Raw genomic sequence first — 57,671 nt, forward strand, 5'->3', positions numbered from 1 at the left:
CCAGGTCTACGGCCGCTGGACCAGCCAGCTGCCCAGCCGGTTCGTCGACGAACTGCCCATCGCCCACGTCGAGGCCGCGTCCGAGACCGGCTATTACGGCGGCGGGCCCGGCATGCAGCAACACGGCAGCCGCTGGGACGAAGAGCCGGGCTTCGGCTCTGGCTACTCCTCCCCCGGCTGGCGGCGCGCCCAGGCCAACGGCTATCGCGGCAGCCATCCTGGCCGCCAGGCGGTGATCGAGGGCGAAGGCCGACTTGTGGCGGTCTCGGAAAAGTCGGCCGCCAGCGATTTTGCGCGCGGCGACAGGGTTTTCCATGTGAAGTTCGGCTATGGCCGCGTCGCCGGCGTCGAAGGCAACAAACTGACCGTCGACTTCGAGAAGGCAGGCGAGAAGAAGGTCATCGACAGCTTCGTGGAGAAGGCGTGATCAGCTCCGGCGCCATCGCACTCGGCCTGGTCGCCGTCGCCTGTTTCATCGTCGCCTTGCTGTGCCTGGCCCTGCCCGGATGGAAAACCAAACCCCTCGCCGCCATTGCGATGACCGCGGCCGGGGCGATCCCCCTACACGCCTACTACTTCCACAGCGTCGCCCCGTGGCCGATCTCGGGCGTTGTCAGCGTGACCACGGCGGCCGGCGTCACCGCACTGGCCTTCATGTTCCTGGCGCTGCGCGTGTGGTTGCCTGAAGCGATGCGCAAGGAAGAGGCCGAGCAGGCCGACCGGGAGACCTGATCGGCGAAGGGATTGTTCCCGCTACGTTCCGGTGTAATCTCCGAGTCTCGACGCCTACATTGGGCGGGCGCCGGGACCTTTCCCTGGCCCTCTTGGTTTCCGGGACAATATGGCCGACCAGCAGAACATGATCCGCGTCCGCGGGGCGCGTGAGCACAATCTGAAAGACGTAAGCGTGGACATTCCGCGCGGCGAGCTTGTGGTGCTGACCGGGCTGTCCGGGTCGGGTAAGAGCTCGCTCGCCTTCGACACCATCTACGCCGAGGGCCAGCGCCGCTATGTGGAGAGCCTCTCGGCCTATGCGCGGCAGTTCCTGGAGCTGATGAGCAAGCCAGATGTGGACCTGATCGAGGGTCTGTCGCCGGCGATCTCCATCGAGCAGAAGACGACCAGTCGCAATCCGCGCTCGACAGTCGGCACCGTGACCGAGATCCACGACTATATGCGCCTGCTTTGGGCGCGGGTGGGCGTCCCCTATTCGCCGGCCACGGGCCTGCCGATCGAGAGCCAGACCATCAGCCAGATGGTCGACAAGCTGGCGGCCATCGACGAGGGCACGCGCCTCTATCTGCTGGCGCCGGTGATCCGCGGCCGCAAGGGCGAGTACCGCAAAGAGATCGCCGAGTGGCAGAAGGCCGGCTTCCAGCGGCTGAAGATCAACGGCGAATTCTATCCGATCGAGGATGCGCCGACCCTCGACAAGAAGTTCAAGCACGACATCGACATCGTCGTGGACCGGCTGGTCGCCAAGGCCGGGCTGGAGAGCCGCTACGCAGACAGCCTGGAGACGGCGCTGAAGCTGGCGGACGGCATCGCCGTGGCCGAATGGGCCGACAAGGACCCCACCGAGGAGGAGCCGCGCCGGCTGATCTTCTCAGAGAAGTTCGCCTGTCCGGTCTCCGGCTTCACCATCAGCGAGATCGAGCCCCGGCTGTTCTCGTTCAACAATCCCTACGGCGCCTGCCCGGTGTGCGACGGCCTGGGGGCGAAGCTGGCCTTCGACGTCGACCGCGTCGTGCCGGACAAGGACAAGACCCTGCACCAGGGGGCGATCGCGCCCTGGTCGCGCGGCCCCTCGCCGCTCTACACCCAGACGCTGCAAGCCTTGTCGCAACACTACGGCTTCCCGATGGATGCGCCGTTCCACAGGCTGCCGGAGCAGGCGCGACAGGTGGTGCTGTACGGCTCGGGCACGGACAAGATCCGCTTCATCTATGACGACAACGCCCGCAAGTACGAGGTCTCCAAGACCTTCGAAGGCGTGCTGCCGAACCTGGAGCGCCGATGGCGCGAGACCGACAGCGCGTGGGTGCGCGAGGAGCTTGGGCGCTATCAGTCGGAGACGCCGTGCACAGCCTGCGAGGGCTATCGCCTGAAGCCGGAAGCCCTGGCGGTGAAGATCGACGGCAACCACATCGGCCAGGTCAGCCGGCTGTCCATCCGCCACGCCCAGGAATGGTTCGAGGCTCTGGACGGCAAGCTCACGGACAAACAGATGGAGATCGCCCGGCGGATTCTGAAGGAGATCACCGACCGGCTGCGGTTCCTGGTGAACGTCGGCCTCGACTATCTGAACATGTCGCGCAATTCGGGCACCCTCTCGGGCGGCGAGAGCCAGCGCATCCGCTTGGCCAGCCAGATCGGCTCAGGGCTCACCGGCGTGCTCTATGTGCTGGATGAGCCGTCGATCGGCCTGCATCAGCGCGACAACACCCGCCTGCTGACCAGCCTGAAGGGCCTGCGGGACCTCGGCAATTCGGTCCTGGTCGTCGAGCACGACGAAGAGGCGATCCTGACCGCCGACCACGTCATCGACATGGGTCCGGCCGCCGGCGTCCATGGCGGCAGCGTGATCGCCGAGGGCAAGCCGGCCGACATCATGGCGAACCCGAAGAGCATCACCGGCCAGTATCTGTCGGGCGCGCGGGAGATCGAGGTGCCGCTGGAGCGCCGGCCGATCTCCAAGAAGCGCGTGCTGCGGGTCTCCGGCGCCACGGGCAACAATCTGAAGGGCGTCACCGGGGAGATCCCGCTCGGCACCTTCACCTGCATCACCGGGGTGAGCGGCGGCGGCAAGTCGACCTTCACCATCGAGACTCTCTACAAGGCCGCCGCGCGCCGGCTGCACAACGCCTCCGACGCGCCGGCCCCGCATGATCGGATCGAGGGGCTGGAGCAGTTCGACAAGGTCATCGACATCGACCAGTCGCCGATCGGACGGACCCCGCGGTCGAACCCGGCCACCTACACCGGCGCCTTCCAGCCGATTCGCGACTGGTTCGCGGGGCTGCCGGAGTCCAAGGCCCGCGGCTACGGGCCCGGGCGGTTCAGCTTCAACGTCAAGGGCGGCCGCTGCGAGGCCTGCCAGGGCGACGGGCTGATCAAGATCGAGATGCACTTCCTGCCCGACGTCTACGTCACCTGCGATGTCTGCCACGGCAAGCGCTACAACCGCGAAACCCTGGACGTGGTGTTCAAGGGCAAGACCATCGCCGATGTCCTCGACATGACCGTTGAGGAAGCCGCAGAGTTCTTCAAGGCGGTGCCGCCGATCCGCGAGAAGATGGATACGCTGAAGCGCGTGGGCCTGGGCTATGTGAAGGTCGGCCAGCAGGCGACGACGCTCTCCGGCGGCGAGGCCCAGCGGGTCAAGCTTTCGAAGGAGCTGTCGCGCCGGGCGACGGGCAAGACCCTCTACATTCTGGATGAGCCGACGACCGGCCTCCACTTCGAAGACGTGAAGCAGCTTCTCGAAGTGCTCCACGAACTGGTCGACCAGGGCAACACCGTGGTTGTCATCGAGCACAATCTGGACGTGGTGAAGACAGCAGACTGGCTGTTGGACTTCGGCCCTGAGGGCGGCGACGGCGGCGGCGAGATCGTAGCCTTCGGCACCCCGGAACAGGTGGCGGCCAACCCGCGCAGCTGGACCGGCCGCTATCTGGCCGAGTTGCTCGAGCGGCACGAGACGCGGCGCAAGGCGCGCCGCCGCAAGCTGGCCTAGTCCTTGAGCGCCTGGTAGGCGGCCGCCCAGGGGGCGTAGACCAGGGTCAGCAGGAACGGCGAGGCGGCGAGGTTGAGCGCCATCGCCACCAGGTAACGCACCGGATGGGCGGCGAAGGCGTCCGCTCCGGCCTGGAAGAGGTCCTGGAAGCCGCCAATGGCGCCGGCGCCCACGGTGATCGCTACGCCGAGGGCCACCTCGGTCATGGCCGCGAGGAAGGCCACGAGCACGAGGGTTCCAAACAGCCGCGGGGCGTGGCCGCGCGTGAGCCGCCAGGCCGCGCCGGGATCAACCCTGCGATCGACGAAGGTTTGCGGGCCGATGACGCTGATGCGGGTCAAAAGCCAGAGGGACAGGGGTGCGGCGGCGAGCATCAGCCAACCGCTCAGCGAGGCGACGATCCCGCCCAGGATCGCGGCAACAACGAAGGGCCCGGCGCCCACGGCGACGCCGATTAGGGCCACGGCGAACAGACGTAGCTCATCAGGACCCAGGCGGAGGTAGAGAAACTCCGGCGGGCCCGAGCGCAGCATGCGGCGCCAAAGGGCGGACACCACCATCACTTGAACCGCGACGCCGCCAATCGACAGGATGACGACGCCCGCCGGCGGCCCAAAGGCCTCGAACCGCGCCGCGCCCATGACGCCCAGGCTCACCAGCAGGACGATCACGAGGAAAACGGCGCCGATGAACAGGGCGAGCAGGTTGAACAACGACCATCCGACCACCAGCCGCCAATCGCGGGCGATCACATTGAATCCGGCGACGGCGACATCCCCCGGCGAAAGGCTCGACGGCGGCCGTGAATGGGGCTCCGCGTCGAGCGTTGCGCTCATGGGGTCTGCTGAGCCCTCCGCGTGCGACGCAGGGGATCGACGGACAGATCGCCGTGCAGCTGCTCATAGGCCACAGCGAACGGGGCGTAGATCATCACCACCTGCAGGACCGAGAGGATCAGCTGGAGCAGGAAACTGACCAGCATGGCGCCCACCGCCAGGGGCGACAGATGAGTCGGATCGGCCATGGCGTCCTGGCCGCCAGCGGCGGCGACGAAGGCGGTGCCCATGATGGTGATCAGGATCCAGACCATGACGTAGAAGATAACCGCCAGGACCATCATGCCGAGCAGCGGCCAGAAGGCGCCGCGCGACAGGAGCCAGGCGTCCTTGAGGCTGACGCGCTGCAAAACGAAGGTCATGGGCGTGGCCATGGACAGGCGAACGCCCACCCAGCCCGCGAACGACATGACCAGAACGACGACCAGAGCCTCAACCGCCGGTCCCGCCGCGGCGGCGAGCCGCGCCAGGGTGAGCGCGGCGACGACGCAGACGACGCCGACGGAAAACAGCACGAGGTTGACCAGCACGAGCCGCAGTTCATCCATGCCCAGGCGCAGGTGGACGAAGCCCTTCTCCTGCGGTCGCAGGATGATGCGATAGATGCCTGCCGTCAGGATCGACATCAGGGCCACGGCCATGATCAGCAGGGCGATGAAGGCCGGCGCCGAGTGGACCAGCACCTCGGCGGCCTTGTCGGGATCATTGAGGCCGCCGTCCTTGGTGAGCTTGATCAGGTCGGGGCCGACCAGTCCCAGCATCACGGCGCCAATCAGCAGGATTCCGGCGCAATAGACTCCCGCCCAGGCCAGAACTGTGCCCGGGCGTTCGCGGGTGAGCCGGAAGCCCTCCAGCGCCGCGTCGCTCGCCGAAAACCTAGTCATCGCAACCCCATCGGCGCGCGACTCAATCCCCTGAGTCGCGCCGCCCTACACGTGACGTCACAAGTGGGCGCCATCCCCATGTGCGCAAGGCCCGGCTCGCGATCCTTGGCGATCGTTGCTACTTAGCCGCATGAAGAACACACCTATTCATGTGATCGGCGCCGGTCTGGCCGGCTCCGAGGCGGCCTGGCAGGCGGCGGAGGCCGGCGCGCAGGTGATCCTGCACGAAATGCGGCCGGTGCGCCGCACCGATGCGCATCATACGGACGGCCTGGCCGAGCTGGTCTGTTCGAATTCGTTCCGCTCCGATGACTGGACGGGCAATGCGGTGGGTCTGCTGCACGCCGAGATGCGCCGGATGGGGTCGCTGATCATGGCCTGCGCTGACGCCCACCAGGTGCCGGCCGGTGGCGCTCTGGCGGTTGATCGCGACGGGTTTTCCGCCGCCGTGACCGCAAGGATCGAAGGTCACCCCAACATCAGCATCCTCCGCGAGGAGCTGGCCGACTTGCCGCCGGCGGACTGGACAAACGTGGTGGTGGCGACTGGCCCCCTGACCTCGCCGGCGCTGACCTCCGCGATCCTGGCCCTGACCGGCGAGGACCAATTGTCGTTCTTCGACGCGATCGCCCCCATCGTCCACCTCGAGTCCATCAACATGGACGTGGCCTGGCGCCAGTCGCGCTATGACAAAGAGGGGCCTGGCGGCGACGCAGCGGCCTACATCAACTGCCCGATGGACAAGGCCCAGTACGAAGCCTTCATCGACGCCCTGTTGGCGGGTCCCAAAGCCGAGTTCCGCGACTGGGAGAACGTGCCCTATTTCGACGGCTGTCTGCCCATTGAGGTGATGGCCGAGCGCGGCCGAGAGACCTTGCGGCATGGACCGATGAAGCCCGTCGGCCTGACCAATCCTCGCGATCCCCTGGTCAAGGCCTACGCTATCGTCCAGCTCCGCCAGGATAATGCGCTTGGCACGCTGTGGAATATCGTCGGCTTCCAGACCAAGCTGAAGCACGGCGCCCAGGCGGAGGTCTTCCGCATGATCCCCGGCCTGGAGAACGCCGTCTTCGCCCGGCTGGGCGGCCTGCACCGCAACACCTTCCTGAACAGCCCTCGCCTTCTCGACGGCCAGCTACGCCTGAAGGCTGATCCGCGGTTGCGGTTCGCAGGACAGGTGACGGGCGTCGAAGGCTATGTCGAGAGCGCCGCCATCGGCCTGCTGGCCGGCCGCTTCGCCGCCGCGGAGCTCGCCGGCGAGCCTCTGGCGCCGCCGCCGGCGACCACGGCGCTCGGCGCCTTGATCGGCCACATCACCGGCGGTCACCTGGATGGTGGCAAAGGCTCGTTCCAGCCGATGAACATCAACTACGGCCTGATCGCGCCGCTCACCGAAGGAGTCGCCAAGCGGGCCGAGGACGGCCGCCGGTTGGGCGCCAAGGACAAGACCCGCGCCAAGAAGCTAGCGGTCGGCGAACGCGCCCTAGTTGAGTTGGACGGCTGGATCGACGCCCGCGGCGTCTAGATCCGACCCACGGCTACCGCCCAGGTCACACGCGCCTTCCGCGCGAAATCGCCTTCGCCCTTGCGGCGAGCGCCCAGGACAGCGTGGGCGACGGCCGGGAACGCCTTGGCGCTGAGCCGACGCGCCAGCCTGCGCGCGGCGCGCTGTTCTCGGGCCGCGAGATCTGAAAGGTCCGCCTGTTCGGCGGCGCGCCACGACAGCGACCACGCCGCCCCGATCGCCTGGGCCGCATCGAAGTCGCACGTCGGATCCAGCAGCCGCACCGCAAGCCGCGCGCAGCCGCCGCCGGTGTCCCTCGCCCAGGCCAGGGCCTCGGCTTCCGTCATCGGCGTGGGGTCGAGTTCGCGATAGCGGGCGTCGACCAGAGGTTCGACATCGGCGCGGGTCAGGCCGCGCTCGGCCAGCCGCGAGAGTCCGAGGACGCCAGGGTGGTTGCGCGGCGCCTTGCCGGCGAAGACCTCGTCGGCGGCCTCGCTCCACCAGGTGAGGCGAACCTCGGCGACCAGGGCGTTGCTGGCGGTTCGAGGGGCGCGGGCCAGTTCGTAGTCGAAGGCGTAGAGGCCGATCAGGTCGGTGCGTAGGGCCGCGTCCGACACGAACCGCGCCGAAAGCCAGCGATCAGGATCGACACGGCTGACCAGGCTGTCCAGGTCGTCCCCCGGCGACATCGCAAAGCTCCAAAGGCGGAAGGCCCGCCGGCTGGTGGGCCTTCCCTAAGCTACCAGACGGCTTGAACTCAGCCGAAGATGGTCTGGTTCATCGCCATAGTGGCCAACATCGGCAGCGACAACAGGGTGTTGGTGCGCGAGAACAGCATGGCCTTTCGCCCGGCGGCGGCCTTTTCCTCGGCCGTGCCGTCGACAATGCCCAGCGCGATCTTCTGGGCAGGCCAGATGAACATCCAGACGTTCATGAACATGATCGTCGCCAGCCACATGCCCAGGCCGATGAAGCTGTGTTGCGGGACCTGGAAGCCGTCCAGGGCGCCGAGCGTGAAGGCCTGCAGCAGGTAGCCACGGTCGATCGCCAGGATAACCCCCATCACCCAGGTGGCGAGCGCCGCCCAGCGGAACCAGAACAGCGCCTCAGGCGCGATGAACTTGGACACGGCCGGCCGCAACTCAGCCGGGATTTCCGGCATCTTCCGGATCTGCACAAAGTTGAAGTAGTAGAGCAGCCCGATCCACAGGATGCCGAAGAAGACGTGCAGCCAGCGGAAGACGGCTTCGAAGAAAAGCCTGTCGGCGCCGCCATGGTGCATCGCGTATCCGACCACGATCACCATCGCGAGCAGGAACGACACGATCATCGTATTGCGGAAGTTCGAGAGAAGTCCGGCCATCTTTCGCGCCCCTTATGAGTTTCCAATCCCTGACCTAGGTATAGGGCCATTTGCGCGGCCCGCAACGGCGGCGCTTAAGGGAGGGCGATCAGGGCGCAGGCCAACCGTCGGCCTTCAGCGGTGAGGACGTTGTAGAGCTTAGCCGCGGCGGGCGTGTCCATGAACTCCAGGCCGATGCCTGCGGCGCGCAGCGCATCGCGGGTTTCACGCGAAGGCTGGGCGTTACGCGCGCCAACGCCAAGCAGGAGAAATTCGACTTCCGAGGCCCCTGCCGAGATGACCGAGGCGATGGCGGCAGGCGTGACTTCAGCCAGACTGGTCACCGGCCAGGCCCAGACGGCGTCCTGGACAATCAGGACCGAGCCCTCGTGGCGCGCGCCTGACAGGCGGAAGCCGCCTGACCCATAGGCATCCACCGACGGTGCGTCGCGGGCCACGATGGCTCCTTACGCCCGCGCGCGGGGCACGACCTCGACATCCTCGTCGCCGCGCTTGACGCCCCACAACAGGATGACCGGAGCCGCGACGTAGATCGACGAATAGGTGCCGATGATGATGCCGAACATCAGGATCAGCGACATGCCAAAAAGGCTCGGCCCGCCGAAGATCGCCAGGCCGCCCAGCGCCAGGATGGCCGTGAGGCCGGTGATGACGGTGCGCGACAGGGTCTCGTTGATCGACAGGTCGATGACCTCGCGCAACGGCAGGCGCTTGTATTTGCGCAGGTTTTCACGGAGGCGGTCGAACACCACGACCGTGTCGTTCATCGAATAGCCGATGATCGTCAGGATCGCGGCCACAGTGGTCAGGCTGAACTCGAAGTTGAAGAGCGCGATCAGGCCGAAGGTCAGGATCACGTCGTGGAACAGGCCGATCACCGCGCCCAGGCCGAACTGCAGCTCGAACCGGAACCAGATGTAGAAGAGCATCAGCAGGATCGCGAGACCCAGAGCCATGATCCCACTGGTGAAAAGTTCGCCTGAAACCTTGGGGCCGACCACGTCGGCGCGGGCGAAGGTCACGTCGCCCAGGGCGCGAGTCAGCTCCGCCTTGACCTTGTCCACCGTGGCCGAGGGCGAGGCTCCGGGGGGCGTCTGGAACCGCGCCATGGCGGTGGTGTCCGAGCCGAAGGCCTGGACCTGCACATCGCCGAGATTGAGCGTCTCGACAGATTCCCGCACCGCGCCGAGGTCAACCGGCTTGGGCGCCGTCGAGAACTCCAGGACGGTGCCACCCTGGAAGTCGATGCCGCAGTTCAGGCCGCCGCAGGGCGGCTTCAGGGGATAGAGCACCATCGCAAGCGAGCCGATCACCGCGAGCAGCGAGATGACGGCGGCGAGGCGCGAGAAGGCGACGAAGCGGAAGTTCGTCTTCTGCGGCAGGAGCTTGATCAGGGGCCACATGGGACTTCTCGCTCAGACGATCGGCAGGGTCTTCGGGCGGGCGGTGCGGAACCACCATGCCAGAAGCACCTGGGTGACGAGGACGGCGCTGAACACCGAGGTGAGGACGCCGATCGACAGGGTCCAGGCGAAGCCCTTCACGGGACCGGCACCGAACTGGAACATGATGAGGGCCGCCAGGATGGTCGTGACGTTGGCGTCGATGATGGTGCCCATGGCGCGCGAAAAGCCGGCGTCCATGGAGGCGATGACGCTGCGCCCGGACCGGAGCTCGTCGCGCATGCGCTCATAGATCAGCACGTTGGCGTCGACGGCCACGGCGAGCGTCAGGATCAGGCCGGCGATGCCCGGAAGGGTCAGGGTCGCCTGAGTGAGGCTCATCGTCGCGATGATCAGGAGGCCGTTGATCGCCAGGGCGATCACCGAGATGCCGCCGAACAGGAAGCCGTAGGACAGCAACATGAAGAGGAGGATGGCGACAAAGCCAACGGCGGTGGACAAGGTCCCGGCCTTGACCGCATCGGCACCCAGCTCGGCCCCGACGGTCTTCTGCTCTTCAACCTTCAGCGGCGCGGGCAGCGCGCCGGCGCGGAGCAGCACGGCGAGATCGTTGGCCGACTCGGTGGTGAAATTGCCGGTGATCTGGCCGGAGCCGCCGGTGATCGCGCTCTGGATCACCGGGGCGGAGATGACCTTGCGGTCGAGAACGATGGCGAACTTCTTGCCGAGATTCTGGCTGGTGGCGTCGCCGAAACGGCGCGCGCCCTGGGCGTTGAATCGGAAGGTCACCAGCGGGAGGCCGCTCTGCTGGTCGAAGGCCGAGCGCGCGTCTGTTAGCATTTCGCCGGTGACCAGCGAACGCTTGGCGACAACGTAGGCGGCCGTATAGCCGTCCTCGCTGGGCAGGAGCTCGGAGCCCGGCGGAATGCGGCCGGCGGCGATGTCCTGCGGGGTGACGGTCTCGTCGACCATCTGGAAAGTCAGCTTGGCGGTCTGACCGATGATCGACTTCAAGCGCTCAGGATCGCTTTCGCCCGGCGCCTGGACGACGACGCGGTTCTTGCCCTGGCGGATGATGGTCGGCTCGCGGGTGCCCAGCTGGTCGATCCGGCGACGGATGATCTCGATCGACTGCTCGACGGCGCGAGCGCCGGCGGCGTCAATGGCGGTCTGACTGAAGGCCAGGACCAGCCGCTGGTCGGGCGCGGTGCGAATATTGACGTCGCGCGCCGGCGCGCCGCCCATGGCGCCTGGCTGGGCCACGCCGCCGAGCGCATTATTCAGCGCCGTCTGGGCCTTCGACACGTCCGCCGGATTGCTGATCCGAACGGTGATCTCGCTGCCCGCGACCCCCAGGCCGGTGAACGGCACGGATTCTTCGCGCAGCGTCGTGCGCACGTCCTCGATCGCGTTGGTCAGCCGCTCAACCTGCAGCGCCGAGGTGTCGACCTCGAGCAACAGGTAAGAGCCGCCCTGTAGGTCGAGCCCGAGGTTCAGCGTCTGCTTCGGCATGAACGCCGGAAGGGCGTTGCGGGTCTGCTCGGGCAGCAGGTTCGGCAGGGTGAAGAGGATGCCGAAGACCACCGAAAGGGCGACGAGGACGACCTTCCAGCGCGAAAGGTTCATCATGACGGAAGCGACCTAGTTCTTCGGGTCGTTCGCCGGCGCAGGTTCGCCGCGGGTCCGCACTTCGGCGACCATGCCTTTGACAGCCTTTACGGTGACGCCGGTGGCGATTTCGACGCCGATTTCCTTGTCCTCGACGCGGACCACCTTGCCGATCACCCCCGAGGGCAGGACGACGGTGTCGCCGCGTTTGATGGCCGCGAGCGCCGCAGCGTGCTCACGGGCGCGCTTCTGCTGCGGGCGGATCATCAGGAAGTAGAACAAAACGACCAGGCCGATCAGCGGCAGGAACTGCATGATCATGTCCATACCTCCCGGTTGTCCGGCGGCGGCGGTCTGAGCGAAGGCGGGGGTGGCGAACATGGCCTCTCCGGAAGGTCAGGGCGGCGCGGGCGAAAGGGCCCGTCCGAAAGTCGGCGGAAGCTATGCGCTGGCCCGCCCTTTTGCAATGGAAGCAGCGGCTTTGCATTTGCCAGTGGGGAGTCTAAGCCACGGCTCCATGAAAAAGGACCTCAAGTCCCTCCTGGAACGGATCGCCGATGCGCTGGACCGCCTGGCGCCTGCGCCGCCGCCGCCGCCGAGCTTCGACGCCGCCAAGCTGTTCCGCCACGACCCGGCGACAAACGGCTTCCACGCCGCGCCGGACTATCCCCTGCATCTGGACAGCCTGGTGGGCATCGAGCGCCAGAAAGGCGAGTTCGTCCGCAACCTGACGCGGTTCGCCGACGGCCTGGCGGCCAACCACGTCCTGCTGTGGGGTGTGCGCGGCGCGGGTAAGAGTTCGATCACCAAGGCCGCCTTCATGGCCGTCGCCGAAAGCCGCGCCGCACTGAAGCTGGTGGAGGTGGATCGTGACGAGGTCGCCGCGCTGCCGGCCCTGTTCGACACCTTGCGCAATCGCGAAGAGCGCTTCGTGGTCCTGTGCGACGACCTCTCATTTGAGGAAGGCGCCGCCGCGGCCAAGGCGTTGAAGTCGGCCCTGGAAGGCGGCGTCTCGGGTCCGCCGGCCAATGTGCTGTTCGTCGCTACCTCGAACCGACGCCATCTGATGCCCCGGGACAATTCCGAGGCCCGCGGCCTGATCGCCACCGCTGAGGACGCCGAGGAGGAGGTCAGCGTCTCCGACCGATTCGGCCTGTGGATCGGCTTTCCGCCGATGGACCAGCCGACGTACCTGGCCGCCGTGCGCGGCTACGCGGAGCGCTACAAGCTGGACGTCGACGACCTCGACCGCCGCGCCCTGCAATGGGCCCAACGCCGCGGCGGCCGGTCAGGCCGGGTGGCCTGGCAGTTCATCCGCGACCTGGCGGGCGAAAAGGGCGTGAACCTACCGCTTTAAGCCGCCGCCTTTGCGCCGAAACGCTCGGTCGCGAGCGCCTGCATTTCTTTGGCTTCAGCCGCCAACCCGCGGGCGAGCAGAGCCTTGACCAAACGCTGGGCCATGGAGTCGGACTGGAGGTAAGACGTCTTGAACTCGGCGAAAATCGCTTGGCCGGTCTCAGCATCGCCATAGGCCCGCAGCCAGTTGGCCACCATGGTCAGGGTGGGCCGTTCACTAGGGCGCTCCCGTAGCGACAAGACGGCTTCAGCCAGCGCGCGGTCGCCGTGACCCAGCGCCTCGAGGCTGCGGGCGCGAAAGCGGCGCAGGATGAAATCCTCGCGCTGACCGAGGCTGGCCCAGGTTTTCAGCGCGGCGAGCGCGCCGGCGTGATCGCCCGCCTCCACCAATATGCCGACCCAGTTCTGGACCAGCCGCTCATGTTCAGCGCGGATCTGCGTGGCGGGCAGGCCGGCCATCATACGCATGGCGCGCTCGCCCAGGATCCGGCCCGCGGCGAGCTTGCCACGGCGATCGGCCAAGCGGCTCGCTCCGCCATAGAGCAGCGGCGAGGCCTTGCGGGCCGCCCGCATCGTGCGGACGAAATCGCGCTGATCGATCGTTCCGCGAATGGCGGCGAGCGTCGCGCTGCTCAGAAGATCGGTCTCCGCAAGAATGCGCGACACGTCATGTTCGGCGAAGGCCACCCGGATCTGTTTCAGCGGCCGACAGGCGGCGATCAGGTCCACGTGGTTTTGGTCCGGCTCGTAAAGCGGGTCAGAGAAGACGATGACTTCAGTTTCGCCGATCATCGCCGGCATATCGTCGTTCAGGTACGTGATGCGCCGCTGATCCTTGATCCAGCGATCCTCCCAGGGAACCTTGGCGGGATCGACAGAGAATTGCGGCACCGAGACCACGGCGCGGTCAGCCTTCAGGGCGCCCGTCGCCAGCAAGGCCGCATAGCCACCCATGCTGGAACCGTAGGTGACGATCTCCTTGAAGCCCTGCTGCTGGGCATAGAGACGCGCGAGCTTTAGCGCCGGGGCGAATTCCGGCGTCTGCCACCAATGGTTAGCTTTGCTGATGAAATGCACGGCCGACAGGCCGTTCTTCTCGAAGAAGCCCTGCCCTGCGCCCGCCGCGGCCGGCGGCTTGTGATCACGCCCCGTGAAGGTGACGACCAGGATATCCCTGGCGCCAACATCGGAAATCGTGACCCTAAGATCGGCGCCCTCAATCAGGGCCATCTCGTCTTCCTCTCACCGCGCGCCGCCAGTCGCGGTCTTGTCCAAGCATTATTGAGGACGGCGCGCCCAGATCAAAGACTTCTTCTGAGCAAAGTCGGCCGATCGCCTAACCTTGTTGCACGGCCCTCGCGGCTGGCTTACCGGAACAGCATGATCCTGATCGACGGGGCCCATCTGAGTGCGACGCTGTTGGGAGCGGATCGCAAGGACGTTCTGGTTGTCACCTTCAGTGGCCGCGAGCCGGCGCCGCCCGCCCGTTCCGGTGCGGCCCAGGAATTCTTCCGCAAGAACGGCGTGGCCTGCGTCCATTTCATCGCCAAGCAGAACCACTGGTGGCAGACTGAGGAGCTCGAACCCGCCCTCGATATTGTCGCCAATGTCGCGGAACGGCAGGGCTATCAATCGATCGTCACCTACGGTTCCAGCATGGGTGGCTATGGGGCGCTGATCGCGTCTGGCCGGCTGAAGGCTGTGCGCAGCGTGGTCGATACGCCGCAGTTCTCCGTCGATCCGGCGAAGACCGGCTGGGATGATCGATGGCTCAAGGACACCCGCGGCCTGTCCTTCGCCGAGGATCGGTTTGACGATCGCGTGGGTCCCGGCGAGATCTATGTCTTCTCCGATCCCGGCTTCGAGACCGACCAGCGCCACGTGGACATGATCGCGGCGCTGCGTCCCGTTCGCCACATGCGCGCGGCCTTCGCCGAACACGCTGTCTCCCGTGTGCTGTTGGAGGCCGGGGTTCTGCAGACGGCGACTCTGGAGGCCCTGACCGGCGCCCTGAGCGAGACGCGGTTCAAGGCCCTGCTGCGCGCCGGCCGCCGAACCTCGCCGCTGATCTACGCCGGCGCGTCCCGCGCGCTCGCTCGGAACGGCAAGGTCAAACTGGCGGACCGGTTCGGCGCCCGCGCGGTGGACCTCCTGATGACCGCGCCGCCCTCGGCGATGCGCCTGGAGCATGAGCGCCTTCTGCAGCAACGCGCCGAGAGCCTGATGGCCGATGGCCGCGCGCTCGACGCCGTCCCGATCCTTGAACGCTGGAAGCCGACAGACTCTGACGCCAAGGCGACCCATGACCGCCTGCACGCCGCAGCCTTACATCAGGCCGGGGATGCGGCCGGCGCGCTAAAGCGCGCATCCGCCCTGGTTCGCGCCGGTGTGGCGGATCGCGAGTCCCTGAACCTGCTGGCCGATTGCGTGAAGGACGCCGACCGCAAACACGCCGCCAGCGCGGTGCGCGAGTTCCGCGACGTCTTCCTGCAGGCTGAGGGCCCCACCCTGCGGCTGATCGGGGCCTTGATGGGCAAGAATCTCGACCAGGATGTCCTGGAGCTTTGCGAGGCCGGCGCCGCGCGTTTCCCGGCAAGGGCGGACAAATTCAACGGTGTCCGCGCCCAGCTGACGCGGACTTAGGGAACGGCCATTGCCCGCGCCGGGAAGGTCACGCCCTCCCGACGGTGGAAGGCGAAGGGTTCAGGTCTGGCGCGAAGGTCGAGAACGCTCTTTTCGAAGTTCTCCCGACGCTCCTCGGTCTCTGAGCGAACGCGGACGCCGCGGATCGGCAGGTTGCAGATCTCGCCTTCAACCTTGCTGAGCGCATAGGCCACCAGTCGCTCCGGGTGGAGCGGCGCCTTGCGCGTGTATTCCTCCACCAGGTCGACCCGCTCGCCGTAGGCTTTGGCGGCGATGTGGCCACAGACGGCGATGCGGTCGTTGAAGCCGCCGTAGCCGTGCCAGGCGGGGATGGCGGCGGACTTCTCATCCATCACTGGGAAGAGTTCAGCCGGGACCAGCGGATTGAGCCACCGCAGGTCAGGCCGCAGGAAGACGTAGCGATCAAAGGTCTTTCCGGAAGCCTCCAGCAGGCTCCAGGCCGCCCGCAGGCTGACCAGCTGGTAGAGGATGTTGCTGACCGACTTGAAGTCGTCCTCGTACATGTCCTTCCGCGCCTTGGCGAAGGTCAGGTAGGGCTCGATCAGGTCTGACTTCTGTTTGCGATAGGCGAACACATCGCAGGGCAGGTCCAGCGAAGGGCCGCTGTTAAGCTTGACGCCGAACTCGCCGGATCGCGGGTTCCAGATCGCCTCGACGAGGTTCATGGCGGCGAAGCCCTGAATCGCATGGCCGTCCGCGCGCAGAGGTTCGACGACGTTCTGGTAGATTGACGCGACGGTGCTGGGCATCACGCGCGCCAGACCAAAGAACACCAGAGCCACGTTCATCGTCGTCAATCCCGGCCGCGAAGCATCCCGGTTACTTCTTGGCCGCCCCAGCCGGCGTCGGCAAGGCGTAAACCAGGCCTGACGGATGCTCTCGCCAGCCCTGCACGGTTTCGCCCGGCGCGGTGTCGGCGCTGACATTGCGCAGCCTTAACAGGCGAGCGCGGCGGATGAGGATCGCCTCGGTCGGCGCCCCCGTAATGCGGACATTGTCGAGGGTGAGCTCGAGTGTGGCGTCCTGGTCGATCTGCGCTGTGGTGCGGTTCTTCTCGGCGATGAACATGGCGCGGCTGAACTTCGGCTTTGGCCCGCCGGTCATGGTCAGGTTCTGGAAGGCGACCTGGCCCTCGTCGATGCGGATCGGGCCCGAGTTGGTGAGCGTCACGTCGCGGAAGACCACGCGCTTCGGCGAAGGCCGGCCGGTGGTGTCATAGCCCGGCGTGCCGGTGCGGTGGCGACCGATACCGACGCGGATGGCCATGCCGCCGTAGCAATCTTTCGCAGTCAGGCGCTCGACGAGGATGTTGTCGGACGTCGTGTAGTCTGGCGGGATCGGCGGCTTGCGGCCGACGTGGTACCCGGCATAGGTCGGCGGCGTTGTCGGCTTGTCGTAGATCGAGATGACCGCGGCCGCGCCCTCGCAGCGGACGTCGGAGATAATCACATCGCGGGCCGACGACAGGTCGTACATTTCCGCGGAAGTATCCGGCCGCACGATGAAGGTGTTGCGCCGACTGACCATGCGGCTAACGACGCCATCGAAGTCGAACAACTCGGCCATGTTGCGCCCGACATTGTCGTTGAGCTCGATATCGGTGACGTAGCGGGCGTTCATGCCCTGGGCGATATCGGTGAAGCGGTTGCCGTTGATCTTGAGGTTGCGGCAGTTCAGCAGGCTCAGGCCCCAGCCGCGCCGGCCGGTCGTGCCCTCCAGGGCGGAGTTCTTGAAAGCGCACTTCAGGAAGCTCACGCCATCGACGCCGTTCAGCTCGAAGCCGTAAGGACTCTGCGCGGTCGAGCTGAAGCGCTGGTCGAAGTCGAAGATCGCGTTTTCGAAGACGATGTTGCGCACCCCTTGCCCCAGCGGCGTGAGCGTCTGGCGCGTGGCGAACATGACCATCCGCGCACCCTTGGGGATCGGCTTGGGATAGTCCTTGCGCAGCGACATGACGAAGCGACCGCCCATGCCGATGCAGTGGGTCGGGCCTGCGAGCGTGATGCAGGGGATGATCGGGAATTCCGGCCCGTGGAAGCTGAAGGGCTTGCCCGCGTCGGCGGGATCGGGGCTAAGCGCCCAGGTTCCCTTAGGCACGATCCACGGGACACCGGCCTTGGCGGCGTCGGCAATGCATCGGCGGACGGCCTGCGTGTCGACCACTGGATCGCCGCGGCCGCCGCCGTAATCGGCCAGGTTGATCGGCTTGGCGCCTTGCGCCGCCGCGAGGCCGGCAGGGCCCAGGCCGCCGAGAACGGCCAGTCTTGCGAGAAGCGTCCTGCGGCTAAGGGCCATGTCGGTCGTCTCGTCCTACTTGATGCGGGCCATGCTGCGGTTCAGGAAATCAACGATGTCCTGGGCTCTTTGTTCGCGCTCGTTTGCGGCGGCCTCAAGGCCGGCGCGGGCCGCGCCGGCGAAGACGGCGGCCTCGTTGACGTCGGACAGGACCTTGTCGATCACCTGCTCCAGGTCGCTGAAGTCCGGGGCGCAGGCGACGACGTGGGCGCCAGGCTTGAAGATGTCGAAGCCGTGGGTCTGGACGAAGCCGCTCTCGGCCTTGATGACGACGCAGCCGGCGAAGACCGCCTCGAAGTCCTTCCAGGAATATTCGCCGTAGCCATAGGGCGAGACCAGGATCTTGGAGTCGCCCAGCGCCGCGGCGTAGGTGTCGGGCCCTAGCGAACGGCCGATCCCCAGCAGGACGTTGTGCTTGGTCATGCCGGCGAGAATCCGGCAGGCGTCCTCGCGGTGCCTGGTGATCAGATCGACGTCGTAGTTGACGACGCCGGAGAAGAAGACGTCCGCCGTGCGATGGCGCACCTTCGGTGTCTTGCGGCCGCGCACGCGGGTGTAGCGGTCCTTGTGGGCGAAGATCTGCAGGATCACCTCGATCTTATCGAGCTCCTCCTCGCTGAACACCACGCGCACCGGTGTCGCCGGCTCATCCGACAGCAGCGTGTGGTGATAGCGATCCAAGAGGGTGGGCGCATTGTAGAGCGCCTTGTCGCGCAGGCCGGTTTCCTTCGCGTAGCCGATCACGTGCGGGTTCTTCAGCAGGGGCCGGTTCTTCGCCGGGATGCTGCCGCTGGCGTTGCGCTCATAGATGATGGTCGGCGAATCGATCGACTGCGGCGAACGGCGGTCGGTGACCACTTGGCTCTGCACGATCTGAACGTCCGCGCCTTCAAGATTGCGGCCGATCGTCCAGCCGAGGTCAGCGATCTGCGATTCCGCTTCGAACCAGCCGTCAAAGCGATGGATGTACTTCTCATCGACGTCGATATTGACCTTCACGGGCGGGTTCCTGTTCTCGATGTTCGTAGCGGCGCCGGACCTGAGCGCTTCTTAGGCCGGTACATTGCGTATTTATGTCGGGGCGTCGCCATTCACCTGCGCGGCGACCTTAGGCGAACGCGCGCGCAGGGCGAAGCCGATCACGCCGATGGCGGCCTGGGCGCCCCCTGGGCCCTGGTTGTGCGTTTCCGGGCAGGTGATCTGCAGCCGGACAGGCCCCCCTTCGAGGGTCACCTCAATGGCGCGCCAATCGGTGTGGGCCGCCGCCAGAACGCCCTGGTCGGATGCGAGCGCGTCGACGGCGATGGTGAAGTTGCACGGTCCCTCCAGCGAGGAGCGCAGGCCGATCAGCAATTCATGAGGGCCCGCCTCGACGATCGGGTCGATCAGCAGGCTGGCGCCGCCCGCCCGGGTCCAGCAACCCCAGTGGTCGGGCCACCACCAGCCCTCGCCGCAGCGCGCCAGGGCGTCGGCCGCCGATGTCTCGGCTTCGGGGTCAACACCCAGGCCGTAGTAAACGTCCGTCTGGACCAGCAGGCTCGGCGGCGACGCATCGCCGCCGGCGAATCGCCGGGCGATCTCGCCGATGGCGGCGGCCCGCCGCGCGCCATCCGCGCCGAGGACGAACAGCGCCTCGCGGCGCAGGTTGAGGTCGCGGGCCTCAGCCCAACGCAGCATCGCCGCAGCGTCGGCCTCATGATCCACCAAGACCGCAAGGGTTTGCGGCATCGCGGCGAAGAGCTCGCGACCGATCGCGTCGTCGCCGGCGACCTCAGCGGCGGCCGGCAGGTAGACCAGGGTGCGAATCGACCGGGCCCGGCGCAGCGCCCGCAACTCCAGATCAAATGCGCCGGCCGTGTCGTGGCCAGCGAAATCGACGATCACCGCCCCGTCGGCGAAGGCGCACGGCGCCCCAGCAGCGGAGAGCAGGTTGAGCAGGGTCAGCAGGTCGGTCGCCGGCGGCTCGCCAGCGCGGCCGGCCAGGGCGGCGCGGAAAGCTTCGACCAGCAGGCTGGCCGGCAAACGACGCAAGCCTGGGGACGCATGGCGGCCGCCGCACAGCAACACGTCTTCGCTGCTTTCGACCACGTCGACGACCAGGGCCATGCAGGCGAGGTCCACCGGTGAGGGCGCGCCAGTCAATAGCGCCTCGACAAGGCGGGTGACGTGCAGGACGACCGGCGTCGCATCGGCGGGCCCGGCGCCCAGAGCCTCGGCCAGAGCCTCCAGCGAGAAGCGATGATCGTGATGAACCAGCCCCGCCAGTTCGCGGGTGCTGTCCCGCGCCAACCCCTCGATGTCGAGGGCGCGCATGTAGGCGAGCGCCGCGTCGGTCATACGGCCCTGCAGCTTCAGCGCGTGACCCAGATTGAGATAGGTGTCGGCGTTGGTCGGCTCCTGCCCGGCGGCGACGCGGTAAGCGCCTTCCGCCGCGCCAGGATCACCGGCCTCCTTCAGGGCGTGGCCGAACTGCACCCAGATGTGGGTCAGTTGCGGATTGATCGACAGAGCCTCGGCATAGGCATAGGCCGCGCTGCGCCAGTCCCGACGATCGCGCGCCTGGTCGCCACGCCCCGCCGCGGCGGCGGCGCGCAACTTGTCCGGGCCGAAATTGAGCATCAGCCGCCGGAATCGGTTCGGCTGAGCCTGAGGCAGCGCTGGCAGGTCGAGGGCGGCGTTCGCCGGCGGCGCGATCGACAGGGCGGAGTCGGCGGACATCGGCCGAACATCGCGGGATCGACGGAATAAATCCATCGTCAAGTCCGCCGCGCGGGCTGGAAGTTTCCGCGCTGCGCAACCGACATGCGCAGGACGGTCAAGCCAGGATCTCGCTGAAGAGTTCGAATTCCGAATAGGCGGCCTTGTCGATCGTGTAGTCGAGCGCGGTGGCGATGGCCGCGCGGCGCATCCGCTCGCGCGCCGAGGGGCGCAGGCCGACGTAGGCGGCGACCGCCGCCATGATCTCCGCGTCGCTGCGCGTATCGACGCGGAAGCCGTTGATCCAATGGCGCAGATATTCGTCCGAGCCACCCAGCAGCGGCACCAGCGGCACACATCCGCAGGCCATACCCTCCAGCCCCGTACGTCCGAAGGCCTGAAAGTCCGACAGGTCCAGGAACATGTCCGACTGGCGCAGCACCTCTGCAACGCCGGCGCGGCTCAAAGGGCCACGATTGTCGATCGACGGCGACAGGCGGACGCCGGCCTCGTCCAGATCCGACTGGGCGCAGCCGAACACCACAACCTCGACTTGATCCGGGAAAGCCTGAACGAGCATTTCCAGAATTCGGGCGGTGCGGTGCGGCGCGCGGCGCGGCGTCAACGGCCGCAGCATCGCGCTGATTGTCACCCGTGAACCCTCAACGCCGCGGGGGCCGGGATGGTAGGTGTCGTGGTCGATGCTGGGCGTGACCTTGGCCACGGGCCGGTGGTGGTTGGCGCTGACGATGTCGCACAGGAAGCGCGTCTTGGCGAACAACTGGGCATCCGGGATCACCGTGTAGGAGGCCCGCGACTCGTCCCACTCCGGCGTATGCGGAATGTTGAACAGGGGCTCGTAGTCCTGGATGTAGTAGCCCGCCCGCGGCGCGGCCGATCCCAAGCGACCCTGAACCTGGGCGACAAGATGGGCCGAGCGCCAGGTCGTCGCGACGGTCAGGTCATAGCCCCTAGCGGCGTCGGCGACCTCGTCAGCGCTCTGAAAAGGATGCAGAGCCACCGGACCATCCAGCATTTCGGGATAGGTCGTCAGAAACGGATCGAGGGTCGCCGCCGTCGTGCAGATGCCAACCTGCGCGCCCAGGCGATGCAGGCCATGGGCCTCCTGCACCACCGAGTGCGCGCCGCCGCCGCCGCCGGCGCCGGGAAGAACGAAGAGCACGCGCATCAGGAGGTCGCCTTCAAGCGTCGGCGCAGCGCATCGCGCAGCTGCGCCATGGCGGGGGTCTCCAGGAATTGCCTCCCGATGGCGCGGAAGTCGACCTCCGGGTGCATGGCCCGAAGCGCGCGGTCGCCGGCCGCCGTCAGTTCGGCGCGACGACCTTGGCCAAAGCTCGCGGATTTGACGTGGTGGACGTAGACGTGGTCGGCGACGCAGAGACGATAGCCAGCCTTGGCGGCGCGCAGGCACATGTCGTTCTCCTCGCCGTAGCCCTCGGGGAAGGCGGCCTCGTCGAAGCCGCCGATCTCCTCGAAGACGCTGCGGCGGATCAAAGTGCAGAACCCGTTGAGGAGGGGCGTGTCGGGAAAGGCGTGCAGAGAAACGTCCCGGACCGCGTCGGCCATGTCCTGCACGGTCCAGCCCTGCGGCAGGCGATTGACCATCCAGCGGCCCGCCCCGTCGTAGAGCTCCGGCACCGACTGATAGGTCGCCGCATTGGACACTGGCCCGACGAGCGCGATCCGCGGATCGGCCGCGGCGACATCGAGCAGACCTTTGAGCCACCCGTCGCTAACCAGCGTGTCGCTGTTCAGCAGCACGACCCAGTCTGCGGATGAACCCAGGACCGCGCGATTGGCGCTGGCGGTGTAGCCCAGGTTCTTAAGGTTACGGGTCAGCCGCATCCACGGCTTGTCGTCGATGAAGGCCTCGATGCGGACGCGGCAGTCCTCATCGGAGCCGTCGTCGACGATCCGCACGGTGTGCGGCACCGTCGTGCGCCGCGCGAGCGAATCCAGGCAGGCGAGAACCTCCTCGGTGGCGTTGTGCACGCAGACGGCGACTTCGACGCTGCCCTTAAGCTCCGGCCAAGTCCAACGCGGCGTCGGCATGCGCGCCGCGGCGATGGCGCCGGTCTCGGGCTCGGCCTTCAAGGCGACAGGCGTCAACCAGGCCTCAACGCCGCGGATCAGCCCCACCTGGGCGAGGATGCGACTGTCCTCGAGCTGGACCGGCGGCGGCGGCGCTTCCGGCGCGCGCTCAGCGCTCTCCAACCGCACGCCTCGAATCTGCATGGCCAGCGACTGACGCACGGCGAAGCCGAGGAAATATTCGCTGGACAGATGTTCGCTGTCGTCGACGTGGAGCATGTCCGGCTCGACGACAAAGCCAAAGGTCTGGGTCCGCCACTGACGCGAAAGAAGAACCTGGCGGGCGATCACCACCACCGGCGTCTCGAATTCGCGAACCTCCTGACCGACGCGGCGCAGCGTCCGCCGAAACAGCAGGACCTGGCCGACGAGCAGCCATTGCCGATCCAGCAGGTGGTGGTCGCCGGGCGATTCGCCGACGTCGCCAGCCCGCGCAGTGAAGGTGACCTGGAAGCGACCTTCCAGGCGAACAGGCTGCAGCTTGATCTCCAGCCGACAACCCTCGGGGGTGGCCGGCGCGGAGATCGACAGTCCCCATTCGGGGACGCGGACTGAGGGGTCAGGCGCTGGAACGGCGGCGAAATACGCCGGGACGTCGGTCTTGTGTTTGTAGAACCACCAGCCTTCGGCGGTTTCAAAATGGGTGCGCGCTTCGCGGCCCGAGATGCCATTGGGCCAGTGCTGCAAATCGCCATTCACCAGCAGGTTGAACCCAGGCGCCAGGCCCCGCGACATCATCTGCTCGAACCGGCCCTCGCCATCGTCGCCGCAGGCGACGCCGGCTAACTCAAGATAGCCGGGCTGGCCCGTCAGCGCCCGAGCGGAGACGCGGAAGGTCAGGGTCGGACCCGCGGCGCCGGAGAGCGGCGCGACGCCCTGCCGGAAACCCCAGTCGGCGTCGCAGACCGAACGGGTCGCCGCCACGACGGTCTCGCCGTCCAGCAGAGCGAGTTCGACCTCGACCAGCCGTGAGGCGCGGCCGAACAGGCCGAGCGCCAGCGCCTCCGCCTCGCCTTCCCGGCGCGGCGTGGCGACCCGCTGCTCAAGGATTGGGGTGAAAGCCTCATGGTCGACCCGCACCGACAGGGTCGCGCCGGAGAGGCCGCGGCGATCCCGCACCTCTGGCGCGAATGCGTAGGCGCCGCGCCGGATCTCGGCGGCGAGCAGCGTCCAGCCGGCGGGACCCTCGGCGGTCCAGTGGGCGAAGTCGCTGTTGACGCTCAACCGCGCGCCTTCGGTGTGACGAACCCGCAGATTCTCGGCCAGGACCACGCCATCCGCCGTCAAGACGGCTGCGGCGACGTCTGTTGCGGCGACTCCCGGCGGCAGGTTGAAGCGCGCCGCGCCGTCCCGAACCGCCGCGGTCAGCCGCGCAATCTCCGGCCCTGCCGGATCCTGCAGGATGATCGTCAGTCCATAGCCGTTGGGCAGCACGACGACCGGGCCGAACCCGACCGTGCATTCGTCGCCCTTAGCCTCGAGCCATCCCTGCAAAGGCGGGAACACGGCCTCCACGCCCGCCGCACGAACGACGGCGCCATGACGGGCCAATTCCAGAGGGCTGCGGCCCGGCGTGCGCAGGATGAAGCTGGCGGCGCGGCCGGCGGCCACCCGTTCGAAAGACATCTGGTCTGAGGACAAGGGCGCGCCATCGAGCCAAATCTCGATGGGGCCCGCGAAATCGGCTGGCGCGCCGCTGACGACGCACTCGGCCGCAGTCGGCGTCAGACGCCGGATTTCCGGCCGTGGACGGATCGTCGCCGCGTCATCCTCGCCTCTCGCCTCGGCCATCAAGCCCCCGATCACCGCGCCCGCTCTCCCCGCAGCCGCGCCGCCTTCCCGGCTCAATTAACAGACTCCTTCAGCGATGACATTGGCCTTCTCGCCGGCGCATTCGCCCGTTGCTCGGCCAGCCGCGTCTCAATAGCCGCAGCGATCCGGTGCGCCGCGGGGCCCGGCAGGAAGGCGCGCGCGAGGAAGGCCTCATTGGTCCGAAGCAACTTCGCCTCCGGCGCCCCCAGGAAGCGAAGAAAGTCTTCAGCTGACTGAAGAACCGGGAGCGGGGCGTAGGCCGAGAGATCAAGGCCGTAGCCGAACAAGGCCACGGGCCTGCCCGCCCGCGCGGCGTCCACCGCCACCGTCGACGGTGTCGTCGCCACCCGATCGGCGTCTGCCATAAGCGCTTGGGCGGTGTAGGGCTCCCACTGAGGGTCGCGCGGGTCGATCAGCAGGATGTTGCGGCCGCGGGGCGCCGACAGCGGATGACGGGTCAGCCAGCGGCCGGCATGGTGCGGCTTCAGCAGGAAAAGCGTGTCTGGGGCGGCGGCGGCGGCGGCGGCTATGTCGGTCAGCACGCGCGCGCGCCAGGCGTCATCGTAGCGCTCCCAATGCAGGTTCTCGAAGACCGCGACGCGCGCCGTCCACGGCCCGTGAGGCCAGGCCAGGCGACCAGCCGCCAGAGCCGGTGATTTCGGATCGCCGAGCGGTCGTACAGCCGAGCGGGTCTGTGCGGTCACCCAGTTCGGCAAGGCCGCCGCTGGCCCCCAGGTGAAGACGCGATCGGCCCCGAAGTCTACAGCCGCGCCGCCCTGCCGATAGGTGAGGCCGATATTCTCGAAGCCATGCTGCAGCGAGAACGCCGGCAGTCCGGCCGCGATAGCGCGATCGGTCAGCCCTCGCCCCGCCCTGTGCGCCTCGACGCTGGCGTCGGCGGCGACCAGCACGCCGGCCGACTGATCCAGACCCGGCGCTTCGCCCCGGATCGCCGCTTCCCGAGAGATCGTCTCGACCTCGAAGCCGGCGGCGCCAAGTCGGGCGAAGGTGCGGGGCGATTCTGCGCGCAACCAATCGGAGACCGCGATCCGCAGGCTGAGCGCGCCCCGCGCCTTAAGGGCCTCCACAACGGGGGCCATGACGTCGAGATCCTGCGCCAGGTCGAAGAAGGCGAGTAGCTGGGGCGGTTGCATAGTGACGGGCCTTGACCTGCCGCCCGAAAAGGCGCGATCGAGCGCCGCGCCCCAGGACAGGGCGACACGCGCCGGCGACTGTCGCTCAGCCTGCAGACTAGCCGCGGAGATCGCCGCCGCACGTGCTTCATGACCGCCAGCCAGCGCCCGATCCAGGCCCCGATCCCAGTCGCCGATCACGCCAAGATTTGCGAGGCCGTCAAGGGAGGGATGCGAGCTGGCCGTGAACGGCGCAGCGGCCATCAGGGCGGAACGGGCCCAGATGGCGGGTCGGTCCGAGCCAAGCGGCGCCCGGCCATAGGCGATGGCGACGCCGCACGCCGTTTCGAGAGCGGCTAGGCCAAGCACCCCCTCGGGCCCAAGGCGCAAGCCAGCGAGTCCGATATCGGCGAGGTCCACGCGCTCAGGATCGCTGATGAAGAGTTCGATCGTGACGTGGTGGCGCGCGCGCGCGCGCGCCAAGGCGGGAGCGACGACCGCAAGCCCATCGGCGTCACCGACCACCAGCAAGGCCCCCGGGCTGGGCGCCTGGTCATCGATCGCGTCGACTTCCGCGCCGAGCGCGCCGCGCACGAGCAAGTCCTCCGCTCGCCTCGCGCCCAATCCGCGGGCGGCGATCACCGAGAGGCCCAGCGGCGCTGGATAGCGCGAGGCCAACGAAGCATCCTCCCGCGCGACGATAAGCGGCGCGCCAAGGCGGGCCAGACGCTCCAGGTCGCCGGCGCCGAGGCCGCCCACCGGCTGGACGGCGACGCGGCCCGCAAAGGTCTCGATCAGGCCAAGGTCGACGTCGGTCAGCGCGCCCTCGGCCATCAACACGAGAACCGCGCCGGCGCTCGCGTCGAGGTCAGCGCTGGTGGTCAGCCGGATGTTGCGCCCCGCCTGCGCCAGCACCGCCGGGTAGAGCGCCGTCCTTTCGGCAAGCCCGAGGCCGCGCCAGTGGTCGGGCAGTTTCCAGAAGACGTTCATGTCAGGCGCCGAGGGCGGCGGCGCGAGCCCGCGCCGCCCACTCCGTGAGCCGCTGGTGATCGGGTTCCGCGACCAACAGGGCCTGAAACTCTTCGACGAGCTCCAGCATCGCGGCGCGGCCGCGCTCGCGAGCGCGGTAGGCGCGTAGGCCGACCTCGTTGGCCTGGGCGAGAAGGCCAGGCTCGATCGTCAGCTCCGCCACGCCCGTCTCGGCCGGCGCGACCCGTTCGCGCAGCAGGCCCGGGACCATGCCGCGCCCAGCGGCGGCGCTTTGCAGGATGATGCGCGCGCGCAGGATCGCGGCCTGGCCCGCGCCGTCAGCATCTTCCCGCGCCTCGCCCGTCGCTGTCAGATGGCCGAGATGAAGGTGCACGAGACGCTCGCCCGCGGCCCTGACCATCAGGTCCGCCCAGGCCAGTCGATCACCGTAGCCCGCGGCGTCCAGGCCGCCGAGGCGATCGAAGACCGCACGTGAGACGGCGGCCAAGCGGACCGCGGCGGCGGGCACGCTACGGACCAGGCCCGCGAAGGCGTCGTCCATCTCGAGCTCGAAAGGCGGGGCGAAGGCGTGCGATTGTGACAGCCGCAGCCCATGGGACACTCGACCTGCAGCATCGCGCATGGCGCATCCGACCGCGCACACGCCAGGCTCGAGACACCAAAGCGCCAGCTGCTCCAGCGTCAGCGGGTCGTCCAGGCGGACGCCAGCATCGAAGAACATCAGACCGTCGCCACGCGATTCCGCGACGGCGGCGTTGACCAGGTCGGCCCAATTCCGGGCTTCCTCACCCGCCGCCGCCTGGACGACCCTCACATTGGCGACGCCGAACAGGCCGCGCGCCATGTCCAGCAACGCCGGCGCGATGGGCGAACGATCGACCATCACGATCTCGATCCGACCGCTGACGCTCTGACCCGCCGCCGAGCGCAGGCTGCGTTCAGCATCGGCGGCGCGCGCCGCATTGGTGAGGATCAGGCTGATCACCCGCGCCCGGCGTTGCGGCAGGACGAGGAACGGCGCCGGCGAACCCACCGGGGCGGGCGCCACGACAGCATCGGAACCCGCTTCGACCAGGAGATTTTGGCAAAGGGCGGCTGACTCGGCCGACACAGCCGGGGCCGGCGCAAGCGCACTGGTCAGGGCCTCCGGACGGCGCGTCCATACAAGGTCCTGCCCGGCCAGCCAGAAGGTGAGCGGATGCAGGTCGCCGCCGGCGAGGCTCGCCAGCACTTCCGGCGGCGCCTTGGCCACATGCTCGCCGCGAACAGCGAAGGCGGTGTCGGTCATGGCCCCCTGCCGCAGGGTCGGGACATCGAAGGCGCCGCGGCGCAGTGTCCATCCTGGGCTGCCGGCGCGCGCGTGATCGGCGATGAAACGATCCCAGACCACGACGTCAGCGAAGCGTTCCTGCCGGGCGAGCGCAGCCAGCATCGAAGGGTGGGGAATGTCGTCCGGCCGGGCGAAAACAACATAGGCGCTCGCGCTGGCGGCTTCGACGACGGCGACGGGATCGGCGCCGACCAGCGCCCGTCCGGCGCCGGGATGGGACTGGAGCCCCCAGGCGCGTTCCGCCAGACACCCCTCGCCGCCGCCGGGCAGCACGATCAACGCACCCGCAAGGACGTCTTCGCGGTCGAGCCGCAGCCGTTCATGATTCAGCCGGCGAATGAAGCGTAGCAGGCGCAGGTCGATGGGTTCGGCGGACACAGCCATGTGCTCGAACGGCAGGCTGCCCAGCAACTCATACTGGGCCGCGTCGAGGTAGCCGCGAAACTGCTCCGGCCCCGTAATTGGGGGCGACAGGCGCAGGACGCCGCCGGGCAGGGGCTCGGTCTGACCGACGACACGGACCACCAGTTCAGCCTCACCGATCGCGGCCAGTGCGGAGACGTCGAGGCTGAAGCCGCATGGCGGACCGCTGGGGGCGCCTTCATGCATGCGATTTGCGACCGCGGAGGCGGCGACCCGGCCGTTGCGCAGGACCTCGATCTCAATGGGCCGCCCATCGGAGGCGCGCGCCCACCCGGTGACCGTCGACGGCCCCAAGAGGCCCGCGATCCCTTCCACCGTCACGACAGCCTCGCCCGAGGCTAATAGGCCGCCATCCCAAAGCACCGGCGAGCCGTCGAGCGTCTCGCCGTTCTCGAGGCGAACCTCGATGAAGCGCATCCGGGCGGCGGCGAGGTGTCCGGGCAGGCTCAGACTGAAAGCGGCGCGGCCTGCTTTGGCGGGCTCGGCCGTCGCCCGCGCCGCGACGACGTCGCCTTCGAGGACCGCTTCGACCACCGCGCCGGCGTAGCGTTCGACGAGCCACCCGCGGATTTCATCTCCCCGAATCTCAGTGACGGCGCCGACGCTCATCACTTTCGGGGCGCCTTCGGTCCAGCGCCGACCAGGCGCCGCCAGAACCCTTGATCGCGCCACGCGCGCAGCGTCGCCTCGCGCGCTTCGGCTTCGGCGCGCAGGGTCTCGATCTCCCGTCCCGCGACGGACAGTTGCTCGCGCATCGCCTCAGCGGCGGCGTCAGCTTGCTCCGCAGCCCTGGCGGCGGCCGTCCGGCGCATCTCCAGAGCCGCTTCGAGGCCCGCGACACGGCCAGACAGGCTCGCCCGCTCGACGGTCAGCGCATGGGCGTCGGCCAACGCGGCCGCCAGGGCGCTCGAAGCCTCAGCCTCGCGGCGCGCCGCCGCATCCAGCGCGGCGGCGACCTTGGCGCCGACCTCTTCCGCCAGGCGATGGGCCGCGCCTCGCCAACGGCCAGCATCGGCCTCGGCCCGCGCCAGGGCCGCTTTGGCTTCGGCGTGGCGCGCTTCCAGGTCCTCTAGCGCGTCGGCCGCGCCGCGCTCCGCCGCGAGCGCGCGCTTGAGATCTTCAATGTCGCGATCACGCGCGGTTAGGAGCGCCCCGGCGTCCATCTGGGCGCCGCGCAGCGCATCCACCTCAGCCTGCAACTCGGCGGTGCGGTGGTTGCCGCCCATCTCGTCGCTAAAGGTCTCGGCCGGAGTCTGCTCCTGGACTGGCGCCGGTTCCGGCGGCGTCGGCGTGTAAGGGGACGGCCTATCCGGGGACGGCGACGTGACGCGAGCCGCATTGAGCGCCGCAGCGGCCTCGTAGGCCTGAATACGGTAGACGCCGATGCGCTTCTGATTGCGGCGATCGATCTCAGCGTGAGCGCGCTCCACAGCCGCGACCTCTTCCCGCACCAGCGGAGCGATCTGGGCGGCCAGCCGATCCGCTCGCGCCAGGGTTTCATCCAAACGCTCCGCCGGCTTGGCGGCGTCCGGCTGGAGAGCGAGCGCGCCTAGCGCCGCAAAGGCGCGGTCGCACCATCGCGCGACGTTGTCCTCCGGGTCCGGGGAAACGGCCTGCATCTTCGTCGGCGCGGCCTTCCCGAACGCCTGATCGACCTCCGCCTCGACACTGTTGCTCCAGGCGGGCCACGCGAAGCCAAAGGCGGCAGCCGTGCGCGCCATGGCGCGGCGCCAGTCTTCGCAAACCGCCGGATCGGCCAGGATCAGCCGGCGCGAAGCGCGCGCGCCACGCTCTGCGTCAAGGGTGGCGCGCAGCCACGCGAGCGCCGCGGCCGTCTTGGAGCGACCGGCGGCGACCTCCGCCGCGATCGCCTCGCCCGGGTCGCCCGCCACCAGGATGAAGCACGGCTCGAATCCCGCGAGCGCCATGGCGCGCCGCCAAAGCGGGGCGAGCCGGGCGATACGCACGTCCTCGACGACGAACAAGCCTTCCCCGGCGAAGGTTTCGGAAAGCGCGATGCCGAGCCGCCGGGCGTAGGCCTCAGCCTCCTCGGACTCGAACCAAGCCCCGGGAAGCGGCGCCCATTCACTCCAGGCCGGTCCCAGAGATTCGACCGTCTCCGCTAAAATCGACGCGAAGGCGCCCGGCCGCGACGCCGCACCCAGATGCGCCGCCGACACGGCCAGCGCCCTAGCGCTGGAATGCGCAGGCCCCGTCACCAGCAGCCCGATCGGCCTGCGGCCGGCCGCCAAACGGAGATGGACTGCTGTCGGCCCTTGTAATGCTGACGCCATGCCCGCTCAATTCGCCTCGTTCGGCTCAGCCCGACGAGGCACGACATAGCGCGCCTGCGCGTTCGTCGTCGAGTTGCTTCAAGCGCGCGCATCCCAGCGGGTCTTGCTGCAGCTTCCCTTGTCAGTGGTGTGCGATCCAGCCAAGTTCCGCCCGCATCGTGCGCCCGCCGCCGCCAAGAGACTGAAGTGATCGCATTCAAGGCCCGCGTTCGTGATCCCGCCGTCGCCAGCTACCGCTATCGCGTGCTGACGGCCATCCAGGCGCTGCGAAGCCTGGGCTGCGCCGCCGAGGAGTATGACCGCGCCCGTGAGGGGCTCTACACCGCCGTGGTCTTCTCCAAGGCTTATGGCGCGGACGATCAGGTCCTGGCCCGACGGCTCGCCGCGGCTGGCGTGCGCGTGGTCCTCGATCTCTGCGACAACCATTTCTACAACCCGCGCGGGCTGCCGGATTATGATCAGGCCGCGTCGGATTTGCGGGCGATGATCGCCGTTTGCGACGAGGTGATCTGTTCGACTCCGGTGCTAGCCGCGCAGATTGAGATCGAGGCGGGCTTGGCTTATCGACCCAAGGTCGCGCCGGACTTCTACGAACAGGCGGCCACCCGCGTCGGCGGCGCCAAGCCGGTCAGCGAACCGGCGCAGTTGCTGTGGTTCGGCGTGCACGGCGCGCCCAATGCGCCTGCGGGCATGAGCGATCTCCTGCTGATCCGCGCCGAACTGGCGGAGGCCTTCGCGCTGCGACCCTTCGAGCTGACGATCTGTTCAAACAGCGAGGACGCCTACGATCGCCTGTCCCCCAGCCTGCCCGTGCCGACCCGCTACGTGGAATGGTCGCAACCCGCGCTGGAGACCGAGCTGAGCGCCGCCGACGGCGTGATCATCCCGCTATCCGACAACGCCTTCGTCGCCGGCAAGACCCACAACCGCCTGACGCTCGCGCTGTCGGCGGGCGCCCCTGTCGTGGCCGATCCGCTGGACGCCTATCGGCCCTTCGCCGCCTTCGCCCGTATCGGCGATTGGGGCGGGGGCCTTGCGGAGCTTCTGCGGCGCCCGGCCGAGGCCTTCGCCCGGGCCGCGCCCGCCGAGGCGTTCCTCAAGGCGAACTGGTCGCCCCAGGCCTTGGCCCCGATCTGGGCGGAGGCGCTGGGCGCCCACCGGGCCGCCGAGCCGCGCGCCCTGGCGGTCGCGGCCACCGGCGGGGTTCAGGCCTGGCTCCAGGCGGAAGGTCGCAATCTGCGGCGATGGCTGATCGCGGGCCCAGACGCCGACCCCGACATCGTCGCGGCGGCGCGGCGCGAGGGCTGGCTGGTCCTGGCCCTCGGGGTGGCCGCCCAGCGCCTCGAGGCGGACGCCGCCTGGATCGCTGATATCCGCACCCTGGAGGACGCGCCCGAGGCGGTGCTCGAGCGCGTCGGCGTGGTCTGGGCGCCGGCCTCGCCGCGCGAGGACGGCGTCGCCTCGGCGCTCAGCCTGGGTGGCTGGACCGAGCGCTCCGACGCCCTGCAGAATCTGAAGTCGGCCGGCCGCCTGCTGCGGGCCGAGCCCGCGGACCACGATCATGAAGACCTCGCGGGCGACTACGCCGATGAGGCCGCGACGCTACGGATCCTGGCCCGGGCAGGCGTAAGCATCGCCCGGCGGATCGGCCTCGGCGCGCCCCGACCGGGTTTCGAGGCGTTGCAGCCCTACGGCGCCCGCCGCAGCGGCGGGGCCGCGATCGTCCGACGCACCACGGGAATCTCGTACGGACCCTATGGCTATCCCAGTCCGGCGCGGGTGTTCGTGGGCGCCGATGAGGAACAGAAGTTGGGCGCGCGGGTCCTCGCCTACAGCATCGAGCGGCGTTCAACGATGGACGTGGTGGTCGAAGTGCTGGACGTTTCCCAGATTCCCGAACCGCAGAAGCCGGAAAATCGCTCGAAGACCGGCTTCTCCTTCGCCCGCTTCGATATCCCGCGCCTCTGCGACTACGACGGGCGTGGGATCTACCTGGACGCCGACATGCTGGTGTTCGGCGACATCGCCGACCTCTGGACCCAACCGCTGGATGAGGCCGACCTGCTCTACTCGCTGAGCCATCCGCACATGGGACGCACCCCGCAGACCGCGGTGATGCTGCTGAATTGCCGGTCCCTGGATTGGGACGTCGGCGCCATCGTGCGGGGCCTGGACGACGGCGCCTACACCTATGGCCAGTTGATGGGCGACCTGTGCATCGTGCACGCCGACCGCCAGAAGCCCGGCCTGCCCTACTGGTGGAACAGCCTGGAGCAGTACGATCCTGGGCGGACCTGCCTGCTGCACTACACCGACATGGACACGCAGCCGTGGGTGACCTGGAACCGTAACGGCGGCCTGTGGCTGGCCGCTCTGCGTGACGCCCTCGACGAAGGCTACATCAGCCGCGCCGAAGTCGACGAGGCGGTGGCCAACGGCCACGTTTCACCGCAATTGCCCGTCTGGCTGGGGCTTGCAGAAACCGTATCTGACGAGGTCGCCGCGGCGCTCTGGGTCGCGCCCTACCACCGTTTCCTTGAACCGTCAGGACCTATTGAGGGGCGCGTGAGCCTCACCTCGGACGGCATCCTCGCCGGTTGGGCCTGGCGCCCGAACGGGGCCGGCGCGCCCGTCACCTTGCGCGTTCTCGATGGAGAAGATGAAATCCTGCGGATCGTCCCTGGCGATTACGCCGCAATCCTCGAGCGGCATGGCAAGGGCGACGGCCGCCACGCCTTCGCCGTCGCCTTGCCGGACGACCTGCGAAATTCTGACCGGCCGCTCAGGGTCATCGCCGAGGGGCAGGATGAGGACCTCGCCGGCAGCCCGCTCCGGCGCTAATCACGCGGCGCGGCGGCCCTGCCGATCGGCCCGCAGAGTGAAGCCGATCACGCCCACCGACGCCGAGCGGGCGCCGGGCTCGATCCGATGTTCCGCTTCACCGGCGATATCGAGCGTCACGACGCCGTCGTCAGCCTGGACGCGCAGGCGGCGCCAATCGATCTGTCCCGGCGTCAGGACGCCGGTGACCGCCTGGCCGCCGTTGACCGCAATGCGGAAGGGGCACGAGCGATCGCGCGGCCCGCGCAGGCCCAGATGAAGTTCAAGCACGCCAGCGGCGGCGAGCGCCGGCGCCAGCACGAGCCGTAGCCGTCCGCCGCCCAGACGCGTCCAGCAACCCCAGGCTTCCGGCAGCCACCAGCCCTCCCCCACGCGGAACGCAGCGCCGTGCGCGTCGTTCTCGACCGCAGCCGGTTCGCGGCCCAGGCTGTAGTAAAGGTCCGCCTGCGCACGGAGCGGCTCGGCGGTCGGAGCGGTCTCGCCGGACAGGCGCGCCGCCAGCGCGAGCAGGCGCAGAGCCCGCCCTGCGCCGGGCGCCGGGTCTAGCAGATGAATCCGCGCAGGATCGAGCGGCTGGCCCTCCCGAGCCGCGAGCGCGAGCAGTCGCTCTCGCTCATAGGCGGCGTCGACGACAACCGCCGGTGCGCGCCGCGCCGCCGCCAGGGCGCCCGCAGCATCCTCGGCGAGGCGGCCGGACAGATAGCTCAAGGCATGGACCGACGCCTCGGCCGCCGCGCGCCTCTGCAGGCCAAAGTCCTCGTCCTCGCCAGCGGGACCGGCATCGCCGAAGTCAACGAGCACGGCGCCCTCACGGAAGATGCAGGGCGATCCGGCGCCGGAGGCGAGCCGCAGCAACCGGCGCACGTCGAGGACGCGCTCGACATCCGGGGACTCCGCCAGCGACAGACGGCAGGCGTCTGCCAGGAGGGTGGGCGCGAGCAACCGCAGGCCCGCTGCGCGGCCGCTGGATTCGCAAAGCGCCAGATCCGGACTGGCCTCGATCAAGGCCAGGACCAGCGCGGCGCGAGCCTTGTCCACGGCGCCCAGCGGACCGGTCGCCATCCGCCGCATCAGACCGGTGATGTGGACAGCCACCTGCGGGGCGTCGTCCGGCGTTGTCTCTAGCGCCGAGGCCAGAGCGCTGACGTCCAGCGCCAGACCATCGCGCGCCAGGCCCGAAAGTTCGCGCGTGGCGTCCGCCCATCCGCCATCGAGCTCCAGGGCGCGCATATAGGCGCCCGCCGCCTCCTCGCGACGGCCCTGCATCTTCAAGGCATGTCCCAAATTCAGGAAGGTGTCGGCCAGCGGCGGACTGTAGATCAGCGACGCGCGATAGGCTTTCTCGGCCGCGACGGGATCGGACGCCTCCTTCAGGGCATGCCCGAACTGCACCCAGATATGCGGCAGGCGCGGATCGAGACGCAGACCTTCGGCATAGGCGAAGGCCGCGGCGGGCCAGTCGCGAAGATCGCGAGCGTCATCGCCGCGCTGGACCGCATCGCGGCGCGCCTTGGTCCGCCATGGATTGAGCAGGGCCAGACGACCGGCGACGCCAAGGCGCGCCTCCGGCAGGGCGGGCAGACGGTTTGCGCCGTCCTGCGGTTCGCCAAGCTTTACCGCCTTGCGGATTGCGCTACCCATGGGGTCGTTGATCCCGCCAGCCCATAGCGAGCCGATGTCTCCTGCCTTCCCATCGTCTACACCGAAATCGGCGCGCGGATGCAATCGCGGATCGGCCCGATGAGCCGCTGGCCGTGGGAGCGCAAATCCGTATCGCGCCCGCAGGCCGTGGCGCCTGATGCTGCGGCGACCGCCCTGGTCGAGGCGTCGCCTGCGACCATGGACGAGGCAGATCGTCTGCGTGACGCCGGGGATTGGCCGAACGCGGCGTCGGCCTACCGTCGGTTCCTGGAGGCCGAGCCGGACCACGTTGCGGCCTGGGTTCAGTATGGCCACGCCAGCAAGGAGGCCGGCCAGCTTGAGGAGGCGGTCGGCGCCTATTTGCGCGCGACGACACTGGCGCCGCAGGACGCCGACGCCCAGTTGCAGCTGGGCCATGGTTTGAAACTGTCGGGCGAGGTGGTGCGCGCCACCGAGGCCTATCGGCGCGCTTATGAGCTTGCGCCCGATCTGGCTGACGCCCGCAGCGAACTGATCGCTCTGGGCGCCCGCGAACTGATCGACGAGCCTCCTGGCGACCAGGATGCACTCTATGAGGTGTCGCGCGAACTCGACGCCTTGCGTCGCGCCATCACCCGACTCGAAAAGCGGCTGCCGGCGCTCGAGGCGTTCGCCACCATCCCCTTGGCGCACCACGCCGAGTTTCGGCGGGCCTTTGACGTCGTCGGCGATCCCGGCGCGGCGGCGTCACCCGTAGCCTTCGCAATCATCGTCGAGGCGGCGGAGGACGATCCCGCCGGCCTGCGCGACACCTTGCTCAGCCTGATGGACCAGAGCCATGGCGCCTGGACGGCGACCGTCAGGGCGCACCCGCGCCTGCTGGCCGATCGCGCCGGCACCTACGGCCATCTAGACGGCCGAATCCGTCTGGTCCCCGGCGACGACGGCTTGGCCCGGCAGGCCGATCTGGTCGTTGCGCTGCGCGCCGGCGTCACCCTGGACCCCCGCTCGCTCGCCTGGTTCGCGGAAACCATGCGCCGGACCGGCGCGTCGGCGGCCTATCCCGATTTCGACCACCGGCGGCGCGGTGCGCACAACGTCGTGGCGCATAGCGATCCGCGGCTGTTGGGCCCCTTCGAGATCGACGCCTTGCTCCAGTCGGAGGAGCTTCTGCAGGCGCCTTGTTTCGTTCGCGAGGTGTGGAACAGCGTCGGCGGCGACGAACTCGCCTGGGCGGACCGTCTTCGGGAAGGGTTTCTGACCGCGCAGGGTGACGGGCCGATCGCCCATATCCCGCGGCTGCTGGCGAGCCGGCCCGTACAGACCGCCCGCGATCCAGCCCCCGCAGCCTCCGTAATGCGGGGCGCGTGGTTGCATTCAGCGGCGCTGGACGGGGCTCCGGTGACGGTCTGGCCGCCGAGCGACCCAGCCGAACGCATCACCGTGATCATCCCCTCACGGGACCGCCCGGACATGCTGGGCGCCTGCGTCGAAAGCCTGATCGCCCATGCCAAGGATCGGGTTCGCCTCGATATCCTGATCGTCGACAACGCCAGCGAACAGATGGCGACGAAGCTGGCGCTGCAAGACTACGCCCGGGCCGGCGTCGCGCGCACCCTGCGGGTTGAAGAGCCGTTCAATTGGTCCCGTCTGAACAACCTGGCGGCGAAGACCGGCCACGGCCTGCTCCTTTTTCTCAATGATGACGTCGTCATGCTGACGCCGGATTGGGACGAACTGCTGCTCGGTTACGCCCAGCAGCCCAGAACCTCGGTGATCGGGGCCCGCCTGGTCTATCCGGACAGGCGCATCCAGCATGCCGGTGTAGCGCTGAGCTGCGATGACAGCCCAAGGCACGAAGGCGTCGGCCGGCCGGCGGCTGACAGCGGGCCTGGCGAGCGTTGGGCGCGGACGCGTTCGGTCGGTGCGGTCACAGGCGCATTCCTGGCGGTGCGCAAGGATCTATTCGACACCCTGGGTGGCTTCGATGAAGCGGGGTTACCCATTGATTTCAGCGACGTGGACTTCTGCCTTAAGGCGCGGGCGGCGGGCGGCAAGGTGGTCTATGCGCCAGCAATCAGCCTTATCCACGCGGAGTCGCAGAGCCGCGGATTGAACGTCCGCGCCCGCGAGCGAGCCTGGGAAGCCAGCGAGTTGACCGTGCTGCAAGAACGCTGGGGCCGCGGCATGCTGTGGGACCCGGCCTCCAACCCGTACTACAGGCCTTCGGGGCGGCCGGTGGAGGCGCTGCGAGCGCCGGCGATCGCGGCCGTCTGGGACTGGATTGACGCCAGCGTGTCGCCGAACCCGTGGGGCATACGTTCCTGAAACTCACCGCTTCAGAAAAAGCATCACGTCGTCGTAGGCCTCAAGCACCTCATTGAGGGTGATCGGTTTGATCGTCCCCTCGTAGGTGATGTGGCGAAGTTTGAAGAGATCGGTGATCTCCTTCATGAAGGCCTGCGCCTGCTTGGGATAGCGGCGGCAGTTCACCTCCATCATGATCTGAATCTGCGGGTTGGCGAGGATCGTCCTGCGCATGCCGCGCCAGACGCCCATCTCGGCGCCCTCGACGTCGATCTTCACGAAATCGACCTTCGGCAAGGCCATGTCGTCGATGGACGTCAGGGGTACGGTGGCGGATTCCCAGTCGGGATGTGGCGGCGTTTCGCAGATCAGGGCGTTCTTCGGCTCGCCCGGCGGCATGTACAGCGTGACGGTGCCCGGCCCATCGCCCAAGGCGACACCCTTGACGTCGACGATGCCGGAGAAGCCGTTGATGGCGACATTGCGCTCGAGAAGACGGCGCGTACCCGGCATTGGCTCGATGGCGACGACCTTGCCGTTGTGCCCGGTCAACTCGCCAAGCAGCACCGTGTAGTAACCGACGTTCGCGCCCGCATCGATGCAGACCATGCCCGGCATCACCGTGTCGGTCATGACCTTGGTGACCCACATCTCCCAAAAGCCGTCGGCGATCAGATGGGGGCCAAGGCCTTCGTCCCGGGTGGAGACGTACATCTTGAACCGCGCGAGCGTGCGGCAGAGCATGGTGTCGTCGCCCAGGTAGGCCGCGAAGGCGAGCCTTCGGCACTGGCCCTCCCAGTCAGCCTTGTCAGGGGACGACAGCAGGGTCCGAGGCGCCACAAGGGCGTAGGACGAATGATCAGGCATATCGTTCTGCCCCCCCATCGGTCGATTCTCGCGGGCCTGCGACAAGGTCCAGCGCCTCATGATGATCGTGCTCCCCCTCGGCGACAAGCGTCGCCGGGACCTGTCTGGCGACCAAGCTCAGTCGCGGCGCCCTGCCCCAGTCGCACGGTCGTTTGCACATCCCGAACGCTCAGGCCACAGCTCCTGATGGCACAGCTGCTGCGCTGAAGCTTCAAGACTCGGTCGCGTTCGACCCGCGGAAGACCACGCGACGCCGATTCTGCCCGCGGATAGGGCGCAACGTCTGCAAAGCGGCCCAGCCCGTCGACCTCAAGCATCAGAATCGCACGCCCAGCTGGCTGTAAAGCGCCGACAACCGGCCGCGATAAGCCTCGGGCGTAAAGCGCGCCGCCTGCGCGAGCCCGCGGCGGGACAATTCGTCCCGAAGGCCAGCGTCGCCGTCCAGCCGACGCACAGCTTCGCCAATGGCGCGCGGGTCGTAAGGATCGACCAGCAGCGCGGCGTCCCCCGCGACTTCGGGCAGGGAGGAGGTGTTGGAGGTGATGACCGGCACGCCCAGCTGCATCGCCTCCAGCACCGGAAGACCGAAGCCCTCATAGATCGAGGGGAAGACCACCGCCTTGGCGCCACGGATCAGGCTGATCAGCATCGAATAGGGGACGTAGTCGAGCCGCATGATCGAGGCCTCGGCCCGCTCGCGCGCTGCGGCGGGCGCGCCCCCCGCCGCCAGACCCTGGCGCACCGACCAGCGCTCCAGGGGCGCGACGGCGCCTGAGCGACGCTTTTCAGCGAGCGGCATCAACCGCAGTTCCTGCTCGGACTTCCAGGCGGCCTTGCCGACCAGAAGCAAGGGCGTCTTCACATTGGCGGTGAGGAAACCCTCGATCAGTCGACCGACGTTCTTCTTGGGCTCGATCGCGCCGAAGAACAGGAAGTAGCCCTGGTGAGGCAGGCCAACGGCGCCGGCGACGTCGCTGCGGGCCTGGTCGGCCGAGCGCAGGCCCTGGGCGCCGAAGTCGACCGCCTGGTAGGTGTTGGTCACCTGCTCTTCGCGGACGCCCATGATCCGCAGGATGTCGGCCTTCGACGTCTCTGACACGGTGACAATGTGGTCGGCGCGGCGGCCGATCATCTTCACCATCTTCAGGTAGCGCTTCTTGTGGTCCAGCGTGGTGTGCGGCAAGCGCAGGGGCACGAGGTCATGGACCGTGTAGATATTCTTGGTCGCCTCCATCTCGATGGGGATCGGGTAGGTCCAGTGCATCACCTCCGGCGGGTTGGGCACGCGCACCTTCAGCAGGCGGCCCCAGGCGTGGAAGTGATTGTGCGCCAGGACGAACAGATTGCGGCTGTTCAAGATCCGGTCGAAGGCCGGCAGGCGGTCCTTGAAGTCGGCGGCGACGACATCGCCGCGAATCGGCACCTCGGTCACCTTGACCGGCGCCAGCGTCCGCAGGGCCATAAGAGCGCCGAGGGGGTAGCTGTCGATCTCCAGCAAAGGAGAAGCGTCGAAGAAGCCGATCTCCTGGAGCAGGTCGATATCAATCTGACGCTCGCCGCCGACGTCGCGCCGGGCGGGGATGTTCCGCCCATAGAGGACATCAACCGAAGCGCCCAGATCCTTGAGCACATAACTCAGGTTACGGCTGTAGGTGGCGATGCCGGTGCCTTGCTCTAAGGCAAGATTATAGCCGTCGAGGCCGATATGCGGCCGCCGGTCCCGCCCCGCCAACTTTTCATCCTCTGGCCTTGGTCCTTGCCTCTCCCTTAGCCGGAAACGCCGGCGCATGTTCAGGCAATCTCAACGGCATAGCGAAATTATGCGGGGTGGCGCTTGTTCGCAGGCGCCGCATCGCTAAAAGGGTTCACGCGTCGTCAGGTGGGAAACTACGTGTCACAACAGTTTGCTTCCGGCGCCCTTTGGCGGGGCGCGCGCATCCAAGTGCGCGTGATCGGCGCATTGATCGTCCGTGAGTTGCAGACGCGGTTCGGCCGCGAAAACATCGGCTTCCTGTGGATGATCGTTGAGCCGGCGATGCTGGCCATCGGCATTACTGTGATCCACTTCGTGATCGCCGTGCCGCTGCCTGAAGGCCTGCAGCCGATTCCCTTCTACGTGTCAGGCTACGTGCCCTTCATGCTGTTCCGCTACAACGCGATCCGCGCCGGCAACACGATCCTGAGCAATCGGGTGCTGATGTACCATCGGCAGGTGCGGCCGCTGGACCTCCTCCTCGCCGCGACGCTGCTGGAGGTCGCAGCGAGCCTGATGGTGCTGTTCCTGTTGCTCTATGGCGCCGCCTGGGCCGGGTTCTCTCCATGGCCAGAGCGGCCGCTGCTGCTGATCGCGGGCCTGGTGATGATGTGGTGGCTGGCCACAGCGACATCGATGATCGTCTGCGCGCTCACCCAGTTCTTCCCTGGCTTCTTCGAGCGGCTGATCCCTGCGTTCCTTTATCTGAGCGTGCCGTTCTCGGGCATGTTCTTCCGGATCGATTGGCTCCCTCAGCGCCTGCGCGAGATCTTCGTCTGGATCCCCATCCCGCAGATCGTCGACATCTGCCGGCTGGGCGTCTGGAGCCACCTTGAACCCAACTACATCCGCGTGCCCTACCTGTTTGGCTTCTGTGGCGTGCTGACCCTCGTGGGGCTCTTCTCGCTCAGCGCCGTGCGCAGCCGGATCAAGTTCTCATGATCAAGCTGACCAACGTTGTCCGAACCTATCCGACGCGTCGCTCGACGCGGAATGTCCTCGATGGCGTCAACATGACCGTGGAGCGTGGACAGTCGCTCGGCATCATGGGGCGCAACGGCGCGGGTAAATCCACCCTGACCCGAATCATCACCGGTATTGAACGGCCGAACCGCGGCACGATCGAACAGACGATGAGCATCTCGTGGCCGCTGGGCTACTTCGGTGGTTTCCACGGCGCCCTCACCGGGGCCGACAACACGAAGTTCATCTCGCGGATCTACGGCCTCGACGCCGATGAGATGATGGAGAAGGTCCAATCGTTCGCCGAATTGGGCGAATATTACTTCATGCCGGTCATGACCTATTCGGCGGGCATGTCGGCGCGCCTGGCCTTCGGTGTTTCCCTGGCGGTAAACTTTGACTGCTACGTGGTCGATGAGATCACAGGTGCAGGGGATCATAGTTTCGTCGTGAAGAGCCAGGCTGCGCTCCAGTCGCGCCGGGAGAATGGCGCCTTGATCCTGATCTCTCACGATCCGGCGGCGCTGCGCATGTTCTGTGACCGCGGGGCCATTCTTGAGAACGGCCAACTCACCCCCTACGAAACCGTCGAAGAGATGATCGAGGCCTATTATGCCCTATGAATCCGCCTCTTCAGAGGTCGCACAGCGGAGCGCCGAGATTCGTTCCCAAGTCCGCGGGGTGTTCGCGCGACACAAGTGGGCCATCCTGCTGATCGTCGCGCCGACGCTCGTGGTCGCTTTCTATCTCTACGCCTTCGCCGCAGACCAATATGTCTCCACCGCAAGCTTCCTGCTGCGTGGTCCGTCCAGCGCAACGACAGCGGAAGCGGTCCCGGGCCGCCTGGCGCGCATGGGCCTGGGCGGCGACGCGCCGGCCAGCGAGGAAGCCGCCGGCGTCGCGGCCTACCTGGAATCGCATGACGCCTCCTCCGAACTTCAGCGCCGCGTCGATGTGATCTCGATGTACCGTAAGACCGGCACGGACATCCTCGCGCCGATCAAGCCGAAGCCCACCCTTGAAGAGCTTACGAAGTACTATCGCAAGCATATAGACGTGAACTTCGACAAGGGCGCCGGCATCATCAAGCTGGAGACGCGGGCGTTCACGCCGGAAGACTCCAAGACGATTTCCGAGAACCTGCTGGTGATGAGCGAGGAGTTGGTCAACAACTTCGGCCGTCGCGCCCAGGCGGACGCCCTGCGCGGCGCCCGCGCTGAGGTCGAACGCACCCGCAATCAGTTGGCCGCGGTCGGTGGCCAGAGCACCTCGTCCTCGGTCGTCCTGGGTGTCGTCGGCGGGTTGGAAAGCCAACTGGCCAATGCGCGGGCCGAATACGCCGCCGCCGCAAGCTATCTGCGGCCGGAAAGCCAGCGCCTGCAGCAGTTGGGCGCTCGCGTCTCGGCGCTGCAGGCCCAGGTCAGCCGTCAAGGCGGCCGCCTCGACGGCCCGGCCTCGGCGCAGTCGCCGGCCGGCGACCGCGTCATCTCCGACCGCCAGTTCGCCATGGCCGAGTACCAAGCGGCGCACTCGTCCTACGAGAGCGCGCGCGGGCAGGCCGGGCGTCAATCGCAGTATCTGGTCCGGATCAACCAGCCGAACCTGCCGCAAAAGTCGCTCTACCCGAACCGCGGCTTCATCATTCTGACCGTCTTCGTCAGCCTTCTCGTCGCCTATGGCGTCGGCTGGCTGATCATCACCGGGGCTCGTGAACATGCAATGTAAAGCCGGACGCCTGAAGAAGGCGGCGCTTGGACTGTTCGCGGTCTTGCTGGCGTTCGCGCCGGCAGGCCTCGCCCAGGCGCAGACCATCAGCGATGTGCTGTCGCGCGCCGCACCCGCCCAAACCGTCACCGAGCGCGCCGGACAGGCGACCGCAGCGGAGGGCGGCCCGGTGGTTCAATCCGCGATCGGGCAGAAGTCGCTGATTGTGAAGCCCGACCCGTTCGGCGCATCGCTGTTCACCAACACGGCCGCCATGAGCAGCGATGCGATCAATCCTGAATACGTCATCCAGTCCGGCGACCGGATCTCGGTCAGCATCATGGGCGGCGCCGACGTCACGGCGGGTGGTGCGCCCTCGACGCCGCAAAGCATCGTGGTCGACGCCCAAGGCAATGTGTTCCTACCTGACATCGGTCCGGTGCACGTGGCCGGCATGCGCGCCGATAGCCTGCAGCCGGCGGTCGCCGCCGCAGCCAGCCGGGTCTTCACCTCGCGGGTGAACGTCTATGCGGTGCTTGAGACGACCCACAAGGTCGGCGTCTACGTCGCCGGCTACGTCCTGCGCCCCGGCCGCTACGGCGGTTCGGCGTCGGATTCGGCCCTCGACTACCTGATCCGCGCCGGCGGGGTTGATCCGTCTCGCGGCAGCTATCGCAACATCCAGGTGCTGCGAAACGGCCTGACTGTCTACAACATCGACCTCTACCAATTCCTGCTGACCGGCGAGAAGCCCGGCGCCCTGCTGCGCGAGGGCGACACCATCCTGGTCGGCGAGCAGAACGCCATGGTTGAAGTCGCCGGCGCCGTGCGCAACGCCTACCTCTTCGAACTGCCGGGCCGCGAGGCGCCGGGGTCGGAGATCATCGGCATGGCCCGCCCGCTGCCTTCGGCCACCAACGCCGCGATCAGCGGAACGCGCGACACCAAACCCTATTCGACCTATCTGACGCTGGGCCAGCTGGCGACCACGCCACTGCGCGACCAGGACAAGGTGATTATCGTCGGCGACGAACCCGCCGGCACCGTTCGCGTCCGCGTCGAAGGCAGCCGGATCGGTCCCTCATACCTGGTCCTGCCCTCCGACACGCGCCTGCCGGCGGCCCTGGAGCAGATCAACGTCAACCCGGCCCTGGCCGACAAGGGCTCGGTCTACATCTTGCGCGACAGCGTCGCCGAGCAGCAACAACGGGTGATCGAGGAGGCCCTCGACCGCCTGCAACGGCAGCTGTTCCTCGCCGTGTCGCCGACCGCCAGCGTCTCGACCATCCGCGCCTCGGAAGCCCAGTTGGTCTCCACCTACATCGAAAAGGCCCGGCGTTCGCCGGCGGAAGGCCGCGTCGTCGTCACCAACACGAGCGGCCAGATCGCCGATGTCCGACTTGAAGAAGGCGATGTGATCGTCATTCCGGCCCGCTCGCAAACCGTGCTGGTGTCCGGCGAAGTGCTGTCGCCCCAGGCCGTGCTGTGGGAGCCGCAGATGAAGGCGGGCGACTACGTCAAGCGGGTCGGCGGCTACAGCGAGCGCGGCCGTCCCGGCAAGTGGATGATCCGTCGCGCCAACGGCGAGATGGTGACCCGCGGCAAGGGCGATATCCGCGCCGGGGACGAGCTCATCATCTTGCCCTACATCGATCCCAAGCTGTTCCAGATCGGCGTCGACCTGACGTCCCTGGTCTACCAGGTGGCTGTGGCCAGCGCGGCGCTCAACGGCTTGAACAACTAAGCGCGCCGGCGGAACGACCTTCCATGGACGTTCCGCCGGGCTTGCGCTCGACCTCACCCGCCTGTTCGTCAGCGCCCTGCGGGCAAAGCCGCGGGGCATTGACCGTGTGGAGATGCTGTACGCCCGCTGGCTCTTCACCCGCTGGCCCGGCGCAGCGGTGTCGGTGCTGAGCACGCCCTTCGGCGCGCTCAGCTATCCCCGCGCCCGCGCAATCATCGGCCTGGACATCCTTGAAGCGATTTGGGGAGAGACGTCGCGATCCGCACTTCTGCAAGATCTGATCCGCATCACCGGCTCGCTGGGACGCCCCGCGCGATCCGGCGTCCCGCAAAACGCGATCTATCTCAATGTCGGCCAGGTCGCGCTCTCTGCGCCGAAGACGCTGCGATGGCTGGATGCGCGCGCCGACGTCACACCGGTGTTCATGCTGCACGACCTGATCCCTGTGGATCATCCCGAGTTCGCCGGGCCCGGCGAAGTCGCCTATTTCGAACGCATCCTGCAGAGTCTGCTGAGGGCGCGCGGTCTTATCCTCAACACCCACGCCGTGGCCGAACATCCGCGCCTCAGAGGACTGACGGCGCGCCGGATTGTGGCGCCCCTCCCCCTTTCCCCGGCCTTTCTCGCCTCCGCCAAGCCATCTGGAGAGAGCACACCTTACGTTCTCGCCTATGGCGAGATCGAGCCCCGCAAGAACTTCGCCGTGCTCGCCCGCGCCTGGCGGAGCCTGGGGCGCGACAGTCCCGCCCCTCGGCTGCTGATCGTCGGCGCGGCCGGCGAAGCCCTGGCCGGACTGACGCAGTCGATTGACGCCTGGGACCCGCAGCGCCACAGGGTGGAAGTCCGCCACGGCCTGTCGACCGATCGCCTGCGCGATCTGATCGGCGGCGCGCACGCCGTCTTCGCTCCGTCCTTCGCGGAGGGCTTCGGCCTCGCCGTCGCAGAGGCGCTGGCGCTGGGAACGCCCGTGTTCGCCTCCGACATCTCCGCTCACCGCGAGGTCGGGCGAACGCACGCGTCCTACCTGCCTCCGCACGACGCCGTAGCTTGGGCGAAAGTGGCGCTTGAGCTGGCTGACCCCGTCCGCCTCGCGCGGATCCGGGCGCAGGCGGCGGGGGAAACCCCGACAACGCCTGACGCCTACTTCGGCAGCATTCAGGGAGCGCTCCTGGAACTCGCCTTGACCCGCGAGCCAACTCCGCTAAATGGTTCGGATATCTAACCGGTTTGATGCGCCGGCGTCGCCGGCATGACCGCCAAGGATCTGATGAGCCCGGTCGACGAACCCCTCGACGATATTCGCGCAAAGCCCGTCCCCGGGCCCATCCGCGGGCCCGTCGCCACGCCCGCGACGCCGACCGTCGGTCGGCCCGCCTGGGTGGTGCCGATCATCATCGGCACAGCGCTGTTCATGCAGAACATGACCTCGAACATCGTCTCCAACGCCCTGCCGGCGATCGGCCGCGCCCTGCATGAAGATCCGCTCCGACTGAACCTGACGATCACCATGTTCACGCTCGCCATGGCGGTCTCGCTGCCCGTCAGCGGCTGGCTCGCCGACAAGGTGGGCGCAAAGAAGATCTTCGCCCTGGCCATCGTCCTCTTTGCGATGGCCTCGGTCTCTTGCGGCTTCGCCCAGAACCTGCCCCAGCTTGTCATCGCGCGGGTTTTCCAGGGCATGGCCGCCGCCATGATGGGTCCTGTCGGCCGCCTGGTGCTGCTGCGGACGACGCCCAAGACCGAGCTCGTCTCCGCCATGTCGCTCATGACCATGCCGGCGGTGCTGGGGCCGATGGTAGGGCCTATCCTGGGTGGGGCGATCGTCACCTTCGCCGACTGGCGCTGGATTTTCTTCGTCAATATCCCCTTGGCGATCGCCGGCCTGTTCCTGGTGCTCAAGTTCGTACCGAACGTGAAGGAGCAGAAGGTCTCGCCCATCGACCTCGTCGGCATCGCCCTGACCGGCGTGGGCCTCGCCAGCTTCATCTTCGCCTTCGAGGACCTGGGCCGTGACGGTCTGCCGCCCATGATCGAAGGTGGGCTGTTCGCCCTCGCCGTCGTTTGCCTCGGCGGCTACTGGCTGCATGCCCGCAACAATCCCCACGCGATCATCGACCTGTCGATCTTCAGGCTGCAGACCTTCCGCACCTCGGTCGTCGGCGGCGCGTTCATGCGCCTGGCCCCCGGCTCGCTGCCTTTCATGTTGGCGATGCTGCTGCAGGTCGCCTTCGGTCGCTCGGCCTTCGAAGCCGGCATTCTGACGGTGGTCGCCGGCCTGGGTTCGCTGGCGATGAAGACCGCTGCGCCGCCGATCCTGCGGCGCTTCGGCTTCCGCACCACCCTGTTGGTCAACGGCGCCATCGTGGCCGCGACCTTCATGGCCATCGCCTTCCTGAAGCCGTCGACGCCGCAGTGGATCATCATGGCCGTGCTCGGCGCGGGAGGCTTCTTCCGCTCGCTGCAGTTTACGAGCCTCAATGGCATGGCCTACGCCGAGATCGAACAGGCTCGGATGAGCCGGGCGTCGACGACGTCGGCGATGATGCAGCAGCTGACCCAGTCGATCGCTGTCGGCCTCGCAGCCAGCCTGATGCATTTCTTCACCGTGCGGCACGGCGAAACCCGCCTGACGCTGGCGGCGATCTCGCCGACATTCCTGGTCATGGGCCTGCTCACGCTGATCTCAATGATCTACTATGCGGCCTTGCCAAAGAACGCTGGCGACGAGATGAACGGCCGCCGGACGCCTGGCTGACCATCACCTGGATTGCGAACCGAATGAGCTCCGCCCCGATAGACGCGCCGAAGGCCTCACGACAGAGCGTCTCGACCTTGGCTGAAGACCTGCGCCCGACCTTGCTGCGGGTCTCGCGCCGGCTGCGGCAGGAGGCCCAGCGCCTAGGCGCCTCGGCGCTGGACATCACCCTGCTGGCCCATATCAAACGCCACCCTGGGATCGGCGTGTCCGGCATGGCCGAGCTCGAGCACATGTCCAAGCCCAGCATGAGCGGTCACATCAAGCGCCTCGAGGCCGCGCGCTTGATCGCCCGTGTCGGCGACGCCGAGGATGGACGCCGGTCGGGCCTGAACCTGACCCACGAGGGCGAGCAACAGCTGATCGCAATCCGCCAGCTGCGCAATGACTGGCTCGCCGCCCGGCTAAGCCTTCTGTCCCCCGAGGAACGAACCAGCCTGGAAGCGGCGATCGAACCCCTGCGGCGCCTGGTGAGCATCGACATCTGAGGCGTTGGCGGCGTGGGCGTTGCCCACGAGCGGTCTTGACCCCGGCGGCGACGGCCCGCAATCAGCAGATCGGGTCACGGCCGATATCGGCCTCGGGGGGACCATGAGCGATCACCAAGGCGCCTCGCACCGGCGCATCCTGGCGGCGAGCCTGGTTGGCACGGCGGTCGAGTTCTACGACTTCTACATCTACGCCACCGCCGCCTCGCTGGTGTTCCCCAAGCTGTTCTTCCCGCAGGCCTCGGCCTCCGCCCAGCTGATGAGCTCATACGCCACCTTCGCCATCGCGTTCTTCGCCCGACCTCTAGGCGCCTCGGTCTTCGGTCACTTCGGCGACCGGCTGGGCCGCAAGTCGACCCTGGTCGCCTCGCTGCTCCTGATGGGCGGGTCCACCGTCGCGATAGCCTTCCTGCCAACCTACGCCCAGGCCGGGTGGCTGGCGCCGTTCCTGTTGTGCGTGCTGCGCTTCGGCCAGGGCTTCGGGCTTGGCGGCGAGTGGGGGGGAGCCGCGCTGCTGGCGGTTGAGAACGCCCCACCCGGGAAGCGCGCGCGCTACGGCATGTTCCCACAACTGGGCGCGCCCGTAGGCTTCATCGCCGCCAACGGCCTTTTCCTGCTGCTCGGCGTGCTTCTGACCCAGGAACAATTCATCGCCTGGGGCTGGCGAATTCCCTTCGTCCTCAGCGTGCTGCTGGTGGGGGTCGGCCTTTGGGTGCGTCTGAAGCTGACGGAAACGCCAGCCTTCGCCGCCGCGATGCATGAGGCGCCGCCCTCAAAGGCGCCGCTGGGCGAACTTCTGCTGCGCCACCCGCTGGAGACGCTTGCGGGCACCTTCGCCGTCGTCGCCTGCTTCGCCATCTTCTACATCGCCACCGCCTTCGCCCTGGGCTACGGCACGACCGCGCTGGGTTACAGCCGCGAAGTTTTCCTGGGCGTCCAGCTCGGGGCCATCGGCTTCATGGCCGCCGGCATCATCTGGTCCGGCTTCTGGTCCGACGCCACCAGCCCACGCCGTGTGCTGATGGTGGGTTGCGCGGCCACGGTGCTCGGCGGCTTTCTGCTGGGCCCCGCCATGGGCGCCGGCGCGCTTCTGCCGATCTGGGCCTTCCTATCCTTCGCCCTCGTGCTGATGGGCCTGGTGTACGGACCCCTGGGCGCCTTTCTGCCCGGTCTGTTTCCGGCGCGGGTGCGCTATACCGGCGCTTCGGTGGCGTTCAACGTCGGCGGCATCCTGGGTGGCGGCTTGACGCCGATGATCGCGGGCGCCCTGGCGGCGGAGGGCGGGCTGGGCGCGGTCGGCCTCTACCTCAGCGGTGCGGCCCTGGTCAGCCTGGTCGCGCTGTTGTTCCTCAAGAGAGAACCGGCGGTCTAGGGGCGGCTATTCGGGACGTTCCGGCCGGGGATCTTCCTTGGCCAGTTCCCGCAGCTGGCCGACGAAACTGGCGACGAAGACGATGAAGGTCCCTACGCTCCAGAGCAGGAACAGCAGATTGGGGTAGGTCATCGGCAGGACGCCGAAGGTCTGGCTTGGCACGAAGAAGATCAGGGTGTTCAGGAAGACGCCCACCAGCCGCATCTCGGTGAGACCCACGCCGCCATAGGCCAGCTTGTGCACAGGCGACACGCCAGCGCGGATGTAGGACAGCGACGAGGTCATCAGTAGGATGCTGAAGGCCAGGAAGCAGAGCTCCCAATTGATGACCCCAGACAGGCCGATCCCGATGGCGATCAGGAACTGCGCGACCATGTCGAGGCCATTGTCGAGGAAGTAGCCGAAGCGATTGCGGGCGATCCGGCGATAGCGCGCAAGGGTCCCGTCCAGAGAATCCCCGAACCAGTTGATGACGAAGCCGACCGAGGCGAGAAACAGCCCATAGCTGGTGTAGGGCGTCAGCAGGTAGCCGACGAAGGTCACGCCAGCGCCCGCAAAGCCGATTGCGGTGAGGATGTTTGGCGTGATCCACAGCGGCAACCGCGCCGCGAGCCAAAGCAAGGTGGGCCGTTCCAACGCATCGAGCCAACTGCCCAACCGCTGGTGCGTACGCTCCGTCAACGAGCCCCTCCATCCGCCCCGATTCGCACCGCAAGGTCGCCGAGGGCCTTATCCCCGACCGACGCCGGCAGGAGATCAAGCAATCGCAACAAGAGTGCGATGCGGCGGGGGAAAATAGTCCTAGGCGCGCGCTTGTCCAGCGCGCGCCGAATGCGATCGGCGGCGGCCTGGGTGGTGACCATCAGCGGCTTGTCGCCATGGAAGCGCTCGGTCATCGGGCTGGCGAAGAAGCCGGGGGAGGCCACCGTCACCGACACGCCCAGCGGCGCCAGCCGTCCGCGCACGGATTCGCCGTAGATCCGGGCACCCGCCTTGCTGGCCGCATAGGCCGGCATATAGGGCAATCCACGGAACGAAGCGGTCGAGGCGATGACGCAAATCTGGCCGCGCCGCCGCGCGATCATGAAGGGCGCGATGGCCTCGACGGCATAGACGACGCCCAGCAAATTGGTGCGGATCAGGCCCGCCGCGGCGTCGAACCCGTCCAGCGCGTCGTCGGCGGCCGGGCCCGTCATGACGCCCGCGTTGGCGATCAGGATGTCGATCGGGCCTTCGGCTTCGAGACTTTCCAGCCAGGCCTTCATACCCGGTCCGTCGCCGGCGTCGAGGACCGCGGTGACCACCTCGGCGCCCTTATGCCGGACCTCCGCAGCGGTTTCGGCGAGGCGCTCGGCGTGGCGACCGGTTAGCGCCAGAAAAACGCCGGGCGCCGCATAATCCAGCGCCAGTCTTCGTCCCAGGCCGCTCGATGCCCCCGTGATGACGAATCGACGTTCTGCGAACGAAGTGCCCATAGGCGACAGGTGGCATGATTGGCGCTGGCTGAACATTCCTCTAATGTACGGCGCGAGCTGGGGATTTTGCTTTGAAGACAATGGACATCGCCATCGTCGGCGCCGCGTGCCGTCTTCCCGGCGCACCGTCTCTTTCGGCCTTGGCGGACCTTCTGTTCAGTGGTCGTGACGCCGTCACAGAGATTCCCAACGATCGTTTCGCCAAGCGTTTCTATCTCGACACTGACGCTCAGCAGGCCGGCAAATCCTACACCTTCGCCGCGGGCGCGCTTGAAGGCGTCGATCTGTTCGACGCGGGCTTCTTTGGAATGTCGCCCCGCGAGGCGGTGCATACCGATCCGCAGCAGCGGCTGCTGTTGGAGCTGGCTTACGAGGCCCTCGAAGACGCCGGCACGCCGCCATCGCAGGTCAGCGGCACCAGGACCGCAGTCTATGTCGGGTGCTCGGCGTGGGACTACGCGACCCTGAAGCTTGGCGACGTGTCGCTGATGGATTCGCACTCGATGCAGGGGCTTTCGCTCTCGTCGCTGTCGAACCGGCTGTCCTTTGTGTTCAACCTGCGCGGTCCCAGCCTGACGATCGACACGGCGTGCTCCTCGGCGCTGGTCGCCCTGCACATGGCCTGCGAGTCCCTCCGCAATGGCGAAGTCGACCAGGCGATGGTCGGCGCGGTCAACCTGCTGCTCTCACCACAGAACTTCGTCGGCTTCAGCCGCGCCTCGATGCTGTCGCCAACCGGGCGCTGCCACGCTTTCGACGCCCGCGCGAACGGCTATGTTCGCGCGGAAGGCGGCGGCGTGGTCATCCTGAAGCCCTTGGCGGACGCCCAGGCCGCCGGCGACGAAATCCGCGCGGTGATCCGCACCACCGGCGTCAACTCAGACGGGCGCACCTCAAGTTTCTCCGTACCCGGTCGAGAGGCGCAGAAGCGCCTGCTGGAAGAGGTTTACGCCGGCGCCGGCATCTCGCCCAATGACCTGTCCTACGTCGAAGCGCACGGCACCGGGACGCCGGTGGGCGACCCGATCGAAGCCGGCGCGCTCGGCGAGGCCCTGGCCCAGCGGCGTCGGCGCCCCCTGCCGATCGGCTCGATCAAGAGTAATGTCGGCCACCTCGAGGCCGCTAGCGGCATGGCCGGGCTGATGAAGCTCCTGACCATTCTGGAGCGTGGTGAGATTCCGCCTTCGCTCCATTGCGAGACGCCCAATCCCAACATTCCCTTCGCCGACCTGAACCTGTCACTCACGCCGCGCGCGCGACCGCTTGAGCCCGGGGATCACGGCGTCCTGCTGGGCGTCAACTCTTTCGGCTTTGGCGGCACAAACGCCCACGCCGTCCTGGCCGCCCCTGCGCCGCAACCCGTCGCGGCCAGCGCCGGCAATGTCGCCCCACCGCTTTTGATCTCCGCCAAGACCGAGGCGGCCCTGCAGGACCTGGCGCGCGAATGGTCGCAAAGGCTGCGCCGTGAAAGCGTCTCCGGCGGCGCGGCGCTCGCCCGCGCGGCGGCCCGTCGCCGGGAAGCCTTTGATCACCGCCTGGCGGTGCGCGCCGGCCGGCCCGATGTAATGGCTCATGACCTGGACGCCTGGCTGGCGGGCGCGGAGACCAGCGCCGTGGCGGGTCGCGCCACCCAAGGCGGTCTGGCGTTTGTTTATTCTGGAAACGGAAGCCAGTGGGCGGGCATGGGCGCCGACGCCTACGCTCATTCCACAGCCTTCCGCGACGCCATCGCCGCGATCGATACGACTTTCCAGCCGCTCTCAGGCTGGAGCTTGGCGGCGGCCCTGCGCGACGGCATCGACGAGACAAGCCTGGGCGACACCGAGCGCGCGCAACCGCTGCTGTTCGCGCTGCAAGTGGGCGCCACTGTGGCTCTGCGGGCCGCAGGCGTCGAACCGGCCGCCGTTGTTGGCCACAGCGTTGGCGAGGCTGCTGCGGCGTGGGCAAGCGGCGCCCTTACCCTCGACCAGGCGACGGAAGTGATCTTCCACCGGAGCCGTCTGCAACAGACGACTCACGGCCAGGGCGGGATGGGGGTGCTGAACGTTTCCGTCGAGGTCGCCGAGCCGCTGCTCGCGCGGCTGGCGCCGGACCTGCACATCGCCGCCATCAACGGCCCGCAGGCCCTGACCGTCGCAGGCTCCGACGCTTCGCTGGCCAAGCTGCAATCGGCGGCGCGCGAAGAGCGGCTGGCCTATCTGCGTTTGCCGCTGAACTACGCCTTCCACTCCCCGGCCATGGATCCAATTCAAGGCGCACTGATGGAGTCCCTGGGCGGACTCAAGCCGGGCTCCCCGTCGATCCCGATGCTGTCGACGACCACCGGCCGCGAGGTCGCCGCCGGTGAGTTGGACGCAGACTACTGGTGGCGCAACGTGCGACTTCCGGTCCGCTTCGGCGAAGCGGTCAACGCCCTGGCCGAACGCGACTTCCGCATCTTCATCGAGATCGGTCCCAAGCCGACGCTCTTGTCCTATGTGCAGTCGGTATTGAAAGCGGCTGGCGCGAGCAGCGTCACCCGCCCATCCCTGACCGCCAAGCCCTCGCACCGCGATCCCTTCCCGGCCATCGCGGCCCAGGCGTTCGTCGATGGCGTCGATATCCGCAACGCCCGCGCTTTTGACGGGGCTGCGCCGCATCGCCGCCTACCGGCCTATCCTTGGCAGCGCCAGCGCCATTGGGGCGGCGCGACGGTCGAAGGTTTCGAGGTCAGCTCGCCGATCGAGGACCACCCTCTTCTGGGGTTCCGGCGTGACGAGAGCCGGCGGATCTGGACGAACGTACTGTCGTCCTCGCGCATGCCATGGCTCGCCGATCACTGCGTGAACGAGGTCCCTGTGCTGCCTGGCGCGGCCATGCTGGACATGGCTTTCGCCGCGGCCCTGTCGCGCAATCCCGGCGCGACGGGCGTGGAAGTCACGGACGTCGAGTTTCTACGCCCTCTTGTGGTCGAGGGCGCTCGCGAACTCGCCTTCGAGATGATCTCGTCAGACGTCTTCGAGGTGTCCAGCCGTCCGCGCCTGCAGGCTGAAGACCGCGTGGTCTACGCACGCGGCAGGATCGCCGTGGCTTCGACGACAGAGCCGCTATTCCGCCCCGTCGGCGGCGGCGCGCCGGTGTTGATGAGCGCTGAGGCCTTTTACCGGCGCACGGCGCAGGTCCATCTTGACTATGGACCCGAGTTCCGGACCGCCGATCACGTCAAGCTGTTCACCCCCGACGAGGCGGAAGCCACGTTCAAGAGCCCCGGCTCGCGAAGCGCCCTCGAGCCGGGCTGGCTCATTGATCCGCGACTTCTGGATGGCGCGCTGCAGACGATGGTCGCGACCCGATCGTTGGACGCCTCCAAGCCTGGCGACGGCGTGCTGCCCTGGCGCTTCGGGCGCGTCAGGCTTCTGAAGATTGGCGCCGAACCGGTCCGTGCGGCCGTCCGCCTCAACCGCATCGGACCAAAGGCCCACTTGGCGGACTTCGCGCTGATGGACGTCGGCGGCGACATCGTCGCCGAACTGCTGGGATGTTGGTTCGCCCGCGTGCGGCCAGGGCGCGCCGAAGCGCCTGAGCGCGTCTTCCAGACCGTACGGATCCCCACGCTCCAGCAGCCTGATCACGATGGCGTCGCCCTGCCCGCGCCGAGCCCGGAGGCCCAGGCCGCCGACGCCTCGCAGGTGCTCAGCCAGGCCTTCGCCACCGCGTCGGCTTACGAGACCCTCAGCAGGCTGGCGAACGACGGCGATCTGTCGTTGGAGGCCCTGACCGCCCGCGGCGACCTTGATCCGGAGCAGACGGAGCTTTTCACCGATCTGGTCGACTGGCTGTTGGAGGACCGCCTGGCGCGACCCGACGGCGCCGGCTGGACGCTGGCGACCGACAGCGGCCTGCCCGCCGCGGCCGAGATCTGGCAGTCGCTGGTGTTCGACGAACCCGCCGCTATCGCCGACGTCGCCCTGGCTAGCGCCACCGCGGCGCGTTTGGCCGACGTCCTAAAGGGCGAGGCGAAGACCGGCGAAGGTGCGGCCGCATTGCGTGAGCAGTTGTTCCAGGCCTCACCGACCGCCGTCGCGGGCGCGGAGGCCTTGGCCGCCGCCGCCCAAGAGGTGATCGCCGCCTGGCCCAAGACACGACCCTTGCGCATTGGCCTGTTGGGTGAGCCCACCCCGTCTCTCGTCCGCGCCCTGATCGCCCAGAGCGAGAATGCGGGGCTGATGACCCGGATCACCCTGGCTGGCGGCGCGCACCTCTCGTCGACCGTCGCGACCGAACTGAAGCGGCTTCCCGGGACAACCCTGGTCAAGTCGGCTGAAGACCTTGACGCCGAAACACGCTTCGACCTGGTGATCGGCGCCTTCGCCTTAAGCCTAGGGGCGGTGACGCCGCCGCGTCTGGCGCGCGCCGCCGCCGGGAACGCCAGGCTGCTGCTGCTGGAACCGCAGGAAAGCCGCGTCTGGCGCCTGATCAGCGCGCCTGCAGGCGCCTCGTCGAGCACCGTCTCGGCCTGGATCGAACAGCTTAGCCAGGCTGGCCTGGATGTCGACGTCGCCGCGCCGGTCGCCGCGAAGGTCTGGCCGGGCTCGATCATCTACGCTCGCGCCAGCAAGGCGCCGTCTACGACGCCCGCCGCGCCGACATTGGTGGTCTTTGGCGTCTCAGCCCTCGGCGAGAGCTTGGCTCAAGGCAAACCGCAACCCATCGAAGACCTGGGTGCGGCGCTCACGGCCGGAATCGAGGGCGAGTTGGTGCTGACCGCGCCTGACACGGCCAACGCCGCCTCGCTCGCAGCGTTCAGCGGCGCGATCGCCCCGCTGGCGCCGCTGCTTTCCGGCGCCGAAGGGCGGACGGTCTGGCTGGTCTGCCGCGATGACAGCGACGGCCCCGCCGCCAAGGCCTTGGCGGGTCTGCGCCGGGTGATGCGGAACGAGGGGATCAACGCCCGCTTCGTGCGCCTCGCGGCAAAGACATCCATAGAGCGCCTGCTGGCCGAAATCGCTGCGCCGGACTCCGAGGAAGAGCTTGTCCTGACCCCTGAGGCGCGACTGGCGCCCCGCATTCGCCTTGGCGGACGGCCGGCTGTTCAACCGAAAGGGGCGCTGCGCCTGGAAATCCAACGGCCGGGCCTGTTGGGGTCGCTGGCCTGGGAACCGCTTGAACTCCCGGCCCTGGGCGACAGCCAGGTCGCCATCGAGGTGAAAGCCTCGGGCCTCAACTTCCGCGACGTCATGTGGGCGCTGGGCGTCCTGCCGGACGAGGCGCTGATGGACGGCTTCAGCGGTCCGACGCTGGGTCTCGAATGCGCAGGCCTGGTCACCGCCGTCGGCGTCGGCGTCACGGCCTTCAAGCCGGGTGATCGGGTCGCGGCCCTGGCTCCGGCGGCGCTGGCGACCCACGTCATCACCGAGGCTTCGGCCTGTATTCCTATTCCCGAGACCATGGATTTCTGCGCCGCGGCGACCCTCCCGGTGACCACCATGACTGTGATTTACGCGCTCGGCCATCTGGCGCAGCTGAAGCCCGGCGAACGGGTGCTGATCCATGGCGGCCTGGGCGGGGTGGGCCTCGCCGCCATCCAGTACGCCAGCTATCGCGGCGCAGAGATCTACGCCACCGCCGGCTCCGCCGATCGTCGCGCACTGTTGAAATCCCTGGGCGTAAAACACGTCTTCGACAGCCGCACGGCGGCCTTCGCCGACGAGATTCGCGCCGCGACCGGCGGTCAGGGCGTGGATGTGGTGCTGAACTCGCTGAGCGGCGAACTCATGCAGCAGTCGCTCAAGCTGATGCGGCCCTTCGGTCGTTTCCTCGAGATCGGCAAACGCGATCTCTTCGCCAACAGCGAGATCGGCCTTCGGCCCCTGCGCCACAATGTGACCTACTACGCCGTCGACGCCGACCAGCTGCCCTTGCTGGCGCCGGAGCTGGCCAGCACAATCTTGGAATGGACCGCGAAGTTCCTCGCCGCAGGCGACATGCGCGGCCTGCCCTATCGCGCCTACGCGGCCTCAGACATCGTCGACGCCTTCCGGCTGATGCAAGGCTCGGGCCACATCGGCAAGGTGATCATCGTGCCGGACGACCGCGAGGCGACCGCGATCGCCAAGGGGAAGGCGGACTTCGCCATCCGGGGCGACCGCACCTACCTGGTGACCGGCGGCGCAGGCGGCTTCGGCCTGGAGACAGCGCGCTGGTTGGCCGACCGCGGCGCGCGGCACCTGGCCTTGCTCAGTCGCCAGGGGCCGTCGACGCCGGGGGTCGAGACCGCACTGGACGCCTTCAAGGCGCAGGGCGTCGACGCCCGCGTCTATGCCTGCGATGTCAGCGACGAAAGCGACCTTGCGGGGACCCTGGCGGAAATCCGCGTCGCCCAGCCGCCGCTCGCCGGTGTGATCCACGCCGCCGTCGTCATGGACGATGGTCTGCTCGGCGATCTGAACGCCGAGCGCTTCGGCGCGTCTCTTCGGGCCAAACTTGATGGCGCAACGGCGCTTGATCGCCTGACCCGTAGCGATCCGATCGAGCTCTTCGTGCTCTACTCGTCGATCTCCTCAGCGATCGGCAATCCCGGCCAGGGCAATTATGTGGCGGGCAATGCGGCCATGGAGGCGGTCGCCTTGCGCCGCGCCGCGGAGGGCTTACCGGCGCTCGCGGTGCAGTGGGGGCCGATTTCCGACGCAGGGTTCCTGGCGCGCGACACCCGCACGCGTGAGTTGATCGAACGCGTCATGGCCTCTGGCGAACTGACGGCGCGGACCGCGCTCGACGCCCTGCCCGCCCTGATTGAAACGGGCCTGCCGGTTGTGGGTTTTGCGGTCGCCGATTGGAGCCAGCTCAAGCGGCAGATGCCGATTGGCGCGACGCCGCTGATGTCGGAGAGCGCCGACGAGGACGGCGCGCGAACCTCGGAATCCTCGATCCGCGATCAGATCATCAACCTGCCTGCGGACGAGGCTCACGCCCTGGCCGAGGCCTTCCTGGTTGATGAGGTGTCCGAGATCCTGCGGCTCGATCGCCATGAGGTCGATGTCGAGCGGCCGATTTCGCAGATGGGATTCGACTCGCTGATGATGCTGGAACTTCACCTGGCGGTGGAGTCTCGTCTACGGGTTGAACTGCCCCTCATGTCGGTGGGCGGCGGGGCGACCCTCCGCTCGATCGCCAACCGGGTGGTGCGCGGTCTGCGCGCTGAAGGCGAGCGCGATGATGTGGGCGAGGCCGAGGGCGAGGACATCGCCGAACGAATGCTGCGCCATGAAGGCGCTGGCGACGACGCCATGGTCGATCCCAGCGAATGAGCGAGGAAAAGCCGGGCTTCGGGCTCTCCGCCGATGTGAAGTCAAAGCTGTTGAAC

General features: G+C 67.9%; 41 protein-coding genes (2 of these 41 only partly in view). 18 read left to right on the forward strand and 23 right to left on the reverse strand.

Going from position 1 to position 57,671, the window contains the following annotated elements:
• From BN1313_RS10135 to uvrA, 3 genes are all read left to right on the forward strand, one after another.
• Positions 1-427, forward strand: partial view of a UvrD-helicase domain-containing protein gene (locus BN1313_RS10135; RefSeq protein WP_091739907.1) — the 3' end only. 1,916 nt of this gene lie to the left of the window's left edge; only the last 427 of its 2,343 coding nucleotides appear in the window; its start codon lies off the left edge, out of view; its stop codon occupies positions 425-427.
• Positions 424-732 carry a hypothetical protein gene (locus BN1313_RS10140; RefSeq protein ID WP_091739910.1) on the forward strand — a complete coding sequence of 103 codons (309 nt, stop codon included), beginning with the start codon at positions 424-426 and terminating at the stop codon, positions 730-732. The genes BN1313_RS10135 and BN1313_RS10140 overlap by 4 nt, the downstream gene beginning before the upstream one ends.
• A gap of 109 nt (positions 733-841) precedes the next feature.
• Complete coding sequence (gene uvrA, locus BN1313_RS10145) at positions 842-3,736, forward strand: excinuclease ABC subunit UvrA (RefSeq protein ID WP_091739913.1); 2,895 nt, start codon at positions 842-844, stop codon at positions 3,734-3,736.
• On the opposite strand, the gene BN1313_RS10150 is transcribed toward uvrA, so the two are convergent.
• Both BN1313_RS10150 and BN1313_RS10155 read right to left on the reverse strand, forming a co-directional pair.
• On the reverse strand, positions 3,733-4,572 hold the full coding sequence (locus BN1313_RS10150; protein WP_091739916.1) for a hypothetical protein: 840 nt from the start codon (positions 4,570-4,572) through the stop codon (positions 3,733-3,735). The two genes, uvrA and BN1313_RS10150, sit on opposite strands and share 4 nt — an antisense overlap.
• A complete protein-coding gene (locus tag BN1313_RS10155; protein WP_091739919.1) occupies positions 4,569-5,456 on the reverse strand; it encodes a hypothetical protein in 888 nt (295 codons plus the stop codon). Before BN1313_RS10155 ends, BN1313_RS10150 begins: the two co-directional genes overlap by 4 nt.
• A gap of 130 nt (positions 5,457-5,586) precedes the next feature.
• Between BN1313_RS10155 and trmFO the strand changes: the two genes are divergently transcribed.
• Positions 5,587-6,981, forward strand: a complete 1,395-nt coding sequence (gene trmFO, locus BN1313_RS10160; RefSeq protein ID WP_091739922.1) for a methylenetetrahydrofolate--tRNA-(uracil(54)-C(5))-methyltransferase (FADH(2)-oxidizing) TrmFO — start codon at positions 5,587-5,589, stop codon at positions 6,979-6,981.
• Here trmFO and BN1313_RS10165 read toward each other — a convergent pair.
• From BN1313_RS10165 to yajC, 6 genes are all read right to left on the reverse strand, one after another.
• Complete coding sequence (locus BN1313_RS10165) at positions 6,978-7,649, reverse strand: squalene/phytoene synthase family protein (protein WP_091739925.1); 672 nt, start codon at positions 7,647-7,649, stop codon at positions 6,978-6,980. The two genes, trmFO and BN1313_RS10165, sit on opposite strands and share 4 nt — an antisense overlap.
• A 68-nt stretch (positions 7,650-7,717) precedes the next feature.
• Positions 7,718-8,323 carry a urate hydroxylase PuuD gene (locus tag BN1313_RS10170; protein ID WP_091739928.1) on the reverse strand — a complete coding sequence of 202 codons (606 nt, stop codon included), beginning with the start codon at positions 8,321-8,323 and terminating at the stop codon, positions 7,718-7,720.
• A 74-nt stretch (positions 8,324-8,397) separates the two neighbouring features.
• Complete coding sequence (locus BN1313_RS10175; RefSeq protein WP_091739931.1) at positions 8,398-8,760, reverse strand: Mth938-like domain-containing protein; 363 nt, start codon at positions 8,758-8,760, stop codon at positions 8,398-8,400.
• A 9-nt stretch (positions 8,761-8,769) separates the two neighbouring features.
• Positions 8,770-9,726 carry a protein translocase subunit SecF gene (secF, locus tag BN1313_RS16570; RefSeq protein WP_176695961.1) on the reverse strand — a complete coding sequence of 319 codons (957 nt, stop codon included), beginning with the start codon at positions 9,724-9,726 and terminating at the stop codon, positions 8,770-8,772.
• A gap of 12 nt (positions 9,727-9,738) precedes the next feature.
• Complete coding sequence (secD, locus tag BN1313_RS16575) at positions 9,739-11,355, reverse strand: protein translocase subunit SecD (protein ID WP_176695962.1); 1,617 nt, start codon at positions 11,353-11,355, stop codon at positions 9,739-9,741.
• A gap of 12 nt (positions 11,356-11,367) precedes the next feature.
• Complete coding sequence (gene yajC / locus BN1313_RS10185) at positions 11,368-11,661, reverse strand: preprotein translocase subunit YajC (protein WP_245620228.1); 294 nt, start codon at positions 11,659-11,661, stop codon at positions 11,368-11,370.
• A 190-nt stretch (positions 11,662-11,851) separates the two neighbouring features.
• Here yajC and BN1313_RS10190 point away from each other — a divergent pair, with 190 nt between their 5' ends.
• Entirely contained in the window at positions 11,852-12,691 is an 840-nt protein-coding gene (locus BN1313_RS10190; RefSeq protein WP_091739937.1) for an ATP-binding protein, read from the forward strand.
• On the opposite strand, the gene BN1313_RS10195 is transcribed toward BN1313_RS10190, so the two are convergent.
• Complete coding sequence (locus tag BN1313_RS10195; protein WP_091739940.1) at positions 12,688-13,920, reverse strand: hypothetical protein; 1,233 nt, start codon at positions 13,918-13,920, stop codon at positions 12,688-12,690. The two genes, BN1313_RS10190 and BN1313_RS10195, sit on opposite strands and share 4 nt — an antisense overlap.
• Before the next feature lie 150 nt (positions 13,921-14,070).
• Between BN1313_RS10195 and BN1313_RS10200 the strand changes: the two genes are divergently transcribed.
• On the forward strand, positions 14,071-15,333 hold the full coding sequence (locus tag BN1313_RS10200; RefSeq protein ID WP_091739943.1) for a hypothetical protein: 1,263 nt from the start codon (positions 14,071-14,073) through the stop codon (positions 15,331-15,333).
• Here the strand turns inward: BN1313_RS10200 and BN1313_RS10205 are convergent.
• The 9 genes from BN1313_RS10205 to BN1313_RS10245 form a co-directional block, all read right to left on the reverse strand.
• Entirely contained in the window at positions 15,330-16,142 is an 813-nt protein-coding gene (locus BN1313_RS10205; protein ID WP_091739945.1) for a hypothetical protein, read from the reverse strand. The genes BN1313_RS10200 and BN1313_RS10205 overlap by 4 nt on opposite strands.
• Positions 16,143-16,173: 31 nt before the next feature.
• Positions 16,174-17,649 carry a right-handed parallel beta-helix repeat-containing protein gene (locus BN1313_RS10210; RefSeq protein WP_091739948.1) on the reverse strand — a complete coding sequence of 492 codons (1,476 nt, stop codon included), beginning with the start codon at positions 17,647-17,649 and terminating at the stop codon, positions 16,174-16,176.
• A gap of 15 nt (positions 17,650-17,664) precedes the next feature.
• The gene (locus BN1313_RS10215; RefSeq protein WP_091739951.1) at positions 17,665-18,648 is read right to left on the reverse strand and encodes a hypothetical protein; all 984 of its coding nucleotides are present in this window, start codon (positions 18,646-18,648) and stop codon (positions 17,665-17,667) included.
• Between the two features lie 72 nt (positions 18,649-18,720).
• Positions 18,721-20,367 carry a hypothetical protein gene (locus BN1313_RS10220; protein ID WP_091739955.1) on the reverse strand — a complete coding sequence of 549 codons (1,647 nt, stop codon included), beginning with the start codon at positions 20,365-20,367 and terminating at the stop codon, positions 18,721-18,723.
• 97 nt (positions 20,368-20,464) lie between these two features.
• Positions 20,465-21,535, reverse strand: coding sequence for a glycosyltransferase family 4 protein (locus BN1313_RS10225; RefSeq protein WP_091739958.1), 1,071 nt, complete (start codon positions 21,533-21,535; stop codon positions 20,465-20,467).
• Positions 21,535-24,306 (reverse strand): glycosyltransferase family 2 protein, encoded by a 2,772-nt coding sequence (locus BN1313_RS10230; RefSeq protein ID WP_141653117.1) that lies wholly within the window; start codon positions 24,304-24,306, stop codon positions 21,535-21,537. The genes BN1313_RS10225 and BN1313_RS10230 overlap by 1 nt, the downstream gene beginning before the upstream one ends.
• The gene (locus BN1313_RS10235) at positions 24,303-26,393 is read right to left on the reverse strand and encodes a hypothetical protein (RefSeq protein ID WP_091739964.1); all 2,091 of its coding nucleotides are present in this window, start codon (positions 26,391-26,393) and stop codon (positions 24,303-24,305) included. The genes BN1313_RS10230 and BN1313_RS10235 overlap by 4 nt, the downstream gene beginning before the upstream one ends.
• A gap of 1 nt (position 26,394) precedes the next feature.
• Positions 26,395-28,755 (reverse strand): hypothetical protein, encoded by a 2,361-nt coding sequence (locus BN1313_RS10240; protein WP_091739966.1) that lies wholly within the window; start codon positions 28,753-28,755, stop codon positions 26,395-26,397.
• Positions 28,755-30,326, reverse strand: coding sequence for a hypothetical protein (locus tag BN1313_RS10245; RefSeq protein ID WP_091739969.1), 1,572 nt, complete (start codon positions 30,324-30,326; stop codon positions 28,755-28,757). The genes BN1313_RS10240 and BN1313_RS10245 overlap by 1 nt, the downstream gene beginning before the upstream one ends.
• A gap of 300 nt (positions 30,327-30,626) precedes the next feature.
• Here BN1313_RS10245 and BN1313_RS10250 point away from each other — a divergent pair, with 300 nt between their 5' ends.
• On the forward strand, positions 30,627-33,281 hold the full coding sequence (locus tag BN1313_RS10250) for a glycosyltransferase family protein (RefSeq protein WP_091739972.1): 2,655 nt from the start codon (positions 30,627-30,629) through the stop codon (positions 33,279-33,281).
• On the opposite strand, the gene BN1313_RS10255 is transcribed toward BN1313_RS10250, so the two are convergent.
• Positions 33,282-34,922: a tetratricopeptide repeat protein gene (locus BN1313_RS10255; RefSeq protein ID WP_091739975.1), complete on the reverse strand. Its 1,641-nt coding sequence runs from the start codon at positions 34,920-34,922 to the stop codon at positions 33,282-33,284. It abuts the gene before it with no gap.
• A gap of 99 nt (positions 34,923-35,021) precedes the next feature.
• Between BN1313_RS10255 and BN1313_RS10260 the strand changes: the two genes are divergently transcribed.
• Positions 35,022-37,229 (forward strand): glycosyltransferase, encoded by a 2,208-nt coding sequence (locus tag BN1313_RS10260; protein ID WP_176695963.1) that lies wholly within the window; start codon positions 35,022-35,024, stop codon positions 37,227-37,229.
• A gap of 3 nt (positions 37,230-37,232) precedes the next feature.
• Here the strand turns inward: BN1313_RS10260 and BN1313_RS10265 are convergent, their stop codons facing one another.
• Together BN1313_RS10265 and BN1313_RS10270 are read right to left on the reverse strand one after the other, a co-directional pair.
• Complete coding sequence (locus BN1313_RS10265; protein WP_176695964.1) at positions 37,233-38,075, reverse strand: FkbM family methyltransferase; 843 nt, start codon at positions 38,073-38,075, stop codon at positions 37,233-37,235.
• A 316-nt stretch (positions 38,076-38,391) separates the two neighbouring features.
• Entirely contained in the window at positions 38,392-39,807 is a 1,416-nt protein-coding gene (locus BN1313_RS10270) for a glycosyltransferase family 4 protein (protein ID WP_218054344.1), read from the reverse strand.
• 159 nt (positions 39,808-39,966) lie between these two features.
• Here BN1313_RS10270 and BN1313_RS10275 point away from each other — a divergent pair, with 159 nt between their 5' ends.
• The 8 genes from BN1313_RS10275 (at position 39,967) to BN1313_RS10310 (ending at position 48,854) form a co-directional block, all read left to right on the forward strand.
• Positions 39,967-40,770 (forward strand): ABC transporter permease, encoded by an 804-nt coding sequence (locus tag BN1313_RS10275; RefSeq protein WP_176695965.1) that lies wholly within the window; start codon positions 39,967-39,969, stop codon positions 40,768-40,770.
• On the forward strand, positions 40,767-41,414 hold the full coding sequence (locus BN1313_RS10280) for an ABC transporter ATP-binding protein (RefSeq protein ID WP_091739989.1): 648 nt from the start codon (positions 40,767-40,769) through the stop codon (positions 41,412-41,414). The genes BN1313_RS10275 and BN1313_RS10280 overlap by 4 nt, the downstream gene beginning before the upstream one ends.
• A complete protein-coding gene (locus BN1313_RS10285; RefSeq protein WP_091739992.1) occupies positions 41,404-42,516 on the forward strand; it encodes a KpsE/RkpR family capsule polysaccharide export protein in 1,113 nt (370 codons plus the stop codon). Before BN1313_RS10280 ends, BN1313_RS10285 begins: the two co-directional genes overlap by 11 nt.
• Positions 42,506-44,239: a polysaccharide biosynthesis/export family protein gene (locus BN1313_RS10290; RefSeq protein WP_091739995.1), complete on the forward strand. Its 1,734-nt coding sequence runs from the start codon at positions 42,506-42,508 to the stop codon at positions 44,237-44,239. Before BN1313_RS10285 ends, BN1313_RS10290 begins: the two co-directional genes overlap by 11 nt.
• Positions 44,240-44,351: 112 nt before the next feature.
• Entirely contained in the window at positions 44,352-45,461 is a 1,110-nt protein-coding gene (locus BN1313_RS10295; protein WP_091739998.1) for a glycosyltransferase, read from the forward strand.
• A 27-nt stretch (positions 45,462-45,488) separates the two neighbouring features.
• Entirely contained in the window at positions 45,489-46,994 is a 1,506-nt protein-coding gene (locus BN1313_RS10300; RefSeq protein WP_091740001.1) for an MFS transporter, read from the forward strand.
• Positions 46,995-47,017: 23 nt separating this feature from the next.
• Positions 47,018-47,482 carry a MarR family winged helix-turn-helix transcriptional regulator gene (locus BN1313_RS10305; protein WP_091740004.1) on the forward strand — a complete coding sequence of 155 codons (465 nt, stop codon included), beginning with the start codon at positions 47,018-47,020 and terminating at the stop codon, positions 47,480-47,482.
• A 103-nt stretch (positions 47,483-47,585) separates the two neighbouring features.
• Positions 47,586-48,854: an MFS transporter gene (locus BN1313_RS10310; protein ID WP_091742599.1), complete on the forward strand. Its 1,269-nt coding sequence runs from the start codon at positions 47,586-47,588 to the stop codon at positions 48,852-48,854.
• Between the two features lie 6 nt (positions 48,855-48,860).
• Here the strand turns inward: BN1313_RS10310 and BN1313_RS10315 are convergent, their stop codons facing one another.
• Both BN1313_RS10315 and BN1313_RS10320 read right to left on the reverse strand, forming a co-directional pair.
• Positions 48,861-49,535 (reverse strand): CDP-alcohol phosphatidyltransferase family protein, encoded by a 675-nt coding sequence (locus BN1313_RS10315; RefSeq protein ID WP_091740007.1) that lies wholly within the window; start codon positions 49,533-49,535, stop codon positions 48,861-48,863.
• Positions 49,532-50,329, reverse strand: a complete 798-nt coding sequence (locus tag BN1313_RS10320; protein ID WP_176695966.1) for an SDR family NAD(P)-dependent oxidoreductase — start codon at positions 50,327-50,329, stop codon at positions 49,532-49,534. The genes BN1313_RS10315 and BN1313_RS10320 overlap by 4 nt, the downstream gene beginning before the upstream one ends.
• Before the next feature lie 80 nt (positions 50,330-50,409).
• Here BN1313_RS10320 and BN1313_RS10325 point away from each other — a divergent pair, with 80 nt between their 5' ends.
• Positions 50,410-57,615: a type I polyketide synthase gene (locus BN1313_RS10325; protein ID WP_091740013.1), complete on the forward strand. Its 7,206-nt coding sequence runs from the start codon at positions 50,410-50,412 to the stop codon at positions 57,613-57,615.
• A protein-coding gene (locus BN1313_RS10330) for an aminotransferase class I/II-fold pyridoxal phosphate-dependent enzyme (protein WP_091740016.1) crosses the window boundary here: on the forward strand, positions 57,612-57,671 show its 5' end (the start). Its footprint extends 1,323 nt past the window's final position; only the first 60 of its 1,383 coding nucleotides appear in the window; it begins with the start codon at positions 57,612-57,614; its stop codon lies beyond the right edge, outside the window. Before BN1313_RS10325 ends, BN1313_RS10330 begins: the two co-directional genes overlap by 4 nt.

Source organism: Phenylobacterium immobile (ATCC 35973) (genome assembly GCF_001375595.1).
Lineage (GTDB): Bacteria > Pseudomonadota > Alphaproteobacteria > Caulobacterales > Caulobacteraceae > Phenylobacterium > Phenylobacterium immobile.

Excerpts from the sequence above, each read along its gene's own strand:
- BN1313_RS10225 (WP_091739958.1), bottom strand. The coding sequence starts at position 21,535 with ATGCGCGTGCTCTTCGTTCTTCCCGGCGCCGGCGGCGGCGGCGGCGCG.
- BN1313_RS10320 (WP_176695966.1), bottom strand. The coding sequence starts at position 50,329 with ATGGGCACTTCGTTCGCAGAACGTCGATTCGTCATCACGGGGGCATCG.
- BN1313_RS10300 (WP_091740001.1), top strand. The coding sequence starts at position 45,489 with ATGACCGCCAAGGATCTGATGAGCCCGGTCGACGAACCCCTCGACGAT.
- BN1313_RS10220 (WP_091739955.1), bottom strand. The coding sequence starts at position 20,367 with ATGTCCGCCGACTCCGCCCTGTCGATCGCGCCGCCGGCGAACGCCGCC.
- BN1313_RS10210 (WP_091739948.1), bottom strand. The coding sequence starts at position 17,649 with ATGGCCCTTAGCCGCAGGACGCTTCTCGCAAGACTGGCCGTTCTCGGC.
- BN1313_RS10205 (WP_091739945.1), bottom strand. The coding sequence starts at position 16,142 with ATGAACGTGGCTCTGGTGTTCTTTGGTCTGGCGCGCGTGATGCCCAGC.
- trmFO (WP_091739922.1), top strand. The coding sequence starts at position 5,587 with ATGAAGAACACACCTATTCATGTGATCGGCGCCGGTCTGGCCGGCTCC.
- BN1313_RS10170 (WP_091739928.1), bottom strand. The coding sequence starts at position 8,323 with ATGGCCGGACTTCTCTCGAACTTCCGCAATACGATGATCGTGTCGTTC.
- BN1313_RS10235 (WP_091739964.1), bottom strand. The coding sequence starts at position 26,393 with ATGAACGTCTTCTGGAAACTGCCCGACCACTGGCGCGGCCTCGGGCTT.
- BN1313_RS10240 (WP_091739966.1), bottom strand. The coding sequence starts at position 28,755 with ATGAGCGTCGGCGCCGTCACTGAGATTCGGGGAGATGAAATCCGCGGG.
- BN1313_RS10305 (WP_091740004.1), top strand. The coding sequence starts at position 47,018 with ATGAGCTCCGCCCCGATAGACGCGCCGAAGGCCTCACGACAGAGCGTC.
- yajC (WP_245620228.1), bottom strand. The coding sequence starts at position 11,661 with ATGGACATGATCATGCAGTTCCTGCCGCTGATCGGCCTGGTCGTTTTG.
- BN1313_RS10295 (WP_091739998.1), top strand. The coding sequence starts at position 44,352 with ATGCTGTACGCCCGCTGGCTCTTCACCCGCTGGCCCGGCGCAGCGGTG.
- BN1313_RS10290 (WP_091739995.1), top strand. The coding sequence starts at position 42,506 with ATGCAATGTAAAGCCGGACGCCTGAAGAAGGCGGCGCTTGGACTGTTC.
- BN1313_RS10280 (WP_091739989.1), top strand. The coding sequence starts at position 40,767 with ATGATCAAGCTGACCAACGTTGTCCGAACCTATCCGACGCGTCGCTCG.
- secD (WP_176695962.1), bottom strand. The coding sequence starts at position 11,355 with ATGATGAACCTTTCGCGCTGGAAGGTCGTCCTCGTCGCCCTTTCGGTG.
- BN1313_RS10150 (WP_091739916.1), bottom strand. The coding sequence starts at position 4,572 with ATGAGCGCAACGCTCGACGCGGAGCCCCATTCACGGCCGCCGTCGAGC.
- BN1313_RS10260 (WP_176695963.1), top strand. The coding sequence starts at position 35,022 with ATGAGCCGCTGGCCGTGGGAGCGCAAATCCGTATCGCGCCCGCAGGCC.
- BN1313_RS10155 (WP_091739919.1), bottom strand. The coding sequence starts at position 5,456 with ATGACTAGGTTTTCGGCGAGCGACGCGGCGCTGGAGGGCTTCCGGCTC.
- BN1313_RS10165 (WP_091739925.1), bottom strand. The coding sequence starts at position 7,649 with ATGTCGCCGGGGGACGACCTGGACAGCCTGGTCAGCCGTGTCGATCCT.
- BN1313_RS10265 (WP_176695964.1), bottom strand. The coding sequence starts at position 38,075 with ATGCCTGATCATTCGTCCTACGCCCTTGTGGCGCCTCGGACCCTGCTG.
- secF (WP_176695961.1), bottom strand. The coding sequence starts at position 9,726 with ATGTGGCCCCTGATCAAGCTCCTGCCGCAGAAGACGAACTTCCGCTTC.
- BN1313_RS10325 (WP_091740013.1), top strand. The coding sequence starts at position 50,410 with ATGGACATCGCCATCGTCGGCGCCGCGTGCCGTCTTCCCGGCGCACCG.
- uvrA (WP_091739913.1), top strand. The coding sequence starts at position 842 with ATGGCCGACCAGCAGAACATGATCCGCGTCCGCGGGGCGCGTGAGCAC.
- BN1313_RS10200 (WP_091739943.1), top strand. The coding sequence starts at position 14,071 with ATGATCCTGATCGACGGGGCCCATCTGAGTGCGACGCTGTTGGGAGCG.
- BN1313_RS10190 (WP_091739937.1), top strand. The coding sequence starts at position 11,852 with ATGAAAAAGGACCTCAAGTCCCTCCTGGAACGGATCGCCGATGCGCTG.
- BN1313_RS10285 (WP_091739992.1), top strand. The coding sequence starts at position 41,404 with ATGCCCTATGAATCCGCCTCTTCAGAGGTCGCACAGCGGAGCGCCGAG.
- BN1313_RS10195 (WP_091739940.1), bottom strand. The coding sequence starts at position 13,920 with ATGGCCCTGATTGAGGGCGCCGATCTTAGGGTCACGATTTCCGATGTT.
- BN1313_RS10255 (WP_091739975.1), bottom strand. The coding sequence starts at position 34,922 with ATGGGTAGCGCAATCCGCAAGGCGGTAAAGCTTGGCGAACCGCAGGAC.
- BN1313_RS10310 (WP_091742599.1), top strand. The coding sequence starts at position 47,586 with ATGAGCGATCACCAAGGCGCCTCGCACCGGCGCATCCTGGCGGCGAGC.